This is a genomic window from Alphaproteobacteria bacterium (assembly GCA_041396705.1).
Classification (GTDB): Bacteria; Pseudomonadota; Alphaproteobacteria; order CALKHQ01; family CALKHQ01; genus CALKHQ01.
Map to the genome: position 1 here is coordinate 223,074 of JAWKYB010000006.1, position 55,589 is coordinate 278,662.

At 72.3% G+C, this 55,589-nt stretch carries 56 protein-coding genes, 1 tRNA gene and 1 pseudogene (2 of these 58 cut by a window edge); 35 read left to right on the top strand and 23 right to left on the bottom strand.

Features of this window, described 5'->3' with window-relative positions; translation table 11 throughout:
* The 5 genes and pseudogenes from R3F55_10690 to R3F55_10710 all read left to right on the top strand — a co-directional run.
* Positions 1-50 (top strand): annotated as a pseudogene (locus R3F55_10690) (myo-inosose-2 dehydratase) (it extends 64 nt beyond the left edge of the window).
* Between the two features lie 112 nt (positions 51-162).
* Positions 163-294, top strand: coding sequence for a hypothetical protein (locus R3F55_10695; GenBank protein ID MEZ5667879.1), 132 nt, complete (start codon positions 163-165; stop codon positions 292-294).
* The gene (locus tag R3F55_10700; GenBank protein MEZ5667880.1) at positions 291-416 is read left to right on the top strand and encodes a hypothetical protein; all 126 of its coding nucleotides are present in this window, start codon (positions 291-293) and stop codon (positions 414-416) included. Before R3F55_10695 ends, R3F55_10700 begins: the two co-directional genes overlap by 4 nt.
* A 104-nt stretch (positions 417-520) precedes the next feature.
* Entirely contained in the window at positions 521-1,525 is a 1,005-nt protein-coding gene (locus tag R3F55_10705) for a lyase (protein ID MEZ5667881.1), read from the top strand.
* 59 nt (positions 1,526-1,584) lie between these two features.
* Positions 1,585-2,433 (top strand): PHB depolymerase family esterase, encoded by an 849-nt coding sequence (locus R3F55_10710; protein MEZ5667882.1) that lies wholly within the window; start codon positions 1,585-1,587, stop codon positions 2,431-2,433.
* A gap of 68 nt (positions 2,434-2,501) precedes the next feature.
* On the opposite strand, the gene R3F55_10715 is transcribed toward R3F55_10710, so the two are convergent.
* Genes R3F55_10715 through R3F55_10725 form a run of 3 tightly spaced genes read right to left on the bottom strand, consistent with a single transcriptional unit; the run spans position 2,502 to position 4,070 of the window.
* Positions 2,502-3,188, bottom strand: coding sequence for a hypothetical protein (locus R3F55_10715; protein ID MEZ5667883.1), 687 nt, complete (start codon positions 3,186-3,188; stop codon positions 2,502-2,504).
* A 35-nt stretch (positions 3,189-3,223) separates the two neighbouring features.
* The gene (locus R3F55_10720; GenBank protein MEZ5667884.1) at positions 3,224-3,796 is read right to left on the bottom strand and encodes a cytochrome b/b6 domain-containing protein; all 573 of its coding nucleotides are present in this window, start codon (positions 3,794-3,796) and stop codon (positions 3,224-3,226) included.
* Positions 3,774-4,070: a PepSY domain-containing protein gene (locus R3F55_10725; protein MEZ5667885.1), complete on the bottom strand. Its 297-nt coding sequence runs from the start codon at positions 4,068-4,070 to the stop codon at positions 3,774-3,776. The genes R3F55_10720 and R3F55_10725 overlap by 23 nt, the downstream gene beginning before the upstream one ends.
* Positions 4,071-4,210: 140 nt before the next feature.
* On the opposite strand from R3F55_10725, the gene R3F55_10730 reads away from it, so the two are divergent.
* Positions 4,211-4,867 (top strand): response regulator transcription factor, encoded by a 657-nt coding sequence (locus R3F55_10730; protein MEZ5667886.1) that lies wholly within the window; start codon positions 4,211-4,213, stop codon positions 4,865-4,867.
* A 243-nt stretch (positions 4,868-5,110) separates the two neighbouring features.
* Here the strand turns inward: R3F55_10730 and R3F55_10735 are convergent, their stop codons facing one another.
* Positions 5,111-6,022, bottom strand: a complete 912-nt coding sequence (locus R3F55_10735) for a hypothetical protein (protein MEZ5667887.1) — start codon at positions 6,020-6,022, stop codon at positions 5,111-5,113.
* A 270-nt stretch (positions 6,023-6,292) separates the two neighbouring features.
* Positions 6,293-7,495, bottom strand: a complete 1,203-nt coding sequence (locus tag R3F55_10740; protein ID MEZ5667888.1) for a pyridoxal phosphate-dependent aminotransferase — start codon at positions 7,493-7,495, stop codon at positions 6,293-6,295.
* A gap of 218 nt (positions 7,496-7,713) precedes the next feature.
* Between R3F55_10740 and R3F55_10745 the strand changes: the two genes are divergently transcribed.
* The 4 genes from R3F55_10745 (at position 7,714) to R3F55_10760 (ending at position 11,903) form a co-directional block, all read left to right on the top strand.
* Positions 7,714-7,992, top strand: coding sequence for a hypothetical protein (locus R3F55_10745; GenBank protein ID MEZ5667889.1), 279 nt, complete (start codon positions 7,714-7,716; stop codon positions 7,990-7,992).
* Between the two features lie 187 nt (positions 7,993-8,179).
* The gene (locus R3F55_10750) at positions 8,180-10,627 is read left to right on the top strand and encodes a marine proteobacterial sortase target protein (GenBank protein ID MEZ5667890.1); all 2,448 of its coding nucleotides are present in this window, start codon (positions 8,180-8,182) and stop codon (positions 10,625-10,627) included.
* Between the two features lie 122 nt (positions 10,628-10,749).
* Complete coding sequence (locus R3F55_10755) at positions 10,750-11,241, top strand: class D sortase (GenBank protein MEZ5667891.1); 492 nt, start codon at positions 10,750-10,752, stop codon at positions 11,239-11,241.
* A 224-nt stretch (positions 11,242-11,465) separates the two neighbouring features.
* A complete protein-coding gene (locus R3F55_10760; GenBank protein MEZ5667892.1) occupies positions 11,466-11,903 on the top strand; it encodes a glyoxalase superfamily protein in 438 nt (145 codons plus the stop codon).
* 54 nt (positions 11,904-11,957) lie between these two features.
* Here the strand turns inward: R3F55_10760 and R3F55_10765 are convergent, their stop codons facing one another.
* The 6 genes from R3F55_10765 to R3F55_10790 form a co-directional block, all read right to left on the bottom strand.
* Positions 11,958-12,617 (bottom strand): heme-binding protein, encoded by a 660-nt coding sequence (locus R3F55_10765; GenBank protein ID MEZ5667893.1) that lies wholly within the window; start codon positions 12,615-12,617, stop codon positions 11,958-11,960.
* Positions 12,618-12,708: 91 nt separating this feature from the next.
* The gene (locus tag R3F55_10770; protein ID MEZ5667894.1) at positions 12,709-13,800 is read right to left on the bottom strand and encodes a 2OG-Fe(II) oxygenase; all 1,092 of its coding nucleotides are present in this window, start codon (positions 13,798-13,800) and stop codon (positions 12,709-12,711) included.
* A gap of 98 nt (positions 13,801-13,898) precedes the next feature.
* Positions 13,899-14,777, bottom strand: a complete 879-nt coding sequence (locus R3F55_10775; GenBank protein ID MEZ5667895.1) for a CopD family protein — start codon at positions 14,775-14,777, stop codon at positions 13,899-13,901.
* A gap of 16 nt (positions 14,778-14,793) precedes the next feature.
* Positions 14,794-15,141 carry a copper resistance protein CopC gene (locus tag R3F55_10780; protein ID MEZ5667896.1) on the bottom strand — a complete coding sequence of 116 codons (348 nt, stop codon included), beginning with the start codon at positions 15,139-15,141 and terminating at the stop codon, positions 14,794-14,796.
* Positions 15,142-15,266: 125 nt separating this feature from the next.
* On the bottom strand, positions 15,267-15,662 hold the full coding sequence (gene cueR / locus R3F55_10785) for a Cu(I)-responsive transcriptional regulator (GenBank protein ID MEZ5667897.1): 396 nt from the start codon (positions 15,660-15,662) through the stop codon (positions 15,267-15,269).
* 130 nt (positions 15,663-15,792) lie between these two features.
* A complete protein-coding gene (locus tag R3F55_10790; GenBank protein ID MEZ5667898.1) occupies positions 15,793-16,344 on the bottom strand; it encodes a hypothetical protein in 552 nt (183 codons plus the stop codon).
* A gap of 70 nt (positions 16,345-16,414) precedes the next feature.
* On the opposite strand from R3F55_10790, the gene R3F55_10795 reads away from it, so the two are divergent.
* The 12 genes from R3F55_10795 to R3F55_10850 all read left to right on the top strand — a co-directional run bounded on the left by R3F55_10795 (position 16,415) and on the right by R3F55_10850 (position 24,358).
* A complete protein-coding gene (locus tag R3F55_10795) occupies positions 16,415-17,014 on the top strand; it encodes a Crp/Fnr family transcriptional regulator (protein ID MEZ5667899.1) in 600 nt (199 codons plus the stop codon).
* Between the two features lie 90 nt (positions 17,015-17,104).
* Positions 17,105-17,650, top strand: coding sequence for a dCTP deaminase (gene dcd / locus R3F55_10800; protein ID MEZ5667900.1), 546 nt, complete (start codon positions 17,105-17,107; stop codon positions 17,648-17,650).
* A 51-nt stretch (positions 17,651-17,701) separates the two neighbouring features.
* Entirely contained in the window at positions 17,702-18,994 is a 1,293-nt protein-coding gene (gene murA, locus R3F55_10805; GenBank protein ID MEZ5667901.1) for a UDP-N-acetylglucosamine 1-carboxyvinyltransferase, read from the top strand.
* A 16-nt stretch (positions 18,995-19,010) separates the two neighbouring features.
* Positions 19,011-19,475: a DUF2948 family protein gene (locus R3F55_10810; GenBank protein ID MEZ5667902.1), complete on the top strand. Its 465-nt coding sequence runs from the start codon at positions 19,011-19,013 to the stop codon at positions 19,473-19,475.
* Positions 19,476-19,478: 3 nt separating this feature from the next.
* Positions 19,479-20,183, top strand: a complete 705-nt coding sequence (gene hisG / locus R3F55_10815; GenBank protein MEZ5667903.1) for an ATP phosphoribosyltransferase — start codon at positions 19,479-19,481, stop codon at positions 20,181-20,183.
* Between the two features lie 9 nt (positions 20,184-20,192).
* Positions 20,193-20,669, top strand: coding sequence for a UPF0262 family protein (locus tag R3F55_10820; protein ID MEZ5667904.1), 477 nt, complete (start codon positions 20,193-20,195; stop codon positions 20,667-20,669).
* A gap of 5 nt (positions 20,670-20,674) precedes the next feature.
* Positions 20,675-21,172 (top strand): arsenate reductase ArsC, encoded by a 498-nt coding sequence (locus R3F55_10825; protein MEZ5667905.1) that lies wholly within the window; start codon positions 20,675-20,677, stop codon positions 21,170-21,172.
* Positions 21,169-21,759 (top strand): Maf family nucleotide pyrophosphatase, encoded by a 591-nt coding sequence (locus R3F55_10830; GenBank protein ID MEZ5667906.1) that lies wholly within the window; start codon positions 21,169-21,171, stop codon positions 21,757-21,759. The genes R3F55_10825 and R3F55_10830 overlap by 4 nt, the downstream gene beginning before the upstream one ends.
* Positions 21,749-22,714, top strand: a complete 966-nt coding sequence (locus R3F55_10835) for a ribonuclease E/G (protein MEZ5667907.1) — start codon at positions 21,749-21,751, stop codon at positions 22,712-22,714. The genes R3F55_10830 and R3F55_10835 overlap by 11 nt, the downstream gene beginning before the upstream one ends.
* Positions 22,714-22,926 carry a DNA gyrase inhibitor YacG gene (yacG, locus tag R3F55_10840; GenBank protein ID MEZ5667908.1) on the top strand — a complete coding sequence of 71 codons (213 nt, stop codon included), beginning with the start codon at positions 22,714-22,716 and terminating at the stop codon, positions 22,924-22,926. Before R3F55_10835 ends, yacG begins: the two co-directional genes overlap by 1 nt.
* Positions 22,926-24,203 (top strand): O-antigen ligase family protein, encoded by a 1,278-nt coding sequence (locus tag R3F55_10845; protein ID MEZ5667909.1) that lies wholly within the window; start codon positions 22,926-22,928, stop codon positions 24,201-24,203. The genes yacG and R3F55_10845 overlap by 1 nt, the downstream gene beginning before the upstream one ends.
* A 79-nt stretch (positions 24,204-24,282) precedes the next feature.
* Positions 24,283-24,358, top strand: a tRNA-Phe gene (locus tag R3F55_10850).
* A 64-nt stretch (positions 24,359-24,422) separates the two neighbouring features.
* Here the strand turns inward: R3F55_10850 and R3F55_10855 are convergent.
* On the bottom strand, positions 24,423-24,896 hold the full coding sequence (locus R3F55_10855; protein MEZ5667910.1) for a hypothetical protein: 474 nt from the start codon (positions 24,894-24,896) through the stop codon (positions 24,423-24,425).
* A gap of 276 nt (positions 24,897-25,172) precedes the next feature.
* Here R3F55_10855 and R3F55_10860 point away from each other — a divergent pair, with 276 nt between their 5' ends.
* From R3F55_10860 to R3F55_10875, 4 genes are all read left to right on the top strand, one after another.
* A complete protein-coding gene (locus R3F55_10860; GenBank protein MEZ5667911.1) occupies positions 25,173-26,192 on the top strand; it encodes an alpha/beta fold hydrolase in 1,020 nt (339 codons plus the stop codon).
* A gap of 49 nt (positions 26,193-26,241) precedes the next feature.
* Positions 26,242-26,658: a hypothetical protein gene (locus R3F55_10865; GenBank protein MEZ5667912.1), complete on the top strand. Its 417-nt coding sequence runs from the start codon at positions 26,242-26,244 to the stop codon at positions 26,656-26,658.
* A 34-nt stretch (positions 26,659-26,692) separates the two neighbouring features.
* A complete protein-coding gene (locus tag R3F55_10870; protein MEZ5667913.1) occupies positions 26,693-27,901 on the top strand; it encodes a Tm-1-like ATP-binding domain-containing protein in 1,209 nt (402 codons plus the stop codon).
* 118 nt (positions 27,902-28,019) lie between these two features.
* The gene (locus R3F55_10875) at positions 28,020-29,951 is read left to right on the top strand and encodes an ATP-binding protein (protein MEZ5667914.1); all 1,932 of its coding nucleotides are present in this window, start codon (positions 28,020-28,022) and stop codon (positions 29,949-29,951) included.
* A gap of 43 nt (positions 29,952-29,994) precedes the next feature.
* Here the strand turns inward: R3F55_10875 and R3F55_10880 are convergent, their stop codons facing one another.
* Genes R3F55_10880 through R3F55_10890 form a run of 3 tightly spaced genes read right to left on the bottom strand, consistent with a single transcriptional unit; the run spans position 29,995 to position 33,396 of the window.
* On the bottom strand, positions 29,995-31,131 hold the full coding sequence (locus R3F55_10880) for an amidohydrolase family protein (GenBank protein MEZ5667915.1): 1,137 nt from the start codon (positions 31,129-31,131) through the stop codon (positions 29,995-29,997).
* 10 nt (positions 31,132-31,141) lie between these two features.
* Positions 31,142-32,449, bottom strand: coding sequence for a glutamine synthetase family protein (locus R3F55_10885; protein ID MEZ5667916.1), 1,308 nt, complete (start codon positions 32,447-32,449; stop codon positions 31,142-31,144).
* A complete protein-coding gene (locus R3F55_10890; GenBank protein MEZ5667917.1) occupies positions 32,446-33,396 on the bottom strand; it encodes a MurR/RpiR family transcriptional regulator in 951 nt (316 codons plus the stop codon). Before R3F55_10890 ends, R3F55_10885 begins: the two co-directional genes overlap by 4 nt.
* 123 nt (positions 33,397-33,519) lie before the next feature.
* On the opposite strand from R3F55_10890, the gene R3F55_10895 reads away from it, so the two are divergent.
* The 5 genes from R3F55_10895 to R3F55_10915 all read left to right on the top strand — a co-directional run bounded on the left by R3F55_10895 (position 33,520) and on the right by R3F55_10915 (position 39,074).
* Entirely contained in the window at positions 33,520-35,388 is a 1,869-nt protein-coding gene (locus R3F55_10895) for a branched-chain amino acid ABC transporter ATP-binding protein/permease (protein ID MEZ5667918.1), read from the top strand.
* A 19-nt stretch (positions 35,389-35,407) separates the two neighbouring features.
* A complete protein-coding gene (locus R3F55_10900) occupies positions 35,408-36,565 on the top strand; it encodes an ABC transporter substrate-binding protein (protein ID MEZ5667919.1) in 1,158 nt (385 codons plus the stop codon).
* A gap of 93 nt (positions 36,566-36,658) precedes the next feature.
* The gene (locus R3F55_10905; protein MEZ5667920.1) at positions 36,659-37,381 is read left to right on the top strand and encodes an ABC transporter ATP-binding protein; all 723 of its coding nucleotides are present in this window, start codon (positions 36,659-36,661) and stop codon (positions 37,379-37,381) included.
* Between the two features lie 3 nt (positions 37,382-37,384).
* A complete protein-coding gene (locus R3F55_10910) occupies positions 37,385-38,269 on the top strand; it encodes a branched-chain amino acid ABC transporter permease (protein MEZ5667921.1) in 885 nt (294 codons plus the stop codon).
* Between the two features lie 91 nt (positions 38,270-38,360).
* Positions 38,361-39,074, top strand: a complete 714-nt coding sequence (locus tag R3F55_10915) for an N-formylglutamate amidohydrolase (GenBank protein MEZ5667922.1) — start codon at positions 38,361-38,363, stop codon at positions 39,072-39,074.
* Positions 39,075-39,094: 20 nt separating this feature from the next.
* On the opposite strand, the gene R3F55_10920 is transcribed toward R3F55_10915, so the two are convergent.
* Positions 39,095-40,252, bottom strand: coding sequence for a mandelate racemase/muconate lactonizing enzyme family protein (locus R3F55_10920; protein MEZ5667923.1), 1,158 nt, complete (start codon positions 40,250-40,252; stop codon positions 39,095-39,097).
* Positions 40,253-40,380: 128 nt separating this feature from the next.
* Between R3F55_10920 and R3F55_10925 the strand changes: the two genes are divergently transcribed.
* Positions 40,381-42,435: an FAD-dependent oxidoreductase gene (locus R3F55_10925; GenBank protein ID MEZ5667924.1), complete on the top strand. Its 2,055-nt coding sequence runs from the start codon at positions 40,381-40,383 to the stop codon at positions 42,433-42,435.
* The gene (locus tag R3F55_10930; GenBank protein ID MEZ5667925.1) at positions 42,435-42,689 is read left to right on the top strand and encodes a hypothetical protein; all 255 of its coding nucleotides are present in this window, start codon (positions 42,435-42,437) and stop codon (positions 42,687-42,689) included. The genes R3F55_10925 and R3F55_10930 overlap by 1 nt, the downstream gene beginning before the upstream one ends.
* A gap of 1 nt (position 42,690) precedes the next feature.
* Here R3F55_10930 and R3F55_10935 read toward each other — a convergent pair whose 3' ends face one another.
* Complete coding sequence (locus tag R3F55_10935) at positions 42,691-42,870, bottom strand: hypothetical protein (GenBank protein MEZ5667926.1); 180 nt, start codon at positions 42,868-42,870, stop codon at positions 42,691-42,693.
* A 38-nt stretch (positions 42,871-42,908) separates the two neighbouring features.
* On the opposite strand from R3F55_10935, the gene R3F55_10940 reads away from it, so the two are divergent.
* Positions 42,909-43,109 (top strand): isochorismatase family protein, encoded by a 201-nt coding sequence (locus tag R3F55_10940; protein ID MEZ5667927.1) that lies wholly within the window; start codon positions 42,909-42,911, stop codon positions 43,107-43,109.
* A gap of 62 nt (positions 43,110-43,171) precedes the next feature.
* Here the strand turns inward: R3F55_10940 and R3F55_10945 are convergent, their stop codons facing one another.
* From R3F55_10945 to R3F55_10960, 4 genes are all read right to left on the bottom strand, one after another.
* The gene (locus R3F55_10945) at positions 43,172-43,951 is read right to left on the bottom strand and encodes a calcium-binding protein (GenBank protein ID MEZ5667928.1); all 780 of its coding nucleotides are present in this window, start codon (positions 43,949-43,951) and stop codon (positions 43,172-43,174) included.
* A gap of 584 nt (positions 43,952-44,535) precedes the next feature.
* On the bottom strand, positions 44,536-45,765 hold the full coding sequence (locus R3F55_10950; GenBank protein ID MEZ5667929.1) for a calcium-binding protein: 1,230 nt from the start codon (positions 45,763-45,765) through the stop codon (positions 44,536-44,538).
* Positions 45,766-45,937: 172 nt separating this feature from the next.
* Positions 45,938-47,422 (bottom strand): amidase family protein, encoded by a 1,485-nt coding sequence (locus R3F55_10955; GenBank protein MEZ5667930.1) that lies wholly within the window; start codon positions 47,420-47,422, stop codon positions 45,938-45,940.
* Between the two features lie 81 nt (positions 47,423-47,503).
* Complete coding sequence (locus tag R3F55_10960; GenBank protein MEZ5667931.1) at positions 47,504-47,752, bottom strand: hypothetical protein; 249 nt, start codon at positions 47,750-47,752, stop codon at positions 47,504-47,506.
* Between the two features lie 170 nt (positions 47,753-47,922).
* On the opposite strand from R3F55_10960, the gene R3F55_10965 reads away from it, so the two are divergent.
* Complete coding sequence (locus tag R3F55_10965) at positions 47,923-48,354, top strand: BLUF domain-containing protein (protein ID MEZ5667932.1); 432 nt, start codon at positions 47,923-47,925, stop codon at positions 48,352-48,354.
* 21 nt (positions 48,355-48,375) lie between these two features.
* Here R3F55_10965 and R3F55_10970 read toward each other — a convergent pair whose 3' ends face one another.
* Positions 48,376-53,142, bottom strand: coding sequence for a right-handed parallel beta-helix repeat-containing protein (locus R3F55_10970; GenBank protein MEZ5667933.1), 4,767 nt, complete (start codon positions 53,140-53,142; stop codon positions 48,376-48,378).
* Between the two features lie 257 nt (positions 53,143-53,399).
* On the bottom strand, positions 53,400-55,589 hold the 3' portion of the coding sequence (locus tag R3F55_10975) for a glycosyl hydrolase family 28-related protein (protein MEZ5667934.1). The gene runs 696 nt beyond the window's last position; the window shows 2,190 of its 2,886 coding nt (coding positions 697-2,886); its start codon lies beyond the right edge, outside the window; its stop codon occupies positions 53,400-53,402.

Genomic DNA, 55,589 nt, shown 5'->3' on the forward strand with positions numbered 1-55,589 from the left:
TCGAGACCGAGGCCGACATCGACCGGCTGATGGAGAACACCGGCCCGGCCGTGGGCCTGCTGCTCGACACCGGTCACGCCCACTTCGCCGGCGCCGACATCGCCGCGACCACCGCCGCTGGATCGACCGGATCAACCACGTCCACGTCGGACGCGCCCGGCGGTGCTGGCCGACCTGGAAGGCGCGGACCGCAGCTTCCTCGACGGCGTGCTCGACGGCGTGTTCACCGTGCCCGGCGACGGCTGCGTCGACTACACCGGCTTCTTCCGCATCCCTCGCCGGCAGGGGCTATGACGGCCTGGGTGATGGTCGAGGCCGAGCAGGACCCGAAGAAGGCCGACCCTATGACCTCCCGCGCCGGCCTGGCCCACTGCATGAAGGCGGCGCAGGAAGCCGGGTTCGCGCTGACGGCGTAGACGCTGCCTGCGGTCACATTCAACCCGACGCGCGCTGCCGCCGGTGGACCGCCGGCCGGGCGGCGCCTAGCCTCTCCGTCGAGGAAGCGACCGGGAGCGTGACGATGTGCGTCGGCCGACCCAATTCGTTGCCGGCGGCCATGCTGGCGGTGCTGTTGCAGACCCTGCTGCTGGTTTCGGAAGCTGCGCCGGCGCTGGCCTTCGATCCGGCCACCGTCACGATCGAGCGATTCGACGTGCCCGGCGGCGCGCGGCCGTACGACGTGGCGCCGGCGGCGGACGGCGGGGTCTGGTACACCGCGCAGCGGCAGGGCGCGCTGGGCTGGCTCGACCCGGCGACCGGCGCCATCGAGCAGATCCCGCTCGGCCCCGGCTCGGCGCCGCACGGCGTGATCGTCGGCCCGGACGGCGCCGCCTGGGTCACCGACGGCGGCCAGAACGCCATCGTCCGGGTCGATCCGGCGACCCGCGCGGTCGCGGTCTACCCGCTGCCGGCCGACAGCGGCTATGCCAACCTGAACACCGCGGCCTTCGACGGCAACGGCGTGCTGTGGTTCACCGGCCAGAACGGCATCTACGGCCGGCTCGACCCGGCCGACCCGCAGGTGCAGGTCTGGCCCGCGCCGGAGGGGCGCGGCCCCTATGGCATCGCCGCGACGCCGGCCGGCGAGATCTACTATGCCAGCCTGGCCGGCAGCCACATCGCCCGCATCGACACCGCCACCGGCGCCGCCACGGTGATCGAGCCGCCGACGCCGAACCAGGGCGCGCGCCGGGTCTGGTCCGACAGCCGCGGCCGCATCTGGGTCAGCGAATGGAACGCCGGCCAGCTCAGCCCCTACGACCCGGCGGACGGCGGCTGGCAGTCGTGGCGGCTGCCGGGCGCCGACCCGCACGCCTATGCCGTCTATGTCGACGAGACCGACGCGGTCTGGGTCTCGGACTTCGGCGCCAACGCCGTCCATCGTTTCGACCCGGTGCTGGAGCGGTTCGACAGCTTCGCCAGCGACCGGGCCGATGCCAACGTCCGCCAGATCCTCGGCCGCCCCGGCGAGGTCTGGCTGCCCGAGTCCGGCGTCAACCGGCTGGTGGTGATCCGTTGGCAATAGGGGTTGCGCGCGGCGCGGCGCCGGCATGGCGCCCGTCCGGCTGCAAGGTGCACAAGACCATGCGGGCGCTTCGCGCAGCCGCGGCCGTGCTGCTGACCGGCCTGCTGCTGCCGGCATGCGCGTCCACCGCCCGCGCCCAGGATTGCGGCGGGATCGACGCGCCCTGCGCCGTCGCGCTCGGCACCTTCCACGTCGCCGCGCCGCTGCCGGACGACGGCGGGCCGCGCCCGGCGGTGATCTTCCTGCACGGCGGCGGCAGTTCCGGCGCGGCGATGATGCGCAACGGCGGCATGGTCGATGCCATCGTCGCCCGCGGCTATGTGTTCATCGCGCCGAACGGGCTGGTCCGGCCGGGGCGCACCGGCGGCAGCTGGTCGTTCGGCGACTTCCGGCCGCCGCTGCGCGACGAGGCCGCGTTCATGCACCAGATCGTCGCCTATGCGGTCGACAACCTCGGCGTCGACCCGGCACGCGTGCTGCTGGCCGGCTTTTCGATCGGCGGGTCGATGGCCTGGTACCTCGCCTGTCGCGCGCCGGCCGACTTCGCCGCTTTCGCCCCGATCGCCGGCGGGTTCTGGCGCCCGTTCCCAGACGATTGCGCCGGCCCGGTCAAGCTGCTGCACACCCACGGCTGGACCGACCAGACCGTCCCGCTGGAGGGTCGCCCGCTACGCAGCGGGGTCGAGCAGGGCGATATCTTCGAAGGCCTGCAGCTGTGGCGTCGCGAGAACGGCTGCACCCGCCTGCGCGCCGACGCGTTCGACACGACCGGCCCGTTCTGGCTCCGGCGCTGGACCAGCTGCACGCCGGGCACCGCCCTGGAATTCGCCCTGCACGACGGCGGCCACGCCATCCCGCACGGCTGGTCTAACCTGGCGTTGGACTGGTTCGAGACGGTGGTGCCGTAAGGGGGCGAAGACCGGCCGGCCCCGGCCGCGTCCATGCGGCCGGAGCGCGCCACGCGCAAGCCGCCAGGCTACAGCGGCGTGTTCCTGTGGTATCCGTGCAGGCTGCCGTCCGGATTCACCGAGAGATACCCGTCATTGTAGACATAGATCGTGGTGCATTCCGGGTTGCGGCCGCCTTCGCCGCTTCCGATCGAGAACCGGATGCAGCGCATGTCGCCGTCGACGTACCAGTCGCCAGCCACATTTCCGGTATTCGAGCCGTTGGTCCATGTCGCAGACATTGTCCCATCCGCATTCCACACGCCGGAGGCCGTCACGCCTGCGATATCGATGGCCGCATAGTCCTCTCGCACGCCGCTGAACGCGGCCTGGATCTGCTCGCCGGTCAACTGGACCGCATCGGCGGGCAGCGTGCTTGGCAGCCCGGCCGCCGCCGACGCACCCGTCGCGTCCGGGGCAGCACTGCTCTGCCGACCGCCGGACTGGCAGCCAACGGCACCGACACATGCCAGAACAATGCATGGAATCAACGAGATACCACTCAAACGCATGATGAAAATCCTCTTCTTTCCTGCAAACGATGGGGCCGGGCTGAAAATTCGGCCAAGACAACCAGGCTGAGTGTCGAATAGCAATTCGGCCCAAATTGCATAAGCAGCCCGCACACGATGATACTCAAAATTGCACTCAACGGAAAGGTGCAAGCGGACGGCCGGATGGATCGGGCCGCTTTCGCTCTCCACCGATCCGGTCACGAGCAGGTGGCTCCACGGGCGCTGCCCGTGGAGCCTCACACGACGTCGCCGGCGTCGGCCGGGCGCTTGCGGCCGGTGACCATGGCGCGGACCAGGTTCTCGCGGTGGCGCAGGCTGGCGAGCAGCACGCCGGCCACGTGCAGGCCGACCAGCGCCAGCAGGCCGTTGGCCAGCAGCTCGTGCGTCTGCTTCACCCAGCGCACGCCCCACCAGGCGTCGGTGGTCTGCATCCAGCCGGTCAGGCACAGCCCGGCCATGGCCACCAGCAGGGCCACGATCATCGCGCCGCCGGCCGGGTTGTGGCCGAGGTGACGCGCCTCGCGCCCGCCGGCGATCGCCCGCAGATAGCCGAGCGCGCCGCGCGGCGTCGGCACGAAGTGGGCGAAGCGGGCATAGCGGGTGCCGACCACGCCCCAGACCAGCCGGAAGGCGATCAACGCGCCGGCGGCATAGCCGGCCCACTCGTGCAGCGCCTGCCATTCCTCCGCGCTGATCCAGGCGACGGCGAAGCTCGCGGCCAGGCCCCAGTGGAACAGGCGGACGGCCGGGTCCCAGACCCGGACCGTCGCCGCGGCGGCTGCCGGCTCAGAAGCCGTCGCCGTCGTCATCTTCTTCCTCGGCCTCGTTGGCCAGCAGGGCCAGCGTCTGGGGGTTGAACTCGCCCTCCATCCGGTCGCCCTCGGCGTTGACCGCGTAGACCTCGTAGCAGCCGTTGTCGACCTCGATCGAACGGACGGTCCAGCCCTCGCTCTCCAGCTTCTGCTGCAGCACGGACTGCGGCTGCCACTGCGCCTCCGGCACGTTGCACTCCATCTCCTCGGCGGCGGCGGTGCCGGCGCCGGCAACGGTGACAAGGGCGGCGGCAAGCATTAGGCGTTGCATCTCGGAACCTCATGGCTGTGGTTGACGACGGCCGCATCGATAGCCCGGCGGGCTGACGGCAACCTGACGGCGGAACCGCGCGGTTTTCAGCTTCCCGTCAGCTTTGCCGGCGAGGGTCCGCAGCCGCACGAAGGAGCGCCATGCGCCTGCTGCTGATCGAGGACGAGCCGCACCTGGGCGCCGCCGTGCGCGAGCATCTGGCCGCCGCCGGCCACGCGGTCGACTGGATGCCGCGGCTGGACGAGGCGGAGGCGGCGCTGCGGGCGGTGGCCTATGACGTCGTGCTGCTGGACCTGCACCTGCCGGACGGGCGCGGCGCCGACCTGCTGCGGGCGATGCGCGCCCGCGGCGACCGCCGGCCGGTGATCATCCTGACCGCGCGCGACCGGATCAGCGACCGCATCGAGGGGCTGAACGCCGGCGCCGACGACTATCTGGTCAAGCCGTTCGACCTGGACGAGCTGGTCGCCCGCCTGCTGGCGGTGGCGCGCCGCTATGGCGGCGACCCGAGCCCGGTGGTACGCCGCGGACGCGTCGCCATCGACCGGGCCGCGCGCCGCGCCAGCCTCGACGGCACCGACGTGGTGCTGACCGGGCGCGAATGGGCCATCGTCGACCTGCTGCTGCAGCGGCCGGAGGCGACGCTGGCCAAGGACCGGATCGAGGACGCGCTCTACGCCTTCGGCGCGGAGATCGAGAGCAATGCGGTCGAGGTCTATGTCAGCCGGCTGCGCAAGAAGCTGGGCCGCGGCTTCATCGAGACCGTGCGCGGCGTCGGCTACCGGCTGGGGGCGTAGGCGGTGCGCCGCTGGAGCATCTCGCGCCGGCTGGTCGCGACCCTGACCCTGACGCTCGGCGGCCTGTGGCTGGTCGCCGCGGCCGCCTCGGCGCTGACCGCCTATCACGAGATCAACGAGGTGTTCGACGGCGCGCTGGCGCAATCGGCCCGCCGCCTGCTGCCGCTGGTGCTGGACGACCTGGAGGCCGGCGACTCCGGCGGCACGCCGGTGCTGGAACGCGAGGACGAGTCGTTCGAAGCGTCAGACGAGGCAGACGGGGACGAAGCCGACGGGGACGAAGCCGACGGGGACGAAGCCGACGAGGACGACGACGAGGACGGCGCCGACTATCTGCTCTACCAGGTGCGCGACCCCGCCGGCGCTCTGCTGATCCGCTCGCCCGACGCGCCCGCCCGGCCGTTCGCCGCCGCCGTCGCACCCGGCTTCGCCGACGCCGGAGGCTTCCGCCTCTACACGGCGCTGTCGGCGGACGGCACGGTGGCGGTGCAGGTGGCGCAGCCCCATGCCCAGCGCTGGGAGGCGATCGCAGGCAGCCTGGCCTGGCTCCTCGCCCCGCTGGCCGCGCTGGTGCCGCTGTCGGCGCTGGCGATCTGGCGCACGGTCGCGGCCGCGCGCCGGCCGATCGCGGCGATGCAGCGCGAGATCCGCGGGCGCGGGCGCGCGAACCTGGCGCCGATCCCGGCCGACGGCCTGCCGGAAGAGCTCGCGCCGATCGCGGCCGACGTCAACCGGCTGCTGCTGCGGCTCGGCGCGGCGTTGGAGGGCGAGCGCGCCTTCGCCGCCAACAGCGCGCACGAGTTGCGCACACCGGTTGCCGCGGCCCTGGCCCAGGCCCAGCGCCTCGCCGCGACCGCCGACGACGGCCCGCCGCGGGCACGGGCGCAGGAGATGGTGGCGACGCTGGAACGGCTCGGCCGGCTGACCGAGAAGCTGCTGCAGCTGGCCCGGGCCGAGGCCGGCGCGGCAACCGCCCCCGGCGCCGCCGACCTGATGCCGGCGCTGCGGCTGATCGCGGACGACTATCGCCGCCGGCCGGCCGTCGCCGACAGGCTGCGCTTCGCCGACGGTGGCCGCACCGCGCTGGTGCTGCGGGCCGACGTCGATGCGGCCGCCATCGCCGTGCAGAATCTGGTCGACAACGCGCTGGCCCACGGCGCCGCCGGCGGCGCGGTGACGCTGGCGGTCGACGCCGACGGCGCCATCCGCGTCACCAGCGAGGGGCCGGCGGTACCGCCCGAGGTGCTGCCCACGCTGCGCCGGCGGTTCGAGCGCGCCGGCGCCCAGGCCCCGGCTCCGGCCTCGGGCTCGCCATCGTCGACGCGATCATGCGCCAGGCCGGCGGCGCGCTGGAACTGGCGTCGCCCGCGCGCGGGCGCAGCTCCGGCTTCGAGGCCGTGCTGCGCTTCCCGGCCGGCGAGGCGGCTAGCTGAGCGCCTCGCAGGCCTTGCGGATGCGCCCGCAGGCATCCTCCAGCGCCGCGGTCGAGGTGGCGTAGGAGATGCGGAAGGCCGGGCCCAGGCCGAACGCCTCGCCGAACACCACCGCCACGCCGACGCTGTCCAGCAGGTAGGTGCAGAAATCCTGGTCGTTGGTCAGCGTCCGGCCGTCCGGCGTCTTCCGGCCGATCACGCCGGCGCAGGAGGGATAGACGTAGAAGGCCCCCTCCGGCACCGGGCAGCTCAGCCCCGGCGTCGCGTTGATCGCCCCGGCCACCAGGTCGCGCCGCTGCTTGAACGCGGCGTTGCGCTCGACCAGGAAGTCCTCCGGCCCGTTCAGCGCCGCCACCGCCGCCCACTGGCTGATGGTCGAGGTCATGGTGGTGGCCTGGCTCTGGATCTTGTTCATCGCCTTGATCAGCGCCACCGGCCCGGCGGCCCAGCCGACGCGCCAGCCGGTCATCGCATAGGCCTTCGACACGCCGTTCAGCGTCAGCGTGCGGTCGTAGAGCCCGGGCTCGACCTCGGCGACGGTGGCGAAGACGAAGCCGTCGTAGACGATCTTCTGGTACATGTCGTCGGTCATCACCCACACATGCGGGTGGCGCATCAGCACCTCGGTCAGCGCCTTGATCTCGTCGCGGCTGTAGCCGGCGCCGGTCGGGTTGTTCGGGCTGTTCATGATCAGCCACTTGGTACGCGGCGTGATCGCCGCCTCCAGCGCCGCCGGCGTCAGCTTGAACGACTGTTCCACCGGGCAGGGCACGATCACCGGCGTGCCCTCGTTCAGCAGCGTGATGTCGGGATAGCTGACCCAGTAGGGCGCCGGAATGATCACCTCGTCGCCCGGGTTCAACGTCGCGGTCAGCGCGTTGTAGATGGTCTGCTTGCCGCCGCAGCCGACCGACACCTGGTCCGGCGTGTAGTCCAGCCCGTTGTCGCGCTTGAACTGGGCGCAGATCGCCTCGCGCAGCTCGATGATGCCGGGCACCGCGGTGTACTTGGTCTTGCCCTCGGCCAGCGCCCGCACGGCGGCGTCCTTGATGTGCTGCGGCGTGTCGAAGTCCGGCTCGCCGGCGCCGAGCCCGATCACGTCGCGACCGGCCCGCTTCAGCTCCGCGGCGCGGGTGGTGACGGCGATGGTCGGCGACGGCTGGATCCGGTCGAGGCGGTCGGCGAGAAACGACATGGCAGGGGGTTGTCCGTGGCTGGTTGCGTCTTCGGCGGGCGCACGAAACCACGTCGCCGGCCGCCCCGCAATCGCCAATGCGCCGCGGCTCAAAACACCGTTACAACGGCGTACATACTGTGCCCGGCGGCTATTATCCCGCAGAACCGTCGTCGAGAAACGGCCGCGCCGGCATTGCGCCGCACCGAACGGCCGTCACGACCGGGAGCGCGGACACCATGCTGGATGCCGAGACCGAGCTGCTGTTCGGCGCCCTGCTCGCCGGCGCACGCCTGCTGCGGCAGGTGCCGTCGGACACCGACATGCCGGCGACGGCCCAGTTCTGTCAGTCGCCCCTCGGTCTCGCCGCGCTGATCGAGATGTGGTGCGTCGACAACGCACCGGCTCTCGTGCCGGAGAACGGCGCGCTGCCGCAGCCTTGTGCGTCCAGCGACGACGCCGCCGTCGCCGCCCTTGCGGCCCGGTTCGACCCCGGGGCCGCGCCCTCGGCGCAATAGACCGGCCGCACCGCCGGCGGGACAAATCACAGTCTCGCCGCATTCCGCCCCGATTTCCGCCGCACCGTCTCGCCAGCTTAGCCGCAGGGAGAGCATCCGCGCGCATCGCCGCCGCGGACTGCAAAGGCGTCGGACATCACTGGGCTCGCTCGCGGGCCCGCCGGAGGGATGCCAAGGGAGGCGACCGATGAGCGACAACCGCCACGTCTATGCCGCGCTGCTGGACGGATCAGACCGAACAGCGACCCGGGCCCGGCTGCGCAGCCAGGCCGGTTTTTCCAGGACCCTGCGCCTGATCGTCATCGTCAACGCGCTGCTCGCCGTGATCCTGCCGCTGCTGGTGATCGCACGGGCACATGCCTCGACCGAGCTCGAGCCGGTGGTGCTGCCCAGCGACGGCCAGGCCGGGCTGTGGATGGCGACGCCCGACCCGGACTTCGTGGTCCGCGCGCCCACGGTCGACACCGACGTGGTGATCGACGTGCACGGCATGATCGTGCGCACCCGCGTCACCCAGACCTTCGAGAATCCGGGCGATTTCTGGACCGAGGCGGTCTACGTCTATCCCCTGCCGGAGGACGCGGCCGTCGACCGGCTGCGCATGATGGTCGGCGAGCGCGTGGTCGAGGGCCGCATCGACACCCGCGACGCCGCGCGCGAGGCCTATGAGCAGGCCTTGACCGACGGCCGCCAGGCCAGCCTGGTCGAGCAGGAGCGGCCCAACATCTTCACCACCTCGGTCGCCAACATCGGCCCGGGCGAGAGCATCACCGTCGAGATCACCTACCAGGAGACCGCCGGCTATGACGGCGGCCAGTTCAGCCTGCGGTTCCCGATGGTGGTGGCGCCGCGCTACATCCCCGACGGCACGGTCGAGGGCACCATCACCGGCGTGTCGGCCAACGGCGACGACGGCCCGGCCATCGACTCGCTGCTGTGCATCAGCCTGGGCGAGCTGCAGCCGGTCAGCGAGACGCCGGAGGACTGGTGGCGGATCACCCCGCCGGTGCGCAACCCCGAGGACGGCCCGATCAACCCGATCACCCTGACCGTGCACCTGGATGCCGGCATGCCGCTGGCCTCGGTCGACGCGCCGTTCCACGACGTCGACATCCGCGAGTCGGCCAGCCTGGTCACGGTCAGCCTTGCCGGCGACGAAGAGCACTTCGCCGACGGCGACTTCGAGTTGAACTGGCGCCCGGTGCTGGGCAGCGAGCCGACCGCCGCCATGTTCCACGAGGCGGTCGACGGCGACCACTTCATCCACGTCATGGTGATGCCGACCGCGGCCGATGCGGCCACCGACTTCGACCAGCCGCGCGAGGTGATCTACGTGATCGACACCTCCGGCTCGATGGACGGCGAGTCGATCGTCCAGGCCCGGGCCGCGCTGCAGATCGCGCTGGAAGCGCTGGACCCGGCGGACCGCTTCAACGTGATCGAGTTCAACGACCACGCCAGCACCCTGTTCCGCGGTGCGGTCGAGGCCAGCGAACGCAACGTCGGCATGGCCATCGGCTTTGTCCAGGCGCTGCGCGCCGAGGGCGGCACCGAGATCCTGGAGGCGATGCAGGCTGCGCTCGACGACGACGCGCCCGAGGGCTATGTCCGCCAGGTGGTGTTCATTACCGACGGTTCGATCGGCAACGAACAGCAGATCTTCAACTACATCCACCGCAGCCTCGGCGCCTCGCGCCTGTTCACCGTCGGCATCGGCTCGGCGCCGAACAGCTTCTTCATGACCGAGGCGGCGGAGCTGGGCCGCGGCACCTTCACCTACATCGGCAGCACCAACCAGGTGCAGGAGCGGATGGACGCGCTGTTCACCAAGCTGGAGAACCCGGTGATGACCGACCTGACGGTCAAGCCGGCCGGCGGCGGCCTGTTCGACCTGGCCGACACCGAGATCTGGCCGAATCCGATCCCCGACCTGTACCAGGGCGAGCCGGTGACCTTCACCATGCGCGTCGACGACCCGGACCAGTCGATCGTGGTCGGCGGCCTGCGTGCCGGCCAGCCGTGGCGCCAGGTGATCAGCCTGAGCGACGCCGAGGATTCGTCCGGCGTCGGCGCGGTCTGGGCCTATGCCAAGATCGACGCGCTGATGGACACGCTCGCCTTCGGCGCCGACCCGGAAGAGGTCGAGGACGCGGTCACCGAGGTCGCGCTCGCCCACCAGGTGGTCAGCCGCTACACCAGCCTGGTGGCGGAGACCGACGAGGTGGTGGTGCCCGAGGGCGCCCGCGTCGCCAGCTTCCAGATCGAGACCAACCTGCCGCGCGGCTGGGTGTTCGAGAGCGTGTTCGGCGGCATCGCCCGCGAGCGCGACCAGGCCGATCCGTCCCCGAGCCAGGAGGCGCTGCAGGCACCGTTGCCGGCGCCGACGACCGGTTTCAGCAGCGGCGGCGCGGACGCCTCGGCCTCGATGCGCGCCGCACCGATGGTGTCGTACGAGGAAGTCGACGTCGACGACGGCCCGGTCCTGCTGGGCGATGCCCCGACCGGTCTGGGCGAGCTGGTGTCGATGCGCACCGCGCTGATCCTGCTCGCTTGCGGCGCCTCGCTGGCCCTGGTCGCGCTGATGCTGGCCGTCGCCCGCCGGCGCGCCGGGATCCGGCACCGCCGGCCCGACTGACGGTGGCGCAAGCCGTCAGACCTATCCGATCGTTGCCCAGGACGGTGACAGCCTGGGCGGCGGCCGGCGCCGCGGCCTGTTTGATCAGCGTTGGGGGGTTCCAGCTCTGGCAGGCCGCGGCGGTGGCAGACCGGGCGGCGGCAGCGCAGACCAGCGCTGCCGCCGTCTGGCAATCCGCACCCGGCGACGGCGCGGCGGACGCGGCAACGCTCCCGGTCGAGCGGCCGATCGCCCGGCTGACCGACGCCGGCCGCGGCGTCGACCTGTACATCCTGCCCGATGCCGACTGGGACTCGCTGCTGGACGGCCCCGGCCTGTTCGCCGGCGTCGCCCCCGGCTTGCCCGGCATCAGCGTGATCGCCGGCCACCGCGAGACCCATTTCGCCTTCCTGCGCGACCTGCGCGTCGGCGAGACGCTGTCGGTGACCGACAGCGATGGCCGGGTCACCACCTATCGCGTCACCGACGCCCGGGTAGTCGACGGCCGCACCACGCGGGTCGGCGGCCCGACCCCGGCCGATGCGCCGGCCACGCTGCTGCTGGTCACCTGCTATCCGTTCGACTCCGAGGAGATCGGCCCGGAGCGCTATGTGGTGACCGCCGTCGCTTCATAGCCGCGTCCGCGTCAGCCCGCGCCGTGCGCCGCGCCGCGGCACGGATTGACGCCGCCGCCGGCTGCCGCTATGACCCGCGCCGGGAGAAGGCCCCTGCCGCCCGCCGGCCCTGCCGTGGTGAAGCCCTTCGACGATCCGTTGCGACGCCCACGCAAGCTGGCGCGGTCCGATGGCAATGCGGGCACCGTCATTCCGCCGCGCCGAAGCTTGAGCGAGGCTGAACCATGAACGGGTCCGCACACCTGCCGACCATCGACGAACTGAAGGACCAGGCCCGCCGCCTGCGCTCCAGGCTGGCCGCCGCCGGCACCCAGATCGGCCACGGCCAGGCGCTGGAGCTGCTGGCCGCCCAGCACGGCTACAAGGACTGGAACACCCTGCACGCCGCCGTCGGCAACCGCCCGCGCTGCCCGGTGGCGCTGGGCCAGCACGTGCGCGGCCGCTATCTTGGCCAGCCCTTCGCCGGCGCGGTGATCGGCGTACAGACGCTGCAGCAGCCGGACCGCTATCGGCTGACGCTGCAGTTCGACGAGCCGGTCGACGTGGTCAGGTTCGACAGCTTCTCCGCCTTCCGCTCGCGGGTGTCCTGCGTGGTGAACGGCGCGGGCGTGACGCTGGAGAAGACCTCGGACGGCCAGCCGCACCTGGTGCTGCAGCGCTGACCCGCCGCGCGGGCGCCGGCGGGCGTGGGTCCGCCGGCGCGGGTGCGGGCTCCGCTATCGCTGCGGCGCGATCTCCACCATCACCTCGTTGCGGCGCAGGAAGCCGGGGATCCAGGGTGCGTTGTAATAGGCATAGGTCGGCGCGCCGAGCGGCGCGGCGCCCTCGCGGTCGAGCCAGGCCTGCAGCGCCGCGGACATCTCCGCAATCCGGCTGTCGTCGGCGACGCCGGAGAAGCGTATCACGGCCAGCCGACGCGCCGGCACCTGCTCCAGCTCGACCACCGCGTCGACGGGCGCCGGCAGCGCGTCCAGGGTCCACTCCTCCGGCATCACGAAGCTGATCCGCCAGTCGTCGCCGCGCGGACCGGTCCCCTGCTGCAGGACCGGCGCGGTCATGGCGATGGACACGCCTTCGGCCGGCTGCTGCAGCACCGGTGCGGTCATCGCGATCTCGGTCGTGGCCCGGTTGGCACCGAAGATGTAGCGGGCGATGACACGGAACCCGTCGTTCGCGGCGTCGCGCCGCGCGCCGGCGGCGTCGACCGTCGCGACGACGAGCGCCGGATAGTCCCGGATCTCGAAATCGCCGTCGCGTTTCACGACCGTGAACGGCGGCTCCTTCGTCGTCAGCTCGACATAGGCGGCATAGGCGACGGCGCCTGCGACACAGAGGGCGATCAGACCGCCGACGCTCCACAGGATGATCTTCAGCATGGACCGGCTCCTCGCGGCTGTGCGACGCCCGCGAACGGGGCGTGCTCTGCGAGGTTCTACGCACCGTCGCGCCGATCGGACCGCGGCCGCGTCAGGCGCGGTAGGTCGCCTTGCCGTCCTCGAGCAGGCCGATGTTGCGTTCGCGCACCCTGGCCGCGGCATCGTCGTAGAGGAACGGCAGGGTGGCATAGCGCACGCCCTCGGTCACCGGCAGCGCCTCGTGCAGCAGCGAGCAGGAGAACACCACCGCGCCGCCGGTCGGCGGGCGATAGCTGCGCGGCCCGTATTCGGGAAAGCGCAGCTCGCCGCCGGCGAACTCCTCGGCGTTCAGGTTGATGCTGACGGCGAAGCGGCGGTGCGCGGTGGCCGCGGTGGTGTTGTCGCGATGCGGCTTGAAGAAGCCCTGCGAGGCGGCGTCGTAGCAGGCCACGATATAGCGCTCGATCCGCGTCACCTCGAACTGGAACGCCCGGGCGATCTCCGGCACCAGCCGGCAGCGCAGCGCCTCGCGCAGATGGCCGCGCAGGCCTTCGTCGCCGATGGTCACGTCGGCGCGGCGCTTGAAGCCGGCGTCCTTGACCATGACCGTGCGCCCGTCCTCGGTGCGCATGAAGCCGGAGGGTTCCGGCTCGCCGGCGCGGTAATAGTCGATCAGCCGGCGGCAGAATTCCGGCTCAAGCACCCGCGGCACCAGCAGCACCGGCGCCCAGGGCTGGGCGGTGGCGTGTGCCGCCGGGTCGGGCAGCGCCCGCAGCGCGGCGAGCAGGGCGTCGGCGCGGTCGAGCGGGCCGGAAGCGAATACCCGCAGCGTCGGGTCGAGCACGAACCAGCGCGGATCGAGCGCGCCGTCCGTGCCGACCAGGCCGTAGTCCGCAGCGATCGCCCGGCCGGGGTCGTGGAACACCCGCTGGTGGGGAAAGGCGGCGCCGACCGCGGCGGCGTCGAGGTCGGCCTCGTCCTCGGACACGCCGAAGCAGACGACACGGCCGTCGTCGGTGGGGCCCAGGCCGGCCGCCAGCGCCGCCAGGAACGCCGTCGCGGCCGGCTCGCCGCTGCGACCGAAGAAGCACAGGGCGACGAAGCGGCCGCCCAGGCTGGAAAAGGCGAAGCGCGGGTTGACCGGGGCCTTGGCGAAGAACCACGGCGCCGGCTCGCCCCAGGCCAAAGATCGCTGCGCTGCCATCCCTGCCCCTCCCGCACCCGCCTGCACATTGAGGATCCGTCCGGCACCTGCTTACACAGCGTCGCGGGCGGCGGCAATCGTCCGCTCCGCGCCGCCGGTCAGGGCGTCATCAGCACCGGTGCGGTGGTCACCCGGGTCAACCAGGCGGTGGCCAGCAGCACGCCGACGGCAAAGCCGATTTCCAGCCGGATGGCGCGGCGCAGCCGGGCGGCGGCCTGCGGCCTTCCCGCCGCCAGCGCCGGGACCAGCCGCCACTTGTTGCCGGCGGCAAGCAGCAGCAGGCCGACCACCGCGGCCAGCTTCACCGCCAGCACGTTGCCGTAGGGCGTGGACCACAGCGGCGCCAGCCCGCCCAGCAGCACCGCCGCCAGCGCCGCGCCGGCGACGACCAGCAGCGCGACGACGACGGCAGCGATCCGGCCGAAGCGCGCCAGCAGCGCGGCCGCGCCGGCGGTGTCGGCCAGACGGGTCGCCGCGGCCAGCGGCAGCAGCGCCCCGACCCAGTAGGCCGCGGCGCACAGGTGCAGGACGACCAGCGCCGCCAGCAGCGGTCGCGGCTCGGCAAGGCTGTGGCCGACCAGCGCGAAGGACGCCGCCACCGCGACGGCGCCCAGCGCGCCGAGGCCGCGGCCGGCGGGGCTGTCGTGCAGCGCCGCCAGTGCAAGCGTCAGGCCGGCGCAGCGCAGGAAGACGCTCGGGCCGAGCGGGCTTTCGACGACGATCTGCAGCATGACCGCATCGAGCGCGCCGTCGAGGCTGCCGCCGGCCAGATAGCCCGCGCGCAGCGGGATCAGCAGCAGCGCGGCAGCGGCGGCCACCGGCACGGCCGCGGCGACCTGCCGGCGCGCCGTGCGCCGTACAGCGGCCGGCGCGGCGGCGAAAACCGGCAGGAACAGCGCGCCGCCGGCCGCAGCCAGCGCGCCGCCGTAGCACAGCGCCTTGACCAGGACGGTCGCGGCCGTCCACGCATCGGGCATCCCGCTGTCGCGCCGGTCAGGGCGACTGGACGGTGAAGGCGAAGGCCCCCTCGGCGGGGTGGCCGTCGTCGGAAAGGCCTCGCCATTCCACCCGATAGGTGCCCGGCGCGAGCGCCGGCAGGGGCACGCTGAACGCCGGGGCGGGGTGGGAATCGACCGCAAAGCCGGTGTCGATCTCGAGCGCCGCTGCGTCGGTCAGGACCAGATGGGTCAGGCTCAGGGACTCGCTGAACGCGAGCGACAGCGCCGCAGGCGGCGGCACGCTGGCGCCATCGGCTGGATCGCTCGACACCAGCGACGCGTGGGCCGACGCTGCAGTCGCCCAAGCAGCGACCCCGAACAGGGCAAGCAGGACAGCGCGCATCGATCCTCTCTCTTCGCAAGATCGCTGATCTGCTAACACCGACCGCCGATGCGTCCATCCCTGCCGACGACATGAGCGGGTTGCCTGACCGAATCAGGACCATTCTGCGTGGCGACGACCGGGGATCACCCGTCGCCCTCGCCGGCAAGGTCGTCGAGGATCGGACAGTCGGGATGGTCGTCGCCGTGGCAGGCCTGGGTGAGCCGCGTCAGGGTGGCGCGCAGCCCCTTCAGCTCGGCCACCTTGCGGTCGATATCGGCGATCCGCGCCAGCGCCAGCTTTTTCACCTCCGCGCTGGCGCGGCCGGCGTCGCCGTACAGCGACAGCAGCGCACGGCAGTCGCGGATGGAGAAGCCGAGCCCGCGCGCCCGCTTCAGGAAACGCAGCACGTGCAGATCGCGCTCCTCGTAGGACCGGTAGCCGTTCGGCAGCCGGTCGGGCACGACCAGCCCGATCTCCTCGTAGTAGCGCACCGTCTTCACCGGCAGGCCGACCCGCTCCGCCGCCTCGCCGATGTTGATCGCGCCGACGACGGATGGCTGCCCGCCCGGCCCGCTGCCCTGCATCGCCTCACCCACCATGACACCGCAGCATGATGGTTCCAGTTACTGGAGGGTCAACCCCGCCGCGACACGGCGGCGGTCCGTCCGCTCAATGGACGTGCGGCGACTGCCCGGTCGCGATCGCCCAGTGGTGGGCCCGGTGATGCGCTCCGGTCGCCATCAGCCCGAAGAAGCCGAGCGCGCGGATCTGCTGCGCGCCCTGGTCCGTGTCGGCGGTGACGCGCAGCACCGCGCCATCGTCGGTCGCCTCGGCCGTCGCCGTCCAGCCGGCGACGGCGTCGAGCTCGGCCGCGTGTGCCGGCACCATGCGCCGGATCGCGTCGGCGACGGCGCCGTCGCCGGTGACCGCTATCGACAGGCCGCCGTCGACGGCCGTCCCCGCCGGCCGGGCGTACAGCATCACCCGGTCCATGTCGGCCAGGTGCGCTTGCAGCGCGGCGATGTCGACCGTCGACCAGTCGGTTGCCGGGTCGGCCTGCAGCATCGCGACGATCTCGGCGACCGCGGCGAAGGCGGACTGGCCGGACTCGACCGGCAGTGCCGGGGCCCCGTGCCCCGGCGGATGCGTCATGTCGTCGGCCGCGGCGCGGCCGGCCAGCGCGGCGGCGGCGGACAGGACCAGCACGGGCAGGCGGGCCATCGGCGCTCTCCAATCGTTGACCGGTCGAGCCTAGCCGTCGACCCCGCCGAGGCCATATGATCATGATCATATGGTCGATCCAGCGCCCGCATCGCCCTACGCCCTCCTGGCCGGCACCCCCGCCGAGCGCACCCTTGCGCGGGGTGCCGCGCTGTTCCACGCCGGCGACGCGGTCACCGACATGTTCTTCGTGCGCGCCGGGGCGCTGACGCTGCAGCGGGTGCTGGCCGACGGCCGGGTGGTGCCGGTCGGCCGCGCCGGCGCCGGCGAGACGGTGGCCGAGGCCTCGCTGTTCGCCGAACGCTATCACTGCGATTGCGTCGCCGCGGCCGACAGCACGGTCGTCGCCTGCCGCAAGGTCGAGGTGCTGGCCTCGCTGACCGCCTCGCCGCAGCGGGCGTTGCGGCTGCTGCGGCACATGGCCGGCGAGGTGCAGGACCTGCGCCGCCGGGTCGAGGTGCTGAGCCAGCCCGGCGCCGCCGGCCGCATCCTCGCCTATGTGGCCGCGCATGCCGAGGCCGGCGGCGGCGCCTGGGCGATGGACCGGACCTGGAAGGCGGTGGCGGCGGAACTGGCCCTGAGCCATGAGGCGCTGTATCGGGCGCTGGCCCGGCTCGAGCGCGCGGGCCGGCTGATCCGGGACGGAAGCACGGTGCGCCTGGACGGCTGAACGCGCGCCCTCGGCCTTTCCCCTCCGCCGGCCATCGACTACAACACCGCGCGCAACCCGATCTGACCGAGGACGAGTCCCTTGCCCGTAATGCCCGACAGCTGGATCGGCCGGATGGCCCGCGAGGCCGGCATGATCGACCCGTTCGTCGAACGGCTGAGCCGCGACGGCGTGATCTCCTACGGCCTGTCGTCCTACGGCTACGACGCGCGGGTATCGCCGGAGTTCAAGATCTTCACCAACGTCGACAGCGCGGTGGTCGACCCGAAGAACTTCTCGACCGCCAGCTTCGTCGAACGCACCGCGGACGTGTGCATCATCCCGCCGAACAGCTTCGCCCTGGCCCGCACGGTGGAGTATTTCCGGGTGCCGCGCGACGTGCTGGTGATCTGCCTGGGCAAGTCGACCTATGCCCGCTGCGGCATCATCGTCAACGTCACCCCGCTGGAGCCCGAGTGGGAAGGCCACGTCACGCTGGAATTCTCCAACACCACGCCGCTGCCGGCCAAGGTCTATGCCAACGAGGGGGCGTGCCAGTTCATTTTCTTGAAGGCGGACGCCCCCTGTGACATCTCCTACCGGGATCGGCAGGGCAAGTACCAGGGCCAGACCGGCGTGACGCTGCCCCGCCTGTAGGCGGGCGCCGCGGCCGGCAGCCGGACAGCACGACAACCGAAACGACGGGTCATGGACCAGATCATCATCAAGGGCGGCAGGCCGCTGAAAGGCCGGATCGAGGTCAGCGGCGCCAAGAACGCGGCGTTGCCGCTGCTGACGGCCAGCCTGCTGACCGAGGAAACGCTGACGCTGTCCAACCTGCCGCACCTGGCCGACATCACCACCCTGGTCAGCCTGCTGACCCAGCTTGGCGTCAGCTTCGAGCTCAACGGCCACGCGCCGAACGGCGGCCACACCGGCCGGGTGGTCTCGGCGACCGCGAAGACGATCACCTCCACCACCGCGCCCTACGACCTGGTGCGCAAGATGCGCGCCTCGGTGCTGGTGCTGGGGCCGCTGCTGGCGCGCTGCGGCATCGCGCGGGTGTCGATGCCCGGCGGCTGCGCCATCGGCGCACGCCCGGTCGACCTGCACGTGGCCGCGCTGGAGGACCTGGGCGCCACCATCGAGCTGAACGAGGGCTATGTCGAGGCGCGGGCGCCGAACGGACTGGTCGGGGCGGAGATCACCTTCCCCAAGGTCTCGGTCGGCGCGACCGAGAACCTGCTGATGGCGGCGACCCTGGCCCGCGGCACCACCGTGCTGAACAACGCCGCGCGCGAGCCCGAGGTCACCGACCTGGCCCACTGCCTGCAGGCGATGGGCGCGCAGATCGACGGCGTCGGCAGCGACCGGCTGGAAATCCAGGGCGTCGACCGCCTGCACGCGGCCGAGCACGCCGTGGTCGCCGACCGCATCGAGCTCGGCACCTACATGATGGCGGCCGCGGTCACCCGCGGCGACGTCGAGCTGGTCGGCGGCAACCTGGACCTGGTGCGCGCGCCGGTGCAGGTGCTGCGCGAGGCGGGGGTGAGGGTGGAGCCGACCGCCGGCGGCGTCCACGTCGCGCTGGAGAACGGGGCGCTGACCGGCGTCGACGTGATGACCGAGCCGTTCCCCGGCTTCCCGACCGACCTGCAGGCGCAGTTCATGGCGCTGATGACCACGGCCGGCGGGGCGGCGATGATCACCGAGACCATCTTCGAGAACCGCTTCATGCACGTGCCGGAGCTGGCGCGGATGGGCGCGAACATCAACCTGCACGGCTCGTCGGCGATGGTGCGCGGGGTCAACCGGCTGAAGGGCGCGCCGGTGATGGCCACCGACCTGCGCGCGTCGGTGTCGCTGGTGCTGGCCGCGCTGGCCGCCGAGGGCGAATCGACCATCCACCGGGTCTATCACCTGGACCGCGGCTATGAGCGGCTGGAACAGAAGCTGGCCGCCTGCGGCGCCGAGATCGCCCGCGTGCGCGAAAGCGGCTGAGGACGGGGGACGCGCGATGGCGAAGGACACGCCGCTGAAGCTGCTGGCCACGGATGCCGACGACCTCGCGGTGATCTCCGCCATGCTGCAGGACGCGCTGGTGCCGGTGACCGAGATGAGCTGGCGCGCCGGCGACGGCCGCTTCGCGCTGGTCGCCAACCGCTTCCGCTGGGAAGGCGCGCCCGACCGCGACAGGCAGGGCGCGATCCGCGAGCGCGTCCACGCCGGCCTGTGCTTCGAGCAGGTGCGCAAGGTCAGCCGGCGCGGCTTCGACCCGAGGCACGGCGCGGGCCTGCTGTCGCTGCTGGCAATCCGCTGCGAGGCGGGCGCGGACGGCGAGACCGTCGTGGAGCTGACCTTCGCCGGCGGACCGGAGGTCCGGCTGCAGGTCGCGCGCATCGCCTGCCACCTGGAGGACATCGACCAGCCCTGGCCGACGCGCCACCTGCCGGCGCACCCCGATACCGGCGCCGAGGGCTGAGCCATGCTGACGCCGCCCGCGGTCAGGCCGCCGGACAGCATCGTCTTCGCCCTGCCCAAGGGCCGCATCCTCGCCGAGCTGCGCCCGCTGATGATGTCGGCCGGGTTGCACCCGAGCGCCAGCTTCGACGACCCGGACGACCGTGCGCTGCAGTTCGCCAGCAACGTCGACAACCTGTCGCTGGTGCGCGTGCGCAGCTTCGACGTCGCCAGCTTCGTCGCCTTCGGCGCGGCCGACATCGGGGTGTGCGGCAACGACGTGCTGGCCGAGTTCGACTATTCCGAGGTCTATGCGCCGCTGGACCTGGGTATCGGCCGCTGCCGCATGGCGGTGGCCTGCCCGCGCGCGCTGATCGACGCGGACGAGCCCGAGCGCTGGAGCCACATCCGCGTCGCCACCAAGTACCCGGAGATCACGCGGCGCCATTTCGCCCGCCGCGGGGTGCAGGCCGAGTGCATCAAGCTGAGCGGCGCGATGGAGCTGGCTCCGCGGCTGGGCATGTGCCGGCGCATCGTCGACCTGGTCGAGTCCGGCTCCACCCTGCGCGCCAACGGGCTGGTCGAGGTGGAGACGATCATGCAGGTGTCCTCCCGCCTGATCGTGAACCGGGCCGCGCTGAAGACGCGTCCGCAGGCGATCGGCGCGTGGATCGAACGCTTCCGCCGGGCCTGCGCCGAACGCGACGGCGCCGGTCCGCCAGCCGGATGACGGGCGCGGATGGGCGACGACGGCCACTTCCTGACCAGCGTCCGCCTGGCGGACAGCCTGCCGATGCCGCCCGACCCGGACCTGGCCCACGAGATCAGGGTCGCGATCTACGACCTGGTCGAGGAGAACAGCTTCCGGCCGGCCAACGGCGCCCGCGGGCCGTTCGACCTGGTGGTCGGCCTGGAGGAGAGCCGGCTGGTGCTGCTGATCGCCACCGCCGACGGCGGCGGCGAGGGCCGGCTGTCGCTGCCGCTGGTCTCGCTGCGCCGGCTGATCAAGGACTACGGCATCGTCTGCGACAGCTACGTCGAGGCGATCCGCTCGATGTCGCCGAGCCAGATCGAGGCGATCGACATGGGCCGGCGCGGCCTGCACAACGAGGCCGGCGAGCTGCTGCGCGACAAGCTGGCGGCGCATGTCGCGGTCGACCTGGCCACCGCGCGGCGCCTGTTCACCCTGGTCTACGCCCTGCTGCGGCGGCGTTGACGGCGATGCGCGCGGCTGAGCGGCCGATCCACGTCGTCACCGCGCCCGGCGTCGCCCGGATCGCGCGGCCCGACAGCGTGCTGTTCGCCTGTACCCGCAACGCGATCCGCTCGCCGATGGCCGAGGGCCTGCTCAAGGCGCTGCATCCGCAGCGCATCTATGTGGATTCCGTCGGCGTGCGGGAGGGCGAGGTCGACGGCTTCGCGATCGCGGTGATGGCCGAGATCGGCATCGACATCTCCGGCCATCGCGCCAAGACCTTCGAGCAGCTGCAGGACACCTATTTCGACCTGATCGTCACGCTGTCGCCGGAGGCCCAGCACAGCGCGGTGGAGCTGACCCGGACCATGGCCTGCGACGTGGAGCTGTGGCCGACCGTCGACCCGTCGATCGTCGAGGGCAGCCGCGAGGTGCGGCTGGAGGCCTACCGCCAGGTCCGCGACCAGCTGCGCAGGCGGATCGGCGCCCGCTTTCCGGTCGAACCGGCGCCGGAGCTGACGTGACGGCCGCCCGCGCCGGCCTGGTGCTGGCCTCGGCGTCGCCGCGCCGGCGCGACCTGCTGGCCCAGATCGGCGTGGTGCCGGATGCGGTCGACCCCGCCGATGTCGACGAGAGCCCGCTGCCGCGCGAGCTGCCGCGCGACCACGCGGCGCGGCTCGCCTGCGCCAAGGCCGCGGCAGTGGCCGCGCGCCACCCCGGCGACTTCGTGCTCGGCGCCGATACCGTCGTCGCCTGCGGCCGGCGCCTCCTGCCCAAGGCCGAGGACGAGGCGGCCGCGCGCGCCTGCCTGGCGCTGCTGTCGGGCCGCAACCACCGGGTCTATGGCGGAATCTGCCTGGTCACGCCCGCCGGCCGCCGCATCGGCCGCGTGGTCGAGACCCGGGTCGCCTTCAAACGGCTGTCGGCGGCCGAGATCGCCGCCTATCTGGAAAGCGGGGAATGGCGCGGCAAGGCCGGCGGCTATGCCATCCAGGGGCGCGCCGCCGCCTTCGTCATCCGGGTCAACGGCTCCTACAGCAACGTCGTCGGCCTCGGCCTCTACGAAACCGCGACGCTGCTCGACGGCGCGGGCTGGCACCGTGGCCGCTGATCCTGTCCGGGCCGAGGCGTTGCTGATCGAGCGGGTCGACGGTGTGCTGGCGGCCGCGCTGATTCGCGGCGGCGCGCTCGACGACCTGCTGGTCCAGCCGGAGGACGCGGCCGGTCCAGGCAGCGTGCTGGTCGGCCGGGTCAGCCGGATCGAGACGGGCATGGCCGCCGCCTTCGTCGACGTCGGCATGGCCCGGCACGCCCTGCTGCGCGCCCGCGACCTCGACCGCGCGCTGCGCGACCGGCCGATCGACCGCGCGCTGCACGAGGGCCAGATGCTGGCCGTGCAGCTGGTCCATCCGGGCTATGACGACAAGGGCCCGCGGGTGATCGCCCGGCTCGACCCGGCGCTGGCCGGCGAGGCGGCGGGCAAGGCCGCCGGCACGCCGTTGCGCCGGCCCGACAACCTGGCCGCGGCGCTGGCGGCGTTCGGTCCGGCGGCGCCGGCCGCGATCGTCGTCGCCGACCCGGTGATGCGGCTGCAGGCCGAACGCGCGGCCGCCGCCACCGGCCTCGACGCCGCCGTCGAGGTCGACCGCGACGGCCGGCCGCTGGAGCGCTGCGATGCCCGCGGCGCGATCGCCGGGGCGCTGGACCGCGAGGTGCCGCTGGCCGGCGGCGGCCGGCTGACCTTCGACCCGACCCGCGCGCTCATGGCCGTCGATGTCGACGCCGGCGCCGGCGCGCGCGACCTCGCGGCCTGCAACCGCGCGGCGGCCGGCGCGATTGCCCGGCAGTTGCGGATACGCAATAGTGCCGGCGTGATCGTCATCGATTTCATCGACGTCGCCGATCCGGGCCAGCGCCAGGCGGTTGAGACCGCGCTGCGCGCCGCCGTGGCGCCCGACCGGGCCGGATGCAGCCTGGCCGGCTTCGGCCCGCTCGGCCTGTACGAGATGACCCGGCGGCGCCGCGGCGCGGCGCTCGCCGACTGCTGGCCCGGCGCGCACGCCTGATGCCGTCCGCCAAGATCCACAGCCTGCCCCGGCGCAAGACCGGCTGTCCGATCTGCGGCAAGCCGCCCGCGCCCGATCTCGCCCCGTTCTGCTCGACGCGTTGCCGCGACGTCGACCTGGCGCGCTGGTTCGGCGAGACCTATGCCATCCCCGCCGTCGAGGCGGACGACGACGAGCGTGGGCAGCCGGAGCCGGACGGAGCCGCCGACTGATGGTGGCACCCGCCATCGCGACCGGCGTCGCAGCGGGCGGACGCCGCGCCGCATGGGCCCACCGGATCGCCATGCTCGGCTTCGCCGCGGCCGGCCCGCTGGCGGTGATGGCGTCGAAGGCGCTGTGGACCGCCGGCGTCGTGGTCGCCCTGGCGCGCATCGTCGGCTGGCTCGACGTCGACCGGCGCGCGGCCGCCGGCGCCTGGTTCCGCGACCTCGGCCGGCTGCAGCTGCTGTGGCCGCTGGCCCTGCTCGCGCTGGCCTCCGCCGTCTGGGCGCTGGACCCGGCCCGCAGCCTGGAGCGCGGCCTGCGCCTGTTCCTGGAGTTCGCCGTCGGCGCCACCATGCTGGGGCTGGCGGTCGAGGCCGGGCCCGACGCGGCACGCCGCCTGGTCGGCGCCGCCGCCGTCGGCCTGATCGCCGGCGCGGCGATCGGCACGGCCGACATCTGGCTGTCGGGCGGGATCATGTTCTGGGCGCACGACGCCCCGCCGACCGCCTTCGCCTATGGCCGCAGCGCCGCCTTCGTCGCGCTGGCGACGCTGCCGGTCGGCATCCTGTGCTGGCTGCACGGCCGCGCCGCGCTCGGGCTCGCCGCCGTCGCCGCCGGCCTCCTGTTCGTGCTCAACACCTTCAACGAGACCGCCCAGCTGGCGATGATCCCGGCCGCGCTCGCCGCCGCGCTCGCCCTGTGGCGCTGGACCCGGCCGCTGCCGGTGCTGGCGTTCGCGGTAGTGCTGCTGGCGATGCCGGCGGTGCTGCCGGTGCGGATGGACGGCGCCATCGGCTGCACGCTGATGGAGGCCAAGCTCAGCCTGGTCCACCGGCTCGGCATCTGGAACTACGCCGACACGCTGATCGCCGAGAAGCCGCTGCTGGGCTGGGGCCTGGAGGCTGCGCGCGACGTGCCCGGCGGCACCGACCGCTATGCCATGCCGGCCTGCGCGAACGTGACCGACAGCGCCGAGAGCCTGGCCCAGCGCATGCCGCTGCACCCGCACGACTTCGCGCTGAACCTGTGGCTGGAGCTGGGCGCGGTCGGCGCCTTCCTCGGGCTGTGCGTCGTGGCCGGCTGGACCCGCGCGCTGGCCCGGCTGCCGGCGCGCCGCGCCATGGGCTTCGCCGCCACCGCCGGCGGCGCCTTCCTGCCCGCGACGATCAGCTTCGGCATGTGGCAGGGCTGGTGGATCACCAGCCTGTTCCTGGTCGCCGCCCTGTGCTGCCTGGCGCCGCAGGCGACGCCCGCAAGTGCAGGCGGCCCGCCCGCCGCGCGTTGAGCCGCCGCGCCCCGCCGGCCGCCGCCGTGCGGATTCGCGCTGGACGCCCCGCCCGGCCTTGCTCTATAACGCGGCCCGCGCCCAGGTAGCTCAGTTGGTAGAGCAGGGGACTGAAAATCCCCGTGTCGGCAGTTCAAATCTGTCCCTGGGCACCACTTTTCCCGCATCGCCCCGCCTTGACGACAGCAACGCCCGATCGCGGCGGCGCGCTGCCCCGCGTCACTTCGGCGGCAGGGTGCAGCGGATATAGGGGCCGTGCTCGGGGTCGTTCTCGCTGCTGAGCCCGCCGCCGGCCGCGTCGCAGTTGGCGATGAAGGTGGCCTGGCCGCCGCCGCAGCCGGTGCCGTCGGCCCAGCAGTTGGCGGCCGAGGCGGCGGTGCCGCCGCCGTCCTGCGCCACCAGGCCGAAGCCGCCGCCCGGCCCGGTCAGCACCACCTGCAGCAGCGCATCGACCTGCTCGTCGCCGGTCGCCGGCTGGCCCGGGCCGGCGGGGCCGAGCGCCGGCGGCACGATGCGCAGCGCCGGGCCGGTGGGGCCGCGCCCCGGCAGCGACAGCACCTGCGGCTGCGGCGCGCGGCCGACGCCGGCGCGGTCGAGGGCCGGAGCCGAGCCGCTCGGATCGGTGGCCAGCGCCGGCAGCGTCAGTCCGACGGTCACGGCCAGCACGCCGGCCTGCAACAGAAGCTTCGACATCGCGCGTTCCTCTCCGATTTCGTGCGGACGACACAATGCCGCCACGATCCGTAGGTCGCGGCCGGCGGCCGGCCGGTTCAATCCGGGGGATGCGCGGCGGCCGCCGCTGGGGGAGGATCGACCCGGCGCCCCCCGGGCGGCACGGCATCCATCGCCCGACGGCCCGCCGGGCGGCGGTGCAGCCGTCGCGCCCGCGCGATCGCGGCTGGTGCGATCTGTGCAGGCGGACCGCCGCGGCCGGCGCGCCGCGCGCAACGGACTTCGGGGAGGAGCGAGATGACCGTCGACGACGAGATCTTCGATTGCGGCGACGTGCGCCTGCAGAGCGGCGCGACGCTGCGCGACGCCAAGCTAGCTTACAAGACCTTCGGCACCCTGAACGCCGACAAGAGCAACGTGATCGTCTACCCGACCTGGTATTCCGGCCAGCACACCGACAACGAATGGCTGATCGGCGCGGGCATGGCGCTCGACCCGGCGAAATACTTCATCATCATCCCGAACATGTTCGGCAACGGGCTGTCGTCTTCGCCGAGCAACACGCCGGAGCCGTACAACGCCGCGCGCTTTCCCCACTTCACGCCGTACGACAACGTCCGCCAGCAGCACCGGCTGGTGACCGAGCGCTTCGGCATCGAGAAGATCCGGCTGGTCACCGGCTGGTCGATGGGCGCGCTGCAGACCTTTCACTGGGCGGTGCTCTATCCCGACATGATGCAGGCGATCGCGCCGTTCTGCGGTTCGGCCCGGTGCTCGCGGCACAATTTCGTGTTCCTCGAGGGCGTGAAGGCGGCGCTGACCGCCGACGCCGCCTGGAACGGCGGCTGGTACACCGAGAAGCCGAACCGCGGCCTGCGCGCGATGGCCAGGGTCTATGCCGGCTGGGGCTTCAGCCAGGACTTCTATCGCGCCGAGCTCGACATCCAGACGCTGGGCTTCTCGTCGCTGGAGGATTTCCTGGTCGCGTTCTGGGAGGGGTTCTTCCTGTCGCGCGACGCCAACAACCTGCTGGCGATGCTGTGGACCTGGCAGCACGGCGACATCGCCGCCAACGAGCTCTACGGCGGCGACTTCAAAAAGGCGCTGGGCGCGATCAAGGCCCGCGCCTACGTCATGCCGGGCCAGACCGACCTCTATTTCCCGGTCGCCGACAGCGAGATCGAGGTGGCCAACATGCCGAACGCGGAGCTGATCCCGATCCCGTCGATCTGGGGCCATTTCGCCGGCGGGCCGGGCACCAACCCGGACGACGTCCGGTTCCTCGACGACAAGCTCAAGGAGCTGCTGGCGGGGTGAGCCGGCGCGGCCGCACCCGCCGGGCCGGCCGACCGAGGGAGGACCGGGCATGATCCGGCTGACATCCGCGCAGTTCGACGCCTTCGTCCGCGGCCATGGCCGCGTCGCCTGCCTGATGCATCGGGGCGGACCCGGCGATCACGCCGCCAGCCTTGCCCGGGCCGTGGCCGAGCGGGCCGGCGACGACGGCTGGGCGGTCGCCGAGATCGACCTCGACGACACCGACGACATCGCCGCCGCGTTCGGCCTCGACCGGCCCGGCACGCACCTGCTGATCATGCGCGACGCGGTGGTGCTCTATTGCGAGCCGCTCGGCCCCGACGCGACCCCGGGCCGGATCGGCACCGTCATCGCCGGCGCGCAGGCGCTGGACATGGCCCGGGTCCGCGCCGAGATCGAGCAGGAGCGCAACGCACGCGCCATCCACGCCCACCGCGCCTGCCCGACCACCTGGCGGACGCGCTGACGCGACCGCCGTGCGACGCAACGGGGAGGCGACGATCGGCACGCTCTACGTCATCGGCACGATGGACACCAAGGCGGACGAGCTGCTGTACGCCAAGGCCTGTGCCGAGGCGGCCGGCGTCGGCGCGGTGCTGGTCGACGTCGGCACCCGCGGCGGCGATGCGCGTGCCGATGTCGCTGCGGCGGCGGTCGCCGCCTGCCATCCCGACGGCGCCGCCGCGGTGCTCGGCCTCGACGACCGTGGCCGGGCGGTGACGGCAATGGCGGAGGCGCTGTCGGCGTTCCTCGCCGCACGCGGCGACGTCGGCGGCGTGCTCGGGCTCGGCGGGTCCGGCAACACCGCGCTGGTCACCCAGGCGATGCGCAGCCTGCCGATCGGGCTGCCCAAGCTGATGCTGTCCACCGTCGCCTCCGGCAACGTCGCCGCCTATGTCGGCCCCAACGACATCGCGATGGTCTATTCGGTGGTCGATATCGCCGGCCTCAACGCCATCTCCCGCCGCATCATCGGCAACGCCGCCCACGCCGCCGCCGGCATGGTGCGCCACCCGGTCCCCGCCTCGCCGGCGGACCGGCCGGCCGTCGGCCTGACCATGTTCGGCGTCACCACCGCATGCGTCACCGCGGTGCGACGCGCGCTGGAGGACCGGTTCGAGACGGTGGTGTTCCATGCGACCGGCACCGGCGGCCAGTCGATGGAGAAGCTGGCGGATTCGGGCTTCTTCGCCGCTCTGATCGATCTGACCACTACCGAGGTGGCGGATTTTCTGGTCGGTGGCGTCTTTCCGTGCACCGACGACCGCTTCGGCGCGGCGATCCGCACGCGCCTGCCCTATGTCGGCTCGGTCGGCGCGGTCGACATGGTCAATTTCGGCCCGCGCGAGACGGTGCCGGCGGCCTATGCCGGCCGGTGCCTGCACGTGCACAACGCCCAGGTCACGCTGATGCGCACCACCGCGCAGGAGAACGAGGCCATCGGCCGCTTCATCGTCGCCCGCCTCAACCGCATGGAGGGGCCGGTGCGCTTCCTGCTGCCGCTGCGCGGCGTCTCCGCCCTCGACGCGCCGGGCCAGCCGTTCCACGACCCCGCGGCCGACGCCGCCCTGTTCGCCGCGATCCGCGCCGGCTGGCGCGACGGCGCCAACCGGCAGCTCATCGCGGTCGACGCCCATGTCAACGACGCCGCCTTCGCCCGGGCGGCGGTGGACGCCTTCGCCGCGGTGCGCGCCGCCGGCGCCGGCTGAGCCCGGCCACGGACTTTTTTGCATCGCATCGCGTGAAATAAACCGAAAGTTCAACAACCGAGAGTCAAATGGGGCTCGGGGAGCCAAAAACCCATCCGGCGCGAAAGCATACAAAGTTATGCAGGAAGACGAGATTCACTCTGCGTACCGCAGCGATGTCGAACTCCTGCGCGCGATTCTCGACGCCATCCCCGATCCGATCTTCGTGAAGAACCAGGATCATCGCTGGATTTACGCCAATCGCGCCTACACAGACCTGATCGGTCTGGATGACTATTATCTCAAAAGCGATACGGATGTCGGCGAGTTCACCGACGAGCAGCGCCAGATCTTCTGGGCCGAGGACGAAAAGGCCATCAACGGAAAGATCAGCATCAACGAGGAGCGCATCGGCGAAAACCTGGTCGCACTGACCAAGAAGATACCCATCGCCTTGCCCGATGGCTCGCGCGGCCTGGTCGGCATCATCTTCGACATCACCGAATACCGTGCGGTGCAGCTGCAGGCCGAGCGCGCGATCGCGGCCAACGAGGCCAAGGCCCGCTTCATCGCCCATACCAACCACGAGATCCGCACGCCGCTGAACGGCATCCTCGGCATGGCGCAGTCGCTGATGGGCGAAAGCCTGTCCGCCACCCAGCACGACAAGGTCGGCATCATCCTGGAATCCGGCAAGACCCTGATGGCGATCCTCAACGACGTGCTCGACCTCGCCAAGATCGAGTCCGGCAAGATGGAGATCGCGCCGGTGCCGACCGACCTGCGCCACGCCATCGGCCGCGTCGGCAAGCTGTTCGCGCCGCGGGCGGAGGAGAAGGGGCTCACCCTGACCATCGCGGTCGGTGCCGGCACCCCGCCGACGCTGGCGCTGGATCCCGTCCGCTTCCGCCAGTGCATCTCCAACCTGATCTCCAACGCGATCAAGTTCACCGAAACCGGGGGCGTCCACGTCGTCGCCGGCGCCGAGCCGCAGCCCGACGGCGGCTGGCGCGTCGACGTCACCGTCAAGGACACCGGCATCGGCATCGCCGGCCACGTGCAGGAACGACTGTTCTCGGAATTCACCCAGGCGGACAGCTCGACGACGCGGCAGTTCGGCGGCACCGGGCTGGGGCTGGCGATCACCCGCCGGCTCGCCCGGCTGATGGGCGGCGACGTCACGCTGACCAGCGCACCGGGGCTCGGCTCCGCCTTCACCCTGACCGTGGCCGCCCAGGCGGTGGTCCAGCCGGCGGCGCCGGCCGGCGGCGCGCCGGCGGTGCCGGAGACCGGGATCATGCGCGGCCGCCGCGTGCTCGTGGTCGACGACAACGCCGTCAACCGCACGGTCGCGCGCCTGCTGCTCGACAACCTCGACATCGCCCTGGCCGAGGCGGAGAACGGCCGCATGGCGCTCGACCTGCTGGCGGCGCAGCCGTTCGACCTGGTGCTGCTCGACGTCCACATGCCGGTGATGGACGGGCCGCAGACGATCCGCCACATCCGCGGCACCCCGGCGCTGGCGGCGCTGCCGGTGATCGCGCTGACCGCGGACGCGATGAGCGGCGACCGCGAGCGGTTCCTGGCCATGGGCATGAGCGGCTATGTCTCCAAGCCGATCAGCCAGGCGGAGCTGTTGTCGGAGATGACGCGCGTGCTGTCGGCGACCGCGATGCAGCCCGCCGCCGAGCCGGCAAGCCGCGACGACGGCCTGCCGGCCCCGGCCGATCCGCTCGCCACCTTGCGGACGACCTGGCTGCAGACGGTGCGGCAGGAGCTGCCGGCGCTGCTGGCCGAGCTGGTCGACGGCACGGCCGAGCGGCCGCGCGCCGATGCGCTGTTCCGCGCCATGCACGACCTGAAGGCGCAGGCGCCGTTGTTCGGCCACCAGCGCATGGGCGCCCTCGCCGACGCGCTGTGTCGCGGGCTGCGCGAGCGCGACGACGCGCTGACCCCGGCCGAGCGGGCGAGCGCGACCGCCGCGGTGCGCGCCCTGGTCGAGCTCGCCGACGGCGGGCCCGATGCGGCGGATGCCGACGACGCGGCGCTGCCGCGGCGGGCGCGCGCCTGACCCGCGGCCACCCCACGCGACCGCGCGGCCCCGCGCCAGCCCGCTATGCGCAGGCGGGGATCGGGTAGATGCGTCGGGCGTTGCCGCCCGCGATCATAGCGGCGATGCGTTCGGCATCGCGGGCGGTGCAGTCGCCGGCCGCGATCCAGTCGTCGAGGATGGCGCCCAGGGTCCGCTCGAACTGCAGCCGACCCAGGTAGTAGAGCTCCGGCAGGCCGAACGCGTCGGAACTGAACAGCTGCTTGGTGAACGGCCCCATCTCCAGCGCATCGGCCATCACCCGCCTCGCCGAGGCGCCGGTGTAGTTCAGCGTGGCGCCGACGTCGTAATAGACGTTGGAGAACACCTCGGCCATCCACGCCGCCTCGCGCTCGAACGGGTAGCAGTGCAGCAGGCAGATCGCCACGCCCGCCTCTTCCGCCGCCTCGATGAAAGCGGTGAACACCGTCGGATCGCAGCGGTGCATGACGATGTCGCGGTCGCCGAAGCCGACATGCAGCTGCAGCGGCAGCTTGCGGCTGGCGCAGATGTCGAGGCCCTGCCACAGCCCCCAGCGCAGCAGCACGGGCGATTCCAGCCGCCGCCAGCCGCCGGCCTCGTTGGCGCGCAGCCAGTCCTCCGTGGCCCGCTGCGCGTCATGCCGCGACGGCCGGCTCGGGTCGAGGTCGAACGCGGCGCGATAGGAGACGATCGACTTCAGCCCGACCGCGCCGGCGGCATCGGCGTCGAGCGTCGCGGCGAAGCGGTCCAGCAGCGACGCGGCGTCGCCGCCCGCGCGCGCCGCCGCCTCCATCACCGCCTCGATCCGCACCACCTCCCACGCCGCGGTGGCCGCGAGCCGGCCCATCGCCTCGACGCCGAGGATGGCGTCGCTGCGGTGGCCGGTGTCGATCAGCATCGCCGACAGGCCCGCGCCGCGCAGCAGCCGGCGACCGACCTCCTCGGCGCCGAGCGCGCGCCGCCGCGCGACATAGGCCTCCGGCTCCGCGTGCGGCTCCAGGTCCAGCACCGGCGCGCAATGGCGGCGGATCATCAGACCCAGCGGCTTGTCGAACTGGCTGAAGCCGGGCGCATGCGGCAGCCGCGCCTCCGAGAACAGCGCCTCGAACCCGCGCCGGTCGAGGTCGCCGGGCACCACGCCGTGGCAATGATGGTCGACGAGATCGTCGAGCGCGATCATCGGCGCACCCTCAATAGGCAGCGCGATAGCGGGCGAAGACGTCCTGCGCCGGCATCGCCGCGGCGGCCGCCTCCTCCCAGCGCTTGACCGAGACGAAGGTCTCGAACAGCCGCGGCGCGAACCAGCCGCGCGCGATCGCGTCGGCCTCCAGCGTGTCGAGCGCGGCGGCGAGCGAGGTCGGCAGCGGTCGGATACCGGCGGCCTCGCGGTCCGCCTCGCTCATGTCGGCCGGATCGATCGCCGCCGGCGGCGGCAGCGGCAGCGCCCGCTCGATGCCGTCGAGCCCCGCCCGCACCAGCGCGCCGAGCGCGAGATAGGGCGACGCCAGCGCGTCCGAGGGGCGGAATTCCAGGTTGTAGCCGCGGGCCACCGCCGCGTCGTCGCCGACGCCGGGAATGATCCGGATCGCCGCCTCGCGATTCTGCAGCCCGATCGCGCTGAAGCCGCAGCTCCAGTGATGCGGGCCGAGCCGATGGTAGGAGATCGGTGCCGGCGCGGTCACCGCGACCAGCGCGTGCACATGCGCCATGATGCCGGCGGCGAAGCGCGCCGCGACCGCCGACAGCCCCAGCGGCCCGTCGGCATCGTAGGTCACGTTGGCGCCGTCGGCGTCGGCGAGGCTGAGATGGATGTGGGCGCCGTTGCCGACCGCCTCCGGCGCCGGCTTCGGCGTGAAGGTGGCGTTCAGCCCGTGGCGCCGCGCGACCTCGCGGATCACCTCGCGGGCGATCAGCGCGCTGTCGCCGCCGCGCAGCCCCAGCTCCGGCTTGCAGCTGATCTCGAACTGGCCGATGCCGTATTCCGGCTCCACGGTCTCGACCCCGACCCCGGCCGCGACCAGGCATTCGTGCATCTGCAGCAGCACCGGCTGCACCCGCCGCGCCGCCCCGAAGCTGAACGGCGCATCGGGCCCGACGCCGTCGCCGGTCAGCAGGAACTCGTGCTCGAAGCTGCTCCGCAGCGCCAGCCCGGTGCGTTCGTGCAGGTCGGCCAGCGCGTGGCGCAGGAAGGTGCGCGCGCAGCAGTCCCATTCCTCCTCGGGCCCGAGGCGGCTGTCGCAGATGGCGGCATCGACGGCGGGATGGATGCCGTCGGCGGGAATGGTGAAGCGCGCGGCGGGATCCGGGATCTGCCGCACCTCGTGCACCGGGCCCCAGACGTTGTCGATGATGTCGGTGAACGGCGTCATCGCCTGGCCGGCCGCGGCCCAGCCGACGCCGCTCTCCAGCCGGCGCTCGAAGTCGACGGTCGGCACGCCGCGCACCCGGCTCATGCCGACCAGGTCGCTCCACAGCAGATAGGTCAGTCCCCCGCTCATCCGGTCCCCGTCTCGTCGTTGCCGTTCCGCTGCGTATCGGCCTCGCCCCAGGCGAAGCCGTCGTCCAGCTCCTCGAAATCCCGCAATCGCGCCAGCGCCTGCTCGCCGAGCCGCTCATACAGGCCGGCAACCAGCGCCTCGGTCAAGGCCAGCGCGGCGACCAGGCTGTCGAACGGCGACGGCGCGCTGACCGCCGCGGTCAGCACCACGTCGGCCCAGTCGGCGATCGGCGACATCCACGGGTCGGTGACCAGCACGATCTTCACCCGGCGGCGCTTGGCCTCGCGCGCGAACTCGACGCTGTCGCGCTGGTAGCGGCGGAAGTCGAAGACGGTCAGCACGTGAGCGCGGCCGACGTCGGCCAGCCGGTCGCGCCGGTCCTGTGCGGTGTAGCGCACCAGCTCGCAGCCGGGCCGGATCAGGTGGGCGTGGTAGTACAACTGCTCGGCCAGGCTCTGGCTGAACCGGCCGCCGGCAAAGATCAGCCGGCGGCGCCCGTCGGCCAGCAGGTCGAGCGCGCGGGCCAGTTCCGCGCCAGCCAGCCGGTCGAAGGTCTCGCCGATCGCCGCCAACGCGGTGTGGCGGGCGCGATCGGCCAGCGGCGCCCGCTCGGCATCGGCGCCGCGCCGGCGCATCTGCCGCAACGCGGAGTCCGCGCGCGCGGCCGCCTCGCCCAGCGCATCGGCACGGAACGGCGGGTAGCCCGGATAGCCGAGCTTGGCCAGGCAGCGCAGCAATGTCGCCGGTGCCACGTCGGCGTCGGCCGCCAGCGCGGTTGCGGTGTCCGGCATCGCCGCCGCCCGGCCGGCCAGCAGGTGGCGCACCAGCCGGCGCTCGGCCGGACTCAGCGCCGGCATCGCGGCGCGGATCCGCTCGGCCAGGGTCCGCGGCCGGTCGCCCGACGGACGCGTTGAACCCTGCCAGTCGGTGTTTTCGGTATCGGTCATTTCTGCCATTTCCGGAAAGGGCAGATTGACCCCTCGCGCCCAACCTGTCTATCGTCTTCGTCTGAGGCGGGGATCGCCGGGGCGACCGTCGCACCGGACGCTCGGCCCGGAATGCGGGCGGGAATGGCTGAGAACCAGGCAATCTTGGTGCAATGCGAGGCATCGCCGCTGTTGTCCGGCCTGTCCGACGCCGGCCGCACCGCCGCGATGGTCGCCATTCCCGTTTTGGCGATCTGGGCGTTTCTCGGCGGGGCCGAGCAGAGCCTCGCCACCAACTTCCTGGTCATGCTGACGGCTGCGCTGGGCTTCGCCGCCTTCTCGGCCAATTCCGGCGTGCTCAGCTTCGGCCACGCCGCCTTCATGGGGCTGGCCGCCCACATCTCCGCGCTGCTGACCATGCCGGCGGCGGTGAAGGCCAGCGCGCTGCCGGACCTGCCGGCGTTCCTGGCCGGGGTCGAGCTGCCGTTCCTCGCCTCGCTGGCGGTCACGGTGGCGCTCGTCGCGCTGCTCGCCTTCGTCGTCGGCATCCCGATCTGCCGGCTGGGCGGGTCGGAGGCGGCGATCGCCACGCTCGGCCTGCTGATGATCGCCTATTCGGTGCTGGTCGGCGCGCGCGAGCTGACCCGCGGCAGCCAGGCGCTGTACGGCATCCCGCAGACTGTCGACATCGTCGTCGGGCTGGCGCTGGCCGTGGCTGCGCTGTTCGTCGTGCGCGGCTGGCGCGACAGCCGCTGGGGCCTGATGCTGCGGGCGGTGCGCGAGGACGAGCCGGCGGCGATGGCGATCGGGATCAGGCCCGACCGGGCCCGGCTTGCCAGCTGGACCCTGTCCGGCGCGGTGGCGGCGCTGGCCGGCGTGATGCTCGGCCATTTCCTGACCGTGTTCTCGCCACAGGAATTCTACTTCGACCTCACCTTCGCCGTGCTGGTGATGCTGATCGTCGGCGGCTTCGCCAGCACCACCGGCGCCGTGGTCGGCGCGGTGCTGGTCACCGTGCTGATCGAGATCCTGCGCCGGATCGAGCAGAGCGGGCTGTTCGAGGCCATCGGCATCGGCCAGGTGTTCGGGCTGACCGAGATCGGGCTGAGCGTCGCCGTCCTGTGGGTGCTCTACCGGCACAACGACGGGCTGCTCGGCCATCGCGAGCTGACCGACCTGTGGCCGCTGCGCCGCCGCGGACCGGCGGACCCCGCCGCACCGCCCGCCCCGGCCGCGACCGGGCAAGACGCGCCCGCCGGCGTCGGCCTGGTCGTGCGCGGCATGGGCAAGACCTATGGCGGGGTGGTCGCGCTGGACGGCGTCGACATGGCCGTGGCGCCGGGCGAGATCGTCGGGCTGATCGGCCCGAACGGCTCCGGCAAGACCACCCTGCTCGGCTGCATCGCCGGCACCCACGAGCCGACCGCCGGCGCGGTCACCGCCGACGGCACCGACCTCACCGGGCTCGCTCCCTACGCCGTCGCCCGCCGCGGCATCGGCCGCACCTTCCAGACCCTGCGCCCGTTCGGCCGGCTGACCGCGCTGGACAACGTCGCCGCCGCGGTCACCGCCGCCGGCCGGGTCCGCGGCGGGCGGGCGCAGCGCGCCGCCGCCCGCGCGCTGCTCGCCACCTTCGGCATCGCCGGCTTCGCCGACCGCGAGGCGCGCACGCTGGCCTACGGCCAGCAGCGCCGGCTGGAGATCGCCCGCGCCATGGCCTTGGAGCCGCGCTACCTGCTGCTCGACGAGCCCGCCGCCGGCCTGAACGACGCCGAGTCCGACGACCTGCTCGCCACGCTCGAGGGCGTGCGCCGCCGTCACGGCCTCGGCATCCTGATCGTCGACCACGACCTGCGCCTGATCATGCGGCTGTGCGACCGCATCGTCGTGCTGAACAAGGGCGGCGTCATCGCCGACGGCACGCCCGACCAGGTGCGCCGCGATCCCGCTGTCCGCACCGCCTATCTCGGCAGCGGCCACGACGCGGCCGCAGCCACCGCCACCAGCCATTGACCAGAAGGGGGAGATGACGATGAACGCGATCCGCAACGCCCTGCTCGCCGGCGCCGCACTGGCCGCCGTACCGGCTGCCGCCGGAGCCCAGGACAGCCTGAAGATCGGCTATCTCGGCGGGCTGACCGGCTATCTCGCGCCGTTCGACCAGCCCAGCCTGGCCGGGGTCGAGGTGGCGGTCGACGAGATCAACGCCGCCGGCGGCATCGGCGGCTCGATCCCGATCGAGCTGATCGTGCGCGACATGCGCTCCGACACCGCACAGGCCAGCGCGATGGCGCAGGAGCTGGTCGGCGACGGCATCGGCGTGCTGATCTCGCCCTGCGACGTCGACCCGTCGATCGCCGCCGGCCTGATCGCCCAGGCCGCGCTGGTGCCGGCGATCACCAGCTGCGCCTCGACCCCGACCCTGCCCGGCACGGTCGGCGAGTACATGTTCTCCAACTACACCGCCGACAACCTGCAGGCGGCGGCACTGGCCGAGTTCGCCACCGCGCAGGGCTACAAGACCGCCTGGGTGATGCTGTCGCCCGACACGCCCTACACCCAGCGCCTGCCGGAGTATTTCGCCGAGGCGTTCACCATCATGGGCGGCACGGTGCTCGACACGGTCGAATACACCATGGGCCAGCAGGACTTCTCGGCCGAGGTGACCAACATCGCCTCGATGGACCCGCTGCCGGACGTGATCATGACCTCGGCCTACGAGCCCGACTTCCCGGCCTTCATCCGCGCGCTGCGCGGCGCCGGCATCGAGACGCCGGTGCTCGGCTCCGACGGCATCGATTCGCCGACCACCACCGCGCTCGGCGACGTCGCCGAGGGCGTGGTGTTCACCAACGCCGGCTATCCGAGCGAGGGTTCGGCGCTGGCGGACTTCTACGCCCGCTACGAGGCGTTCCACGGCTCAGCGGCCGAGACGGCCTACACCGCCACCGGCTACGACATGATCAAGGTGATCGAGGCGGCGGTGATCGCCGCCGGCTCGACCGAGGGTGCCGCGATCCGCGACGCCATCGACGCGGTCGAGGGCGTGCAGGGCGCCACCGGGCTGATCAGCTATGCCGGCGGCACCCGCGTGCCGCTGCGCAACGTCGCGCTCAACCGGGTCACCGGCGGCCATGTCGAGCACGTCGCCGACGTCACCCCGTCGCCGGACCACATCCCGGCGCCCTGACGCCGGCGCCGCGGTCCGACCGTCGATGGCGACGCCAGGCATCGGTCGGTTCCCGCCCGCGGTCACGGGGGCGGCGGCCGGCCGGTCGGCAGCATGACCGGAACGCCGCTGCTGTCGATCGACGGCCTTGCCGTGTCCTATGGCGCGGTGCAGGCGGTGCGCGGGGTCTCGCTGGCGGTCGGCAAGGGCGAGGCGGTCGCCCTGCTCGGCGCCAACGGCGCCGGCAAGAGCTCGCTGCTCAACGCGGTGATGGGACTGGTGCCGGGCACCACCGGCGCGGTCGCATTCCGCGGACAGCCGATCGCCCGCAAGGCGCCGGAGCAGATCGCCGCCCTCGGCCTGACCCTGGTGTTCGAGGGCCGGCGGGTGTTCCCCAAGCTCAGCGTCGACGAGAACCTGCGGCTCGGCGCGGTCGCCGGCCGCGGCCGCGTCGACGCGGCGGCGCGGCTGGCCGAGATGCGGGCGCTGTTCCCGGTGCTGGGCGAGCGCGCGCACCAGGCCGCCGGCACGCTGTCGGGCGGCGAGCAGCAGATGCTGGCGATCGCCCGGGCCCTGATGTCGGCGCCGGAGATGGTGCTGCTCGACGAGCCCTCGCTGGGTCTCGCCCCGCAGGTGGTCGAGGACGTGTTCGCGATGATCGAGCGGCTGAAGGCGATGGGCACCACCATCCTGCTGGTCGAGCAGAATGTGGAGATGGGCCTGTCGGTCGCCGACCGCGCCTATGTGATGCAGAGCGGCGCCATCGTCGATTCCGGCGACGCCCGCGCGCTCGCCGCCGGCGGGCGGCTGGCCGAAGCCTATCTGGCCGGGGCCTGAGCGATGGACGTGTTCGTGCAGCAACTGGCCAACGGCCTCAGCCTGGGCGGCACCTACGCCCTGCTGGCGCTCGGGCTTGCCATCGTTTTCTCGATCATGGGCCTGATCAACTTCGCCCATGGCGACCTGATGACGCTGTGCGGCTATGTGATGGTGTTCATCGTCGCCGCCGGCCTGCCCTTCGCGCTCGCGGTCGTCGCCGGCGTCGCCACCGCGGCGGTCGCCGCGATGCTAATGGAACGGATCGCGTTCCGGCCGCTGCGCGGCGCCGGCGCCGCCTCGATGCTGCTGTCCAGCTTCGCGATCAGCACCATCCTGCACATCCTGTTCCAGAACCTGATCTCGGCCCGGCCGCAGGCGATCCCCTACCCCGCCTTCTTCAGCGCCACCGTCGACCTCGGCATCGCGCGCATCGGCATGATCCAGGCGATCTCGATCGCCGCCACCGCGGTGCTGCTGGTGGCGCTCGACCAGTTCATGCGCCGTTCGGTGCTCGGCATCGGCATGCGCGCCGCCGCGCAGGACTTCGCCGTCACCCGGGTGATGGGCATCAACGCCGACCGGGTGATCGTCGCGGCCTTCGCCATATCCGGCCTGCTCGCCGGCGTCGCCGCGGTGCTGTGGATCGCCCAGCGCGGCTCGGTCGACCCGACCATGGGCTTCAACCCGGTGCTGAAGGCATTCATCGCCGTCGTGCTGGGCGGGCTGGGCAGCCTGCCCGGCGCGGTCGCCGGCGGCGTGGTGCTGGGGCTGCTCGAGGTGTTCCTGCGCGCCTATCTGCCCGAGGCGGTGATCCCCTATCGCGACGCGGTGGCCCTGAGCGTGGTGATCGCCATCCTGCTGGCGCGGCCGAAGGGCCTGCTCGGCCGGCGCGAGGCGGTGCGATGAGCGCCGGCCTGCCGCCGCTGCTGCTGGGGCCGGACGACCCGCCGCCGGTGCGGGTGGCGAACCCGGCCGGCGCGGCGCCGCTGCTGATCCTGTGCGACCACGCCAGCCGGCGCCTGCCGGCCGCCTCGGCGACCTCGGCCTGCCGGCCGAGCAGCTCCGCCGCCACATCGCCTGGGACGTCGGGGCCGAGGACCTGGCCGAGAGCTTCGCCCGGCGCTACGGCGCCCGCGCCGTGCTGGCCGGCTATTCGCGGCTGGCGATCGACCTGAACCGCTATCCGCAGGACCCGCAGTCGATCGCGCCCGCCAGCGACGGCACGCCGGTGCCCGGCAACCACGGGCTCGGCCCGGCCGAACGCGAGCGCCGGGTGGCGGAGATCTTCGCGCCCTACCACGCCCGCGTCGCGCGCGAGCTCGACACGCTCGGCCGGCTCGGCCTGCGCCCGCTGGTGTTCTCGGTGCACACCATGACCAACCGGCTGGGCGGCGGCGCCGAGCGGCCGCAGCAGATCACGGTGTGCTCGGTGCAGGCGGAACCGTGGGCGCTGCTGGCGCTGGACGCGCTGCATGCCGCCGGCGACATCGTGGTCGGCCACAACCGGCCCTACGCAGTCGACCTCGGCATCGACTACACCGTGCCGGAGCACGCCATCCGCCGCGGCCTGCCCTGGCTGCAGATCGAGTTCCGCCAGGACCTGGTGGCGACGCCGGCGGCGGCCCAGGCCTGGGCCGACCGCTTCGCGCCGGCGCTGGAGCGCGTGCTGGAGGCGGTGACCCGCCAGGGCACCGGAACCGCGGCCGAATGAGCCGGCCGGGCCGCGGCCGCTCAGTCGACGGCGTAGCGGCGCAGCATCGCCGGATCCGGCTCCACGCCGATGCCCGGCGCCTCCGGGGCCGCCACGGTGCCATCGGCGGCGACCTGGCCGCGGATGTCGAGCGGCACCAGCGGCAGCGCGTCGAGGAAGCGGTTGGGGGTGGTGTCGAACTCCAGCATCGGCGTCCACGGGTGCAGCCCGCCCGGCAGGTCCGGCATCGCGGTCAGCAGGTGCAGGTTGACCGCCACCGACAGCGCCGAGCCCCAGACGTGGTTGACCACCGGCACGAAATGGGCATGCGCCAGCGCCAGCACCTTGAGATATTCGGAGATGCCGCCCAGGCCGCAGACCTCCGGCTGGGCGATGTCGACGCAGCCGGCCGCCAGCAGGTCGCGCCAGCCCCAACGGGTGAACTCGGCCTCGCCGCCGGCGATGTTGACCGCCAGCCGCTCGCGCAGGTGGCGATAGCCGGCGCGGTCCTCCGGCGCCACCGGCTCCTCGAACCAGTAGACGCCGAGCGCATCGAGCGCGCGGCCGACCGTCAGCGCGTCGCTGGCGGTGTAGCAGTGGTTGGCGTCGACCATCAGCCGGACGTCGTCGCCGAGCGCACCGCGCACCGCCTCGACCAGGCGGATGTCCGCGCGCGGACCGAGACCGACCTTCATCTTCACCGCGCCGAAGCCCTGCGCCGCGATGGCGGCGGCTTCGTCGGCGAAGCGCGGCGCCAGGTCGGCGTCGCGGCGCAGCATCATGCCGTAGCCGTAGACCGGCACCCGCTCGCGGCAGCGCCCGCCGACCAGCCGGTACAGCGGCTGGCCGGCCACCTTGCCGGCGATGTCCCACAGCGCGATGTCGACGCCGGACAGCGCCTGCAGCGCCATCCCCTTCTGGCCGTGGTCGCGCAGCAGGTTGTAGACCCGGTGCCACAGCCGCTCGCGCTGCGACGGGTCCTCGCCGACCAGCATCGGCGCGATCACCCGCTCGACGATGGTGCGGTTGGCCAGCGCCACCGCGCCCGGCCCGAAGCATTCGCCCCAGCCGGTCACGCCTTCGTCGGTGCTGACCTCGACCAGGTGGGCGCTGCGCCGCGCGTAATATTGCTGCGAATAGCCGAGCTCCTCGTCGAGGGCATAGCCCAGCACATGGCTTCTGATCGCGGTGATGCGCATGGCGCCCCGTCCCCGGTGTCGGCTGGCGCACCCCTAAGCACAGCGGCGCGACGCCGGCAACCGGCATGCGACGCCGCCGCGGCCGCGCGGCCATGGACAGCGATGGCGCCGGCCGCGATGATCGCGCCATGACCGCCCGCGATCCCCGCTACGACGTGCTGTTCGAACCAGTCCGCATCGGCCCGGTGACCGCGCGCAACCGCTTCTTCCAGGTGCCGCACTGCAACGGCATGGGCCACCGCTATCCCCGCGCGATGGCGGCGATGCGCGGGGTCAAGGCCGAGGGCGGCTGGGCGGTGGTGGCGACCGAGGAGGTCGAGGTCGACTGGCACTCCGACATCAGCCCCTATATCGAAGGCCAGCTGTGGGACGACCGCGACATCGCCTATCACGCCGCGATGGTCGAGGCGGTGCACGCGCACGGGTCGCTGGCGGCGATCGAGCCGGTCCACCAGGGGCTGGCCTGCGCCAACCTGACCAGCCGCGAGCACGTGCTCGGTCCGTCCGGCGGCGCCATCCTGCAGGGCCACCCGGTCACCGCGCGGGCGATGGACCGGCAGGACATCCGTACCGCCCGCCGCCGCCACCGCGACTTCGCCCTGCGGGCGGTCGAGGCCGGCTACGACATCGTCTATGTCTATGCAGGCCACAACCTGTCGCTGGCGATGCACTTCCTGCTGCCGCGCTACAACCAGCGCGACGACGAATATGGCGGGCCGCTGGAGAACCGGGTCCGCTTCCTGCGCGAGCTGCTGGAGGATACCCGCGATGCGGTCGGCGACCGCTGCGCCGTCGCGCTGCGGCTTGCGGTCGACGAGTTGAGGGGCCCGGACGGCCTGCAGTCCGACGGCGAGATGCGCGACGTGGTCGGCATGCTGGCGGAGCTGCCCGACCTGTGGGACGTCAACGTCTCCGACTGGTCGAACGACAGCCAGACCGCGCGCTTCGCCGAGGAGGGCTACCAGGAGCCCTATATCGGCTTCGTCAAGGCGCTGACCACCAAGCCGGTGGTCGGCGTCGGCCGCTATACCTCGCCCGACCGCATGGTCGCGCTGGTCGAAAAGGGCGTGCTCGACTTCATCGGCGCCGCCCGCCCGTCGATCGCCGACCCGTTCCTGCCGCAGAAGATCGCCGACGGCCGGATCGAGGACATCCGCGAATGCATCGGCTGCAACATCTGCGTGTCCGGCGACATGACGATGACGCCGATCCGCTGCACCCAGAATCCGACGATGGCCGAGGAGTGGCGCAAGGGCTGGCATCCGGAGCGGATCGCGCCGGCGGCCAGCGCCGATCCGGTGCTGGTGGTCGGCGCCGGGCCGGCGGGCCTGGAATGCGCCCGCGCGCTCGGCCAGCGCGGCTATCCGGTGGTGCTGGCCGAGGCCGGCGACGCGCTCGGCGGCCGCTCGAAGGCCGAGGCGCGGCTGCCGGGACTGGCCAGCTACGGCCGGGTCGCCGACTGGCGCATCCAGCAGCTGCACGGGCTGGCCAACGTCGAGGTCTACCGCGCCAGCGATCTCGGCGCTGCCGACGTGCTGGAGTTCGGCGCCCCGCACATCGTGCTCGCCACCGGGGCGACGTGGCGGCGCGACGGCGGCGGACGCAGCCACCGCGGCGGCCTGCCGATCGACGCCGACGTGCCGGTGTTCACGCCCGACGACGTGATGGCCGGCCGCCTGCCCGACGGCGGCCGCGTGCTGCTGTTCGACGACGATCCCTACTACATGGGCGGCGTGGTGGCCGAGGCACTGGCCCGCGCCGGCTGCGCCGTCACCCTGCTGACCCCCGCCGCCGTGGTCTCGCCCTGGACCGTCAACACGCTGGAGCAGGGCCGGATCCAGGCGCGGCTGCTCGACCTCGGCGTCGTGCTGCTGACCGGGCGCAACCCCGTGAGCCTGGGCCCGGTGGTCCGCCACGCCTGCGTCTACACCGGCGCGGAGGCGGAGACGGCGTGCGACGCGCTGGCGCTGGTCACCGGCCGGGTGCCGCGCGACGGCCTGTATCGCGCGCTGTGCGACGCGGCCGGCGACGGGCCGGTGCCATGGCGCAGCCTGCACGTCATCGGCGACGCCGCCGCGCCCGGCACCCTGGCCGCCGCGGTCTATGCCGGCCATGCCCGCGCGCGCGCCCACGACGCGGCGCCCGCCGACGGGCCGCCCTTCCTGCGCGAGCTGTGCTTCTGATGGCCGGGCCGCTTCCCGCGATCGACGCGCCTGGCGGCGCCTATCGCGAGCGCGCAATCGTGCCGGCGCGCACCGCCCTGCTCTCCGTCGACATGCAGAACCTGGAGCTGGCGCCGGAGCGGATCGCGCGCAGCCGCCGGCACGGCACCGCGGAGGCGGCCAAGCGCGCCTATTTCGAGCGGGTGGAGACGGTCGTCATCCCGGCCCAGCAGCGGCTGCAGGCGGCGGCGCGCGCCGGGCCGGCATCGAGGTGATCTACACGGTGATCGAGAGCCTGACCCGCGACGGGCGCGACCGCAGCCTCGACCACAAGATCTCCAACCTGCACGCCGCCAGGGGCAGCGTCGAGGCGCAGGTGATCGACGCGGTGGCGCCGCAGGGCGACGAGATCGTCATCCCGAAGACCTCGTCGGGCGTGTTCAATTCCACCAACATCGACTACGTGCTGCGCAACACTCGGCATCGAATTCCTGGTGATCTACGGCGTGGTCACCGACCAGTGCGTCAGATCGGCGGTGCGCGACGCCGCCGACCGCGGCTATCTGGTCACCCAGGTCGAGGATTGCTGCGCCACCTATTCCGCCGCGCGCCACGACCAGTCGATCCGTGCCATGGCCGGCCACTACGCCCGCTGCCGCAGCGCCGACCAGGTGATCGCGGAGATGGCCGGATAGCGACGCGCCCGCGCCGCCCGCGCTTCAGAAAACGAAGTCGTCGGCGACCAGCGCGCCGCTGTTCAGCCTTCCAGCAGGATGCCCTCCGCGCCCGGCACATGGACGAAGGTGCCGACGATGCTGTCCTGGAACACCAGGTCGCCGAAGCCGACGCCGTAGGCGCTGGAGTCGATGCGGTCGCCGAGCCCGGGGCCGGCCTCGAAGCCGACGATGCGGGTGGAGCCGCTGGCGTCGTCGACCACGAACAGGTCGGCGCCGATGCCGCCGATCAGCGTGTCGTCGCCGAGCCCGCCGTCCAGCGTGTCGTTGCCCTTGTCGCCGTAGAGCCGATCGTTGCCGTCGCCGCCGTCGAGGATGTCGTTGCCGGCGTTGCCCCACAGCGTGTTGGCCGCGCCGTCGCCGTCGATGACGTCGTCGTGGTTCGAGCCCTCGACATTCTCGATGCCGGCCAGCAGGTCGCCGGCGGCATCGCCGCCGCTCTGTTGGGTGAAGCAGACCTCCGTGCCGGTCGGCTGCAGGTGGATGAACACCGCCATCGACGATTCGGCGTAGGACACCGTGTCGATGCCTTCGCCGCCGTCGATCAGGTCGGCGCCCGTGCCGCCGTCGATCCAGTCGTCGCCGAGTCCGCCCGACACGTCGTCGTTGCCGCTGCCGGCGTGGATTTCGTCGTCGCCGCTCAACGGGACGACCACGGTCTCGCCCATCACGGTCACATAGACCGAGCCGTCGGCGACGATGTAGTCGTTGCCGGCACCGCCAGATCTCGTCGTCGCCGGCGCCGCCCCAGAAATAGTCGCGGTCGCCGTCGCCGGAAATGAAGTCGTTGCCCTCGCCGCCATAGAGATGGTCGGAATCGTCGCCGCCCCACATGCTGTCGTTGCCGGCGTCGCCGTAGAGGACGTCGATGCCGATGCCGCCGTGGATCTCGTCGTCGCCGTCGTTGCCGCGCAGGTAGTCGTTGCCGGCGCCGCCGTCGAGGAAGTCGTTGTCGCCGCCGCCGTACAGATAGTCGTCGCCGCCGTCGCCATACAGCATGTCGTCGCCGGCAAAGCCATACAGCGCGTCGTTGCCCGTACCGCCGCTGATGTAATCGTTGCCGCCATAGCCGCGCAGCACGTCGTCGCCGCCGTTGCCGTAGATCGCGTCGCGACCCGCGCCGCCGGAAAGCGAATCCTTGCCGGACCCGCCGGTCAGGATGTCGTCGAAAAGCAGAAAACCGATGGGGATCGGCTTCAGGATCAGCGGCATGGTCCATGCTCCGGTGTCAGGGTCGAGATGCCGGCACGGGGGGTGTGCCGACCGGGCTCGCAGCTATGTCGCACCGGCCAGCCCCGCGGTTCACGCTGTCCGGCGGCACCGGGCCGCCGGGCACGCGTCGACGCGTCGCGCCGGACCGCGCTGCGGTCCCGCACGCGCCGGCCGGTCAGAACACGAAGTCGTCGGCGACCAGCGCCGCGCTGCCCAGCCCTTCCAGCAGAATGCCCTCCGCGCCCGGCACATGCACGAAGGTGCCGACGATGCTGTCCTGGAACACCAGGTCGCCGAAGCCGACGCCGTAGGCGCTGAGGTCGATGCGGTCGCCGAGCCCGGGGCCGGCCTCGAAGCCGACGATGCGGGTGGAGCCGCTGGCGTCGTCGACCACGAACAGGTCGGCGCCGATGCCGCCGATCAGCGTGTCGTCGCCGAGCCCGCCGTCCAGCGTGTCGTTGCCCTTGTCGCCGTAGAGCCGATCGTTGCCGTCGCCGCCGTCGAGGATGTCGTTGCCGGCGTTGCCCCACAGCGTGTTGGCCGCGCCGTCGCCGTCGATGACGTCGTCGTGGTTCGAGCCCTCGACATTCTCGATGCCGGCCAGCAGGTCGCCATTGGCATCGCCGCCGCTCTGCTCGGCGAAGCAGGTCTCCAGGCCGGTCGGCTGCAGGTGGATGAACACCGCCATTGACGATTCGGCGTAGGACACCGTGTCGATGCCGTCGTCGCCGAGGATCGTGTCGGCGCCGGCGCCGCCGTCGATCCAGTCGTTGCCGACGCCGGCCCAGACATAGTCGGCGCCGCTGCCGGCGTGGATCACGTCGTCGCCGAGCACCTGCAGCTGGAAGGTCATGCCCATGTAGGTGACGGTGGTCCAGCCGTCGGCCACGATGTAGTCGTCGCCGCTGCCGCCCCAGATCTCGTCGTCGCCGGCGCCGCCCCAGAAATAGTCGGCGGCGTCATCGCCGGACATGTAGTCGTTGCCGGTGCCGCCGTAGAGCCAGTCGGAATCGGCGCCGCCCCACATGCTGTCGTTGCCGGCGTCGCCGTAGAGGATGTCGCTGCCGGCGCCGCCGTGGATCTCGTCGTCGCCGTCGTTGCCGTGCATGTAGTCGTCGCCGGTGCCGCCATCGAGGACGTCGTCGTCGCCGGCGCCGTAGAGGTGGTCGTTGCCGCTGCCGCCATGGAGCGTGTCGTCGCCGGCGAAACCGTAGACCGCGTCGTCGCCGTCGCCGCCGTCGACATAGTCGTCGCCGCCATAGCCGCGCAGCAGGTCGTCGCCGCCATAGCCGTAGATGCCGTCGCGGGCGTTGCCGCCCTGCAGCGTGTCGTTGCCCCCGCCGCCGACGAGGATGTCGTCATACAGCAGGAATCCGACGGCGACCTTGGTGAAACCAATCGGCATGATCATGCTCCCGAGCCGGTTTTGTCGTGCCGGCACGGGGCGCGCGCCGACCGGGTCTTGCCGGTACGTCGCGCAGAGGCCGAGAATCGTTCAGCCGCGCAGGAACGCCCCGGATCCGGCGGCGCGGCGCCGCCGGATCCGGAAGACGACACGGGCGACGGGCGCGTCGCGCCTACAGCGGCCGGGATTCGACCTTGGCGTAGGTGCCCATCCACGGCCGCAGCCGCTCGAACGCCGCGCTGGCGGCGAGCACGTCGCTGTCGGCATAGCGCCGGCCGACGATCTGCATGCCGACCGGCAGGCCGCCGGCCAGCCCGGCCGGCACGGTCGCGGCCGGGTTGCCGGTGTAGTTGATCAGATAGGTCGGGCACCAGCCGATCAGCGGGTTGACCGCCTCGCCGTTGATCTCGGTCGGGCCCTTGGTGCGGCCGCGCTCGGCCGCGTTCTTCACCGGCAGGCAGCACAGGGTCGGGCCGACGATCAGGTCGTAGCGGTCGAGGGTGGAGCGGATCGCATCGAACACCTCGGTGCGGATCTCCTGGTCGCGGTAGAAGTCCACTGCCGACATGCGGCGGCCGACCTCGACCCATTCGAGATATTCCGGCGGAAACTCGTCGGCGTGGTCGCCGAGCAGGTCGAGCCCGTTCTCCTTCAACAGGTCGAAGGCGGCGAGGTTGAGCGGCATGATCATCCGGCACCACAGGTCGGCGAGCTCGCCCTGCGGCCGCTCGATGCCGAGCTTGACCTCCTCGACGATGGCGCCGGCCTCCTCGAAGGCGCGTACCGCCTTGTCGACCGTCTCGCGCACCGCCGCTTCGACCGGGAACACGTCCCAGACCGGGGCGTAGGCGATCTTCCAGCCGCGGATCGAGCGGCGCAGCGCGCCGAGATAGTCCACGGTCTCGTCGAGGCAGAAGGCGTCGCGCGAATCGTAGCCGCCGATCGCGGTCATCACCAGGGCTGCGTCCTCCACGGTGCGGGCGATCGGGCCCTCGAACAGGAACGGCGCATGGCCGCCGAAGGCATTCGGCCGCGACAGCTGCGGCACCCGGCCATAGGCCGGCTTGTAGCCATAGACGCCGGACCAGGACGACGGGATGCGGATCGACCCGCCGCCGTCGGTGCCTTCCGCGAACGACAGCATGCCGTCGCCGACCGCGGCCGCCGACCCGCCGGACGAGCCGCCGCTGTTGCGGCTGGTGTCGAACGGCGTGCCGGTCGGGCCGAACAGCAGGTTGTCGCAGCAGCCGCGGAAGCCCATCACCGGGCTGTTGGTCTTGCCCAGCAGCACGGCGCCGGCCTTCTCGATACGCTCGGAGTAGCCGCAATAGCCGTCGACGACATGGTTCTTCTGCGACGGCAGCCCGCCGAAGGTCGCCGGCCAGCCCGGCTTGAAGTCGAACAGGTCCTTGATCGCCGACGGCACGCCGTGCAGCGGACCGATCGGGTCGCCGCCCATCAGCGCCTTCTCGGCCTTCCTCGCCGCGGCGCGGGCGTCGTCGAAGCCGTAATAGACCAGCGCGGTGATGCTCGGGTTGCGCTTCTCGATCCGCGCGATCGTGGCCTCCAGGACCTCGACCGGCGACAGCGCCTTGCGCCGGATCATCAGCGCGATCTCGGCCGCGCTCTTCCACGCCAGTTCGTCGGACAGTGCCATGCTTTCCTCCCCCTTTGCGGCATCCGGGCGGATGCGGCATGGCCAAGTCTAGGCCAAGCGTCGGCGGGCCGGAACTGCCGTTCAGTCGCGGCGCACCCGCTCCACCGCCCAGCTGTTGTGCAGCCGATTGCCGCAGCGCTTGCAGCGCAGCCGCTTCTCCAGCGCGACGACGAAGGTCTGCGGCCCGAAGCGCTGCGCCAGCCGCTCCGGCCGCAGCTCGGCCCGGTGCCGGCAGGCGAAGCACGACACCACCAGCACATGCCAGGCGCGCAGGTCGCCCAGCCTGACGGCATAGCGCGGTCCGGGGTATATGTTCTCGTTTTGTTTCACGTGAAACAGATTCCAGAACGCGGCGCCCGGAGCAAGGGGGACGACGGCCGCCGCGGCACCCGGCCGCAATCCGCCGCGCATCGACATTGCGCAGCAACGCGCTATTCTTGCGCACAGGCGCCGCATTCGGCCGCCAAATGCCCGAAGGCGATGGACCGGCGCCGCACGTCATGATCCGCAGTCTCGTCTACATCAGCGCCGCGGCGCGGACGATCACCGACGTCGACATCGCCGCGATCCTGTCCGCCGCCGACCGCAACAACGCCCGCAAGCAGCTGACCGGCGTGCTGCTGTTCACCGGCGAGGCGTTCCTGCAGGTGCTGGAAGGCCCCGCGGACCAGGTCGCCGCGATGCTCGACCTGATCCGCGCCGATACCCGCCACAGCAACATGATCGTGCTGCTGGACCGCAGCATCGCCGCGCGCCAGTTCGGCGACTGGACCATGGGCTACAACAGGATCGACCCCAGCGTGTCGATCGACGGCAGGCGGTTCGACCTGACGCCGGCGGCGCTGGCCGCGCGCTTCCGCGGCAAGGCCGACGCCGAGCTCGACCAGCTGCTGCGCACCTTCAGCCAGATCGAGCTCGGGCGCGATTTCTGAGCCGCCCGGACCCGCACCGGATCAGGCATAGACGATGCCGCCGGTCGAGGCGTCGTAGTTCTGCAGCACGTAGAGCAGCACGCCGGCGCTGTCGAACACGTGGGTGTCCAGGCCGGTCAGGGCGAAGCTCTTGGCATTGTCGAGCGCGTCGCCCTCGGCCGCGGAATAGTCGACGATCACGTCGTGGCCGCCATAGGTCGACGCGTTGACGAACAGGTCGGCGCCGAGCCCGCCGGTCAGCGTGTCGATGCCGGCCCCGCCGCGCAGCATGTCGTCGCCGGCGCCGCCCGCGATCACGTCGTCGCCGTCGTCGCCATGGAGCAGATCGGCGCCGTCGCCGCCGTCGAGCACGTCCGCGCCCTCGTCGCCGGACAAGGTGTCGTCGCCGAGCCCGCCGATCAGCACGTCGTCGTCCTCGAAGCCGTCGAGCACGTCGTTGCCGTCGCCGCCGTCGAGCGTGTCGGCGCCGAGATAGCCGCGCAGCGCATCGGCGCCGGCGTCGCCGAACAGCAGGTCGTCGCCGGCATTGCCGCGCAGGAAGTCGTCGCCGTCGCCGCCGTGGACGGTGTCGTCGCCGTCGTCGCCATAGACCTCGTCGTTGCCGGAATCGCCCGCGATGACGTCGTCGCCGAGCTCGCCGCGCAGGAAGTCCGCGCCGGCGCCGCCGTAGAGGACGTCGCCGTCGTCGCCGCCATAGACCGCGTCGTCGCCGATGCCGCCGTAGAGCGTGTCGATGCCGGCGTCGCCGCGCAGGTCGTCGTTGCCGTCGTTGCCGTAGAGCACATCCATGCCGTCGTCGCCGGACAGCGCGTCGTTGCCGTCGCCGCCGGACAGCAGGTCGTCGTCCTCGTTGCCGTCGAGCACGTCGTCGCCGGCGCCGCCATAGAGGGTGTCGGCGCCGAGATAGCCGCGCAGCACGTCGCCGCCCTCGTCGCCGTAGAGCACGTCGGCGCCGTCGTTGCCGCGCAGCAGGTCGTTACCGAGGCCGCCGAACAGGGTGTCGCTGCCGGCATCGCCGTAGATCTCGTCGTCGCCGGCATCGCCATGGACCACGTCGTCGCCGTTCTCGCCGCGCAGCAGGTCGGCGTCGTCGCCGCCGTAGAGGGTGTCGCGGTCGTCGCCGCCATAGAGCGCGTCGGCCCCAGCGCCGCCGTCCAGCGTGTCCGTGCCGGCATCGCCGCGCAGTTCGTCCGCGCCGGTGCCGCCGATCAGCACGTCGTTGCCGTCCTCGCCGCGCAGCGAATCCGCGCCGTCGCCGCCGTCCAGCCGGTCGTCGCCCAGGCCGCCATAGAGCAGGTCGATGCCGAGGCCGCCGGCGAGCACGTCGTTGCCGTCGTCGCCGTCGAGGTCGTCGGCGCCGTCGCCGCCGAGCAGCGTGTCGTTGCCGGCGCCGCCGTCGAGCGCCAGTGCCTCGCCGACCACCAGCGATCCGTCGAGCACGTCGTCGCCGTCGCCGCCGATCGCTTCCTCGATGTTGCCGACGGCATCGTCGAGCCGCAGCGCCAGCCCGGCCAGGCCGACCACGCGCAGCGTGTCGCGGCCGGCGCCGCCGTCGATGCGCAGGTCGGCGGCCTCGGCATAGATCGTGTCGTCGCCGTCGCCGCCCAGGATGCTGTCGGCGCCGTCGTCGCCATAGAGCAGGTCGTTGCCGGCCCCGCCGTAGACGGTGTCGTCGCCCTCGTCGCCGGAGATGCGGTCGTCGCCGGCATCGCCGTCGAGCCGGTCGCCGTCCTCGTTGCCGTCGAGCACGTCGGCGCCGGCGCCGCCGTAGAGGGTGTCGGCACCGACATAGCCGCGCAGGGTGTCGTCGCCCTCGTTGCCGACCAGGAAGTCGTCACCGTCGTTGCCGCGGATCAGGTCGTTGCCGAGCCCGCCATAGAGCCGGTCGTCGCCCTCGTCGCCGTAGATCTCGTCGTCGCCGGCGTCGCCGTTGACGACGTCGATGCCGGCCTCGCCGCGGATGAAGTCGGCATCGTCGCCGCCGCGCAGATTGTCGTCGCCCATGCCGCCATAGAGCCGGTCGAGCCCGGCGCCGCCGCGCAGCATGTCGTTGCCGTCCTCGCCGCGCAGGTCGTCGTCGCCGGCATCGCCATAGGCCTTGTCGTCGCCGGCGCCGGCGCGCAGCGCATCGATACCGGCGCCGCCGCTCAGCGTGTCGGCACCAAGCCCGCCGTCGATCGCGTCGTCGCCGGCGCCGCCGGAGACGGTGTCGTCGCCGTCGCCGCCGTCGAGCAGGTCGGCCATCGCCCCGCCGGACAGCGCGTCGTTGCCGGCGCCGCCGTCGAGATCGAGCGATGCGTCGAGCTCGGCGCTGCCGTCGAGCACGTCGGCCCCGGCGCCGCCGAAGACGACCTCGATGTCGCCATGGGCGTCGTCGAGCTGCAGGCTGACGCCGGCCGGGCCGACGACGCTGAGGGTATCGTTGCCCGCGCCGCCGGTGACGAACACGTCGTCGGCGTCGACGAACAGCACGTCGTCGCCCGCGCCGCCGTCCAGGCTGTCGGCACCGGCGTCGCCGCGCAGGTCGTCGGCGCCGTCGCCGCCGGCCAGCAGGTCGTTGCCGTCGCCGCCGTTGAGCCGGTCGATGCCGGTGCCGCCGGCCAGCGCATCGTCGCCCTCGTTGCCGTCGAGCGTGTCGTCGCCGAGGCCGCCGTCGAGCGTGTCGGCGCCGAGATAGCCGCGCAGCGTGTCGGCGCCGTCGTCGCCGAAGACGACGTCGTCGCCGTCGTTGCCGCGCAGCAGGTCGTCGCCGAGACCGCCGTGGATCACGTCGTTGCCGGCATCGCCGTAGATCTCATCGTTGCCGGCGCCGCCGAAGGCGGTGTCGTCGCCGTCGTCGCCGGAGATCAGGTCGACGCCGTCGCCGCCGTCGAGGGTGTCGGCGTCCTCGTGGCCGTCGAGCCGGTCGTTGCCGGCCCCGCCATTGAGCGCATCGCGTCCGATATAGCCGCGCAGCTGGTCGTCGCCGTCGTCGCCATGGGCGATGTCGTCGCCGTCGTTGCCGCGCAGCGTGTCGTTGCCGGCGCCGCCATGCAGTTCGTCGTTGCCGGCATCGCCATAGACGTTGTCGTCGCCCAGGCCGCCGAACACGGTGTCGTCGCCCTCGTCGGCGGAGACCAGGTCGGCGCCGTCGCCGCCGTCGAGCAGGTCGGCGCCGGCGTTGCCGTCGAGCCGGTCGTCGCCGGCGTCGCCATAGAGCCGGTCGTCGCCCGCCTCGCCGACCAGCGTGTCGATGCCGTCGCCGCCGAAGGCGACGTCGTTGCCGGCGCCGCCGACCAGCGAGTCGGCGCCGAGACCGCCGAAGAGGCTGTCCTGCCCGGCGCCGCCATAGGCGGCGTCGTCGCCGTCGCCGCCGTCGAGGACGTCGTTGCCGTCCTCGCCTTCCAGCCGGTCGACGCCGGCCCCGCCGACCAGCGAGTCGGCGCCGAGGCCGCCCTGCAGCACATCGTCGCCGGCGCCGCCGTCAAGGCGATCCTGGCCGCCATAGCCGCGCAGCAGATCGTTGCCGCCGACGCCTTCCAGCACGTCGTCGCCGGCGCCGCCCTGCATCAGGTCGTCGGTCTCGCCGCCGGTCACGTAGAGGCCCTGGACGATGGCGTCGGGCGCGAACATGCCGGTCCAGTCCTCCGGCGCCATCGCGCGCGGATCCGCCGCCGGCTGGTAGGTCATGCCGCTGGGCTGCGGGTCGTAGAACGAGCCCGCGCCGATCAGCACGTATTCGGTGCCGACGGCGCCGCTGACGCTGTTGCCGACGAAATGGTTGTTGTCGACGCCCTCATGCGATTCCAGGTAGCCGATCTGCAGCGGCGGCGCCCCGGCGATCACCGTGTTGTCGTAGATCAGGTTGTCGTGCGAGCTGTCGGCGGCGTCGTAGACCTCGACCAGGATGCCAGACTTGCCGTCGACCTGGGCGTTGTTCTCCAGCACGTTGTCGATGACCAGCCCGTTGGAGACGCCGCGCAGCAGCAGCGCGTCGCGGGCATTGTCGTGGATGTAGTTCTGCGCCACCACCACCGCGTCGACCGAGGCCACCTTCAGCCCGTAGTCGTCGTTGCCGTAGATCCGGTTGTTCTCCACCACCACGTTGGTGGTCGGCGCCTCGGCATAGCCGCGCTGCACCACCATGCCGCGCGCGTTGTCGTAGATCGAGTTGTCGCGGACGACGACGTTGTCGGCCTCGTGGGTGACGGTCAGCCCGACATAGCCGTTGTTGTAGGCGACGTTGTTCTCGAATACCGCGTTGCGCACGCCGACCGCGGCGAAGCCGTTGATCGAGTTGTCGTGGGCGACGCAGTCGCGCACCGTCAGGTTGCTGGTGCCCGGCATCATGTTGAAGGCGTAGCGCGAGACCTCGTGGATCTCGACGCGCTCGACCAGCACGTTGTCGGCATAGGTATCGTTGAAGTTGCGGGTCTTCAGGCCGTCGACCAGCGCCGTGCCGCCGTCGCGGTTGCCGTCGACGCTCAGGTCGCGGATCACCACGTTGCTGATCGGCTCGCTGTCGGAAACGCGGATGACGCCGGAGATGTCCTCGCTCTGCCCGTCGGCGACCTTCAGCACGCTCAGCCCCATGCCGTCGCCGAACAGCTCGGTGTTGCTGAACACGCGCAGCGCACCGGTGGCGCCGTGGCCGTTGCCGGCGATCGTGAAGGTTCCCTCGGGCAGGTACACCCGGCCGCCGCCGGCCGCCCGAGCGGCATCCAGCGCCGCCTGGATGGCGGCGGTATCGTCGGTGGTGTCGTTCCCGGTGGCGCCGAAGTCGCGCACGTCGAACAATGGCAAAGCCATCGTATCGCTCCCGCTTCCATGTCTTGAGGCAGGAGCATCTGGCCCGACAGTTATTACCGTGAGCCTAAATGGCCAATTTTATCTATTAAAATGACAGACAGTTTATAATGGAACTGGCCGGACGAGAATAATGAAACCCTGAATCATTGGTAAATGAAGTACTGTCATCGAGTTAAGCGAAAATATCCGTGTCGTAATGTTCGATCCATTTTTTCGACATGCCACGGCGAGACCCGCCGCTTTCGCGGCGGCAGCGCTCAATCGTAGAGGATGCCGTCGCGGCCGGCGTCGTAGTTGTCGAGCCGGAAGACGATCACGCCGTCGCGGTCATATACATAAGTATGTCCGCCCGCGACCGCGAAAGACTTGCCGCCACGCAGCAAGTCCCCGTCGGCCGCCGAATAGTCGCCGACATAGTCTTTGAGGCCGTCGACCCCGCCGTTGATGAACAGGTCGGCCCCGGCGCCGCCGGTCATCAGGTCCGAGCCGTCCTCGCCGCGCAGCACGTCGTCGCCGGCGCCGCCGTCCAGCGTGTCGCGGTCGGCGCCGCCGCGCAGTTCGTCCGCGCCGTCGCCGCCGGACAGGAAGTCGCGGCCGGCATCGCCGCGCAGATAGTCGTTGCCGGCCTTGCCGTACAGCAGGTCGTCGTCGGCCTGGCCTTCCAGCCGGTCGGCGCCGTCGTCGCCGCTGAGGGTGTCGCGGCCTTCGGCGCCGATCAGCGTGTCGTCGCCGGCATCGCCCCACAGCCGGTCGGCGTCGGCCTCGCCCCTGACCACGTCGTTGCCGCTGCCGCCGTGCAGGGTGTCGCGGCCGGTGCCGCCGCTGACCGCGTCGTCGCCGCCGCCGCCGTCGAGAATGTCGTCACCGGCATCGCCGTCGACCGTGTCGACACCGCTGCCGCCGGACAGCCAGTCGTCGCCGTCGTCGCCGTGCAGCACGTCGGCGCCGTCGTTGCCATAGACGGTGTCGGCCGAGGTGCCGCCGCGCACGTCGTCGTCGCCGCCGCCACCGCTGAGCGTGTCCGCACCGCTGTCGCCGCGCACCGTGTCGTTGCCGTCGTCGCCATGGATCGCATCGGTGCCGTCGCCGCCGACCGCATAGTCGTCGCCGGTGCCGCCGGCGATCCGGTCGTCGCCGGCCTCGCCGCGCAGGGTGTCGGCGGCACTGCCGCCGTCGAGCGTGTCGGCGCCGTCGTCGCCGAGCATGGAGTCCGCGCCGTCGCCGCCGAACAGGACGTCGTCGCCGAGTTCGCCGTCGAGGCGGTCGTCGCCATTGTCGCCGGACAACCAGTCGCCGTCGGCGCCGCCGTAGAGCGTGTCGCCGTCGCTGCCGCCGGACAGGGAATCGGCACCGGTCTCGCCCTTCAGGATGTCGATGCCGGTGTCGCCGCGCAGCCAGTCGTCGCCGGAGCCGCCCTCGAGGCGGTCGGCGTCGGCGCCGCCATACAGACTGTCGGCGCCGTCCGCGCCGCGCAGCGTGTCGGCGCCGTTGCCGCCGGACAGCGTGTCGGCGCCGCCATCGCCCTCCAGCAGGTCGTCGCCGTCGTGGCCGAGCAGCACATCGTCGCCGGCATCGCCGATCAGCCGGTCGTTGCCGGCCTGGCCGCGCAGCAGGTCGTCGCCGTCGCCGCCCTCGACCCGGTCGTCGCCGCTGTCGCCGGAGGCGGTATCGGCGCCGACCCCGCCGAGCAGCACGTCGTTGCCGTTGGCGCCGTAGAGCCGGTCGTCGCCGGCCTCGCCCATCACCGTGTCGGCCGCGGTGCCGCCGTCGATCAAGTCGGCGTCGTTGCCGCCAAACAGCCGGTCGCCGCCGGCGCCGCCTTCGATGCGGTCGGCGCCGTCGCCGCCATAGACGGTGTCGATGCCCGCGCCGGCCCGCACCAGGTCGTCGTCGATGCCGGCATAGAGCCTGTCGCCGCTGTCGCTGCCGAGCACGGTCAGCGACAGGTCGCCGGGATCGGCCGAGAACATGCGTTCCAGCTGGTCGGGGTGGACCGCGCGCGGATCGTCCGGCCCGGCATAGGCATAGCCGCTGTCGGCGTCGTCGCGGGTCGAGCCGGCGCCGCGCAGCCGCATCGAATGGTCGATCGAACCGCTGAACCGGTTGCCGCGGTAGCTGTTGCCGCTCGCGCTCGGGTCGTGCTCGTCGATGCCGTAGACCAGTGCGACCGCGCCGGCCGCGACAACGTTGTCATACAGCCGCAGATTGGCCGACGGCAGCCCGGCGTCGAACGCCTCGACCTTGACCGCGGCATGCGGTTCGCCCGTGCCGTTGCCGTCGAGCCGGTTGTCGAACACCAGGCTGTCGCGCACGCCGCGCAGCAGCAGGCCGGCGCGGGCGTTGTCGGCGATGGTGTTGCCGACGATCTCCAGCCGCTCAGCCGCCGCGGCCTTGAGGCCGTAGTCGCGGTTGGCCTCGACCGTGTTGCCGACCACGGCGACCTTGCG

Excerpts from the sequence above, each read along its gene's own strand:
- R3F55_10700 (MEZ5667880.1), top strand. The coding sequence starts at position 291 with ATGACGGCCTGGGTGATGGTCGAGGCCGAGCAGGACCCGAAGAAGGCC.
- R3F55_10705 (MEZ5667881.1), top strand. The coding sequence starts at position 521 with ATGTGCGTCGGCCGACCCAATTCGTTGCCGGCGGCCATGCTGGCGGTG.
- R3F55_10710 (MEZ5667882.1), top strand. The coding sequence starts at position 1,585 with ATGCGGGCGCTTCGCGCAGCCGCGGCCGTGCTGCTGACCGGCCTGCTG.
- R3F55_10720 (MEZ5667884.1), bottom strand. The coding sequence starts at position 3,796 with ATGACGACGGCGACGGCTTCTGAGCCGGCAGCCGCCGCGGCGACGGTC.
- R3F55_10725 (MEZ5667885.1), bottom strand. The coding sequence starts at position 4,070 with ATGCAACGCCTAATGCTTGCCGCCGCCCTTGTCACCGTTGCCGGCGCC.
- R3F55_10730 (MEZ5667886.1), top strand. The coding sequence starts at position 4,211 with ATGCGCCTGCTGCTGATCGAGGACGAGCCGCACCTGGGCGCCGCCGTG.
- R3F55_10740 (MEZ5667888.1), bottom strand. The coding sequence starts at position 7,495 with ATGTCGTTTCTCGCCGACCGCCTCGACCGGATCCAGCCGTCGCCGACC.
- R3F55_10745 (MEZ5667889.1), top strand. The coding sequence starts at position 7,714 with ATGCTGGATGCCGAGACCGAGCTGCTGTTCGGCGCCCTGCTCGCCGGC.
- R3F55_10750 (MEZ5667890.1), top strand. The coding sequence starts at position 8,180 with ATGAGCGACAACCGCCACGTCTATGCCGCGCTGCTGGACGGATCAGAC.
- R3F55_10760 (MEZ5667892.1), top strand. The coding sequence starts at position 11,466 with ATGAACGGGTCCGCACACCTGCCGACCATCGACGAACTGAAGGACCAG.
- R3F55_10765 (MEZ5667893.1), bottom strand. The coding sequence starts at position 12,617 with ATGCTGAAGATCATCCTGTGGAGCGTCGGCGGTCTGATCGCCCTCTGT.
- R3F55_10770 (MEZ5667894.1), bottom strand. The coding sequence starts at position 13,800 with ATGGCAGCGCAGCGATCTTTGGCCTGGGGCGAGCCGGCGCCGTGGTTC.
- R3F55_10775 (MEZ5667895.1), bottom strand. The coding sequence starts at position 14,777 with ATGCCCGATGCGTGGACGGCCGCGACCGTCCTGGTCAAGGCGCTGTGC.
- R3F55_10780 (MEZ5667896.1), bottom strand. The coding sequence starts at position 15,141 with ATGCGCGCTGTCCTGCTTGCCCTGTTCGGGGTCGCTGCTTGGGCGACT.
- R3F55_10790 (MEZ5667898.1), bottom strand. The coding sequence starts at position 16,344 with ATGGCCCGCCTGCCCGTGCTGGTCCTGTCCGCCGCCGCCGCGCTGGCC.
- R3F55_10795 (MEZ5667899.1), top strand. The coding sequence starts at position 16,415 with ATGGTCGATCCAGCGCCCGCATCGCCCTACGCCCTCCTGGCCGGCACC.
- dcd (MEZ5667900.1), top strand. The coding sequence starts at position 17,105 with ATGCCCGACAGCTGGATCGGCCGGATGGCCCGCGAGGCCGGCATGATC.
- murA (MEZ5667901.1), top strand. The coding sequence starts at position 17,702 with ATGGACCAGATCATCATCAAGGGCGGCAGGCCGCTGAAAGGCCGGATC.
- R3F55_10810 (MEZ5667902.1), top strand. The coding sequence starts at position 19,011 with ATGGCGAAGGACACGCCGCTGAAGCTGCTGGCCACGGATGCCGACGAC.
- hisG (MEZ5667903.1), top strand. The coding sequence starts at position 19,479 with ATGCTGACGCCGCCCGCGGTCAGGCCGCCGGACAGCATCGTCTTCGCC.
- R3F55_10820 (MEZ5667904.1), top strand. The coding sequence starts at position 20,193 with ATGGGCGACGACGGCCACTTCCTGACCAGCGTCCGCCTGGCGGACAGC.
- R3F55_10825 (MEZ5667905.1), top strand. The coding sequence starts at position 20,675 with ATGCGCGCGGCTGAGCGGCCGATCCACGTCGTCACCGCGCCCGGCGTC.
- yacG (MEZ5667908.1), top strand. The coding sequence starts at position 22,714 with ATGCCGTCCGCCAAGATCCACAGCCTGCCCCGGCGCAAGACCGGCTGT.
- R3F55_10845 (MEZ5667909.1), top strand. The coding sequence starts at position 22,926 with ATGGTGGCACCCGCCATCGCGACCGGCGTCGCAGCGGGCGGACGCCGC.
- R3F55_10855 (MEZ5667910.1), bottom strand. The coding sequence starts at position 24,896 with ATGTCGAAGCTTCTGTTGCAGGCCGGCGTGCTGGCCGTGACCGTCGGA.
- R3F55_10860 (MEZ5667911.1), top strand. The coding sequence starts at position 25,173 with ATGACCGTCGACGACGAGATCTTCGATTGCGGCGACGTGCGCCTGCAG.
- R3F55_10865 (MEZ5667912.1), top strand. The coding sequence starts at position 26,242 with ATGATCCGGCTGACATCCGCGCAGTTCGACGCCTTCGTCCGCGGCCAT.
- R3F55_10875 (MEZ5667914.1), top strand. The coding sequence starts at position 28,020 with ATGCAGGAAGACGAGATTCACTCTGCGTACCGCAGCGATGTCGAACTC.
- R3F55_10880 (MEZ5667915.1), bottom strand. The coding sequence starts at position 31,131 with ATGATCGCGCTCGACGATCTCGTCGACCATCATTGCCACGGCGTGGTG.
- R3F55_10885 (MEZ5667916.1), bottom strand. The coding sequence starts at position 32,449 with ATGAGCGGGGGACTGACCTATCTGCTGTGGAGCGACCTGGTCGGCATG.
- R3F55_10890 (MEZ5667917.1), bottom strand. The coding sequence starts at position 33,396 with ATGACCGATACCGAAAACACCGACTGGCAGGGTTCAACGCGTCCGTCG.
- R3F55_10895 (MEZ5667918.1), top strand. The coding sequence starts at position 33,520 with ATGGCTGAGAACCAGGCAATCTTGGTGCAATGCGAGGCATCGCCGCTG.
- R3F55_10900 (MEZ5667919.1), top strand. The coding sequence starts at position 35,408 with ATGAACGCGATCCGCAACGCCCTGCTCGCCGGCGCCGCACTGGCCGCC.
- R3F55_10905 (MEZ5667920.1), top strand. The coding sequence starts at position 36,659 with ATGACCGGAACGCCGCTGCTGTCGATCGACGGCCTTGCCGTGTCCTAT.
- R3F55_10910 (MEZ5667921.1), top strand. The coding sequence starts at position 37,385 with ATGGACGTGTTCGTGCAGCAACTGGCCAACGGCCTCAGCCTGGGCGGC.
- R3F55_10920 (MEZ5667923.1), bottom strand. The coding sequence starts at position 40,252 with ATGCGCATCACCGCGATCAGAAGCCATGTGCTGGGCTATGCCCTCGAC.
- R3F55_10925 (MEZ5667924.1), top strand. The coding sequence starts at position 40,381 with ATGACCGCCCGCGATCCCCGCTACGACGTGCTGTTCGAACCAGTCCGC.
- R3F55_10930 (MEZ5667925.1), top strand. The coding sequence starts at position 42,435 with ATGGCCGGGCCGCTTCCCGCGATCGACGCGCCTGGCGGCGCCTATCGC.
- R3F55_10935 (MEZ5667926.1), bottom strand. The coding sequence starts at position 42,870 with ATGTTGGTGGAATTGAACACGCCCGACGAGGTCTTCGGGATGACGATC.
- R3F55_10945 (MEZ5667928.1), bottom strand. The coding sequence starts at position 43,951 with ATGGCGGCGAGGGCAACGACTTCATTTCCGGCGACGGCGACCGCGACT.
- R3F55_10950 (MEZ5667929.1), bottom strand. The coding sequence starts at position 45,765 with ATGCCGATTGGTTTCACCAAGGTCGCCGTCGGATTCCTGCTGTATGAC.
- R3F55_10955 (MEZ5667930.1), bottom strand. The coding sequence starts at position 47,422 with ATGGCACTGTCCGACGAACTGGCGTGGAAGAGCGCGGCCGAGATCGCG.
- R3F55_10965 (MEZ5667932.1), top strand. The coding sequence starts at position 47,923 with ATGATCCGCAGTCTCGTCTACATCAGCGCCGCGGCGCGGACGATCACC.
- R3F55_10970 (MEZ5667933.1), bottom strand. The coding sequence starts at position 53,142 with ATGGCTTTGCCATTGTTCGACGTGCGCGACTTCGGCGCCACCGGGAAC.